47 protein-coding genes (2 of these 47 running past the window's edge) are annotated in these 57,671 nt (G+C 51.8%); 26 read left to right on the top strand and 21 right to left on the bottom strand.

The window, feature by feature from the left end; all coding sequences use genetic code 11:
• The 7 genes from MYB54_RS13150 to rlmC form a co-directional block, all read left to right on the top strand.
• On the top strand, positions 1 to 238 hold the 3' end of the coding sequence (locus MYB54_RS13150; protein ID WP_039275494.1) for a type III secretion system chaperone family protein. It extends 242 nt beyond the left edge of the window; 238 of the gene's 480 nt are visible here — the last part of the coding sequence; its start codon lies off the left edge, out of view; it ends in the stop codon at positions 236 to 238.
• Between the two features lie 371 nt (positions 239 to 609).
• Positions 610 to 1,719, top strand: a complete 1,110-nt coding sequence (gene potF, locus MYB54_RS13145; protein ID WP_010277286.1) for a spermidine/putrescine ABC transporter substrate-binding protein PotF — start codon at positions 610 to 612, stop codon at positions 1,717 to 1,719.
• A gap of 201 nt (positions 1,720 to 1,920) precedes the next feature.
• A complete protein-coding gene (potG, locus tag MYB54_RS13140) occupies positions 1,921 to 3,054 on the top strand; it encodes a putrescine ABC transporter ATP-binding subunit PotG (protein ID WP_039501328.1) in 1,134 nt (377 codons plus the stop codon).
• 14 nt (positions 3,055 to 3,068) lie between these two features.
• Entirely contained in the window at positions 3,069 to 4,034 is a 966-nt protein-coding gene (potH, locus tag MYB54_RS13135; protein WP_010277280.1) for a putrescine ABC transporter permease PotH, read from the top strand.
• Complete coding sequence (gene potI, locus MYB54_RS13130) at positions 4,031 to 4,876, top strand: putrescine ABC transporter permease PotI (RefSeq protein WP_248720861.1); 846 nt, start codon at positions 4,031 to 4,033, stop codon at positions 4,874 to 4,876. Before potH ends, potI begins: the two co-directional genes overlap by 4 nt.
• A gap of 207 nt (positions 4,877 to 5,083) precedes the next feature.
• Complete coding sequence (locus MYB54_RS13125; RefSeq protein WP_039509103.1) at positions 5,084 to 5,536, top strand: YbjO family protein; 453 nt, start codon at positions 5,084 to 5,086, stop codon at positions 5,534 to 5,536.
• 125 nt (positions 5,537 to 5,661) lie between these two features.
• A complete protein-coding gene (rlmC, locus tag MYB54_RS13120) occupies positions 5,662 to 6,804 on the top strand; it encodes a 23S rRNA (uracil(747)-C(5))-methyltransferase RlmC (RefSeq protein ID WP_248720860.1) in 1,143 nt (380 codons plus the stop codon).
• Between the two features lie 423 nt (positions 6,805 to 7,227).
• On the opposite strand, the gene artJ (MYB54_RS13115) is transcribed toward rlmC, so the two are convergent.
• The 5 genes from artJ (MYB54_RS13115) to artP form a co-directional block, all read right to left on the bottom strand.
• Positions 7,228 to 7,959: an arginine ABC transporter substrate-binding protein gene (gene artJ, locus MYB54_RS13115; RefSeq protein ID WP_010277268.1), complete on the bottom strand. Its 732-nt coding sequence runs from the start codon at positions 7,957 to 7,959 to the stop codon at positions 7,228 to 7,230.
• A 359-nt stretch (positions 7,960 to 8,318) separates the two neighbouring features.
• Entirely contained in the window at positions 8,319 to 8,987 is a 669-nt protein-coding gene (gene artM, locus MYB54_RS13110) for an arginine ABC transporter permease ArtM (protein WP_039499492.1), read from the bottom strand.
• Complete coding sequence (gene artQ / locus MYB54_RS13105; RefSeq protein ID WP_010277263.1) at positions 8,987 to 9,703, bottom strand: arginine ABC transporter permease ArtQ; 717 nt, start codon at positions 9,701 to 9,703, stop codon at positions 8,987 to 8,989. The genes artM and artQ overlap by 1 nt, the downstream gene beginning before the upstream one ends.
• An 11-nt stretch (positions 9,704 to 9,714) precedes the next feature.
• Positions 9,715 to 10,446, bottom strand: coding sequence for an arginine ABC transporter substrate-binding protein (gene artJ / locus MYB54_RS13100; protein WP_039315670.1), 732 nt, complete (start codon positions 10,444 to 10,446; stop codon positions 9,715 to 9,717).
• A gap of 20 nt (positions 10,447 to 10,466) precedes the next feature.
• Complete coding sequence (gene artP, locus MYB54_RS13095; protein WP_280927623.1) at positions 10,467 to 11,195, bottom strand: arginine ABC transporter ATP-binding protein ArtP; 729 nt, start codon at positions 11,193 to 11,195, stop codon at positions 10,467 to 10,469.
• Positions 11,196 to 11,401: 206 nt separating this feature from the next.
• Between artP and MYB54_RS13090 the strand changes: the two genes are divergently transcribed.
• Together MYB54_RS13090 and MYB54_RS13085 are read left to right on the top strand one after the other, a co-directional pair.
• Entirely contained in the window at positions 11,402 to 11,725 is a 324-nt protein-coding gene (locus MYB54_RS13090; protein WP_014915058.1) for a heavy metal-binding domain-containing protein, read from the top strand.
• Positions 11,726 to 11,786: 61 nt separating this feature from the next.
• The gene (locus MYB54_RS13085; RefSeq protein WP_039514593.1) at positions 11,787 to 12,614 is read left to right on the top strand and encodes an N-acetylmuramoyl-L-alanine amidase; all 828 of its coding nucleotides are present in this window, start codon (positions 11,787 to 11,789) and stop codon (positions 12,612 to 12,614) included.
• Here MYB54_RS13085 and MYB54_RS13080 read toward each other — a convergent pair.
• From MYB54_RS13080 to MYB54_RS13065, 4 genes are all read right to left on the bottom strand, one after another.
• The gene (locus MYB54_RS13080) at positions 12,611 to 14,047 is read right to left on the bottom strand and encodes a DUF2867 domain-containing protein (protein WP_248720859.1); all 1,437 of its coding nucleotides are present in this window, start codon (positions 14,045 to 14,047) and stop codon (positions 12,611 to 12,613) included. The two genes, MYB54_RS13085 and MYB54_RS13080, sit on opposite strands and share 4 nt — an antisense overlap.
• Positions 14,048 to 14,277: 230 nt before the next feature.
• Positions 14,278 to 15,303 (bottom strand): NADH oxidoreductase, encoded by a 1,026-nt coding sequence (gene hcr / locus MYB54_RS13075; protein WP_119870479.1) that lies wholly within the window; start codon positions 15,301 to 15,303, stop codon positions 14,278 to 14,280.
• Between the two features lie 139 nt (positions 15,304 to 15,442).
• Entirely contained in the window at positions 15,443 to 17,095 is a 1,653-nt protein-coding gene (gene hcp / locus MYB54_RS13070) for a hydroxylamine reductase (protein WP_039287019.1), read from the bottom strand.
• A gap of 188 nt (positions 17,096 to 17,283) precedes the next feature.
• A complete protein-coding gene (locus tag MYB54_RS13065) occupies positions 17,284 to 18,183 on the bottom strand; it encodes a LysO family transporter (RefSeq protein ID WP_248721971.1) in 900 nt (299 codons plus the stop codon).
• A 313-nt stretch (positions 18,184 to 18,496) separates the two neighbouring features.
• Between MYB54_RS13065 and MYB54_RS13060 the strand changes: the two genes are divergently transcribed.
• Positions 18,497 to 20,161: an ATP-dependent endonuclease gene (locus MYB54_RS13060; protein WP_014915064.1), complete on the top strand. Its 1,665-nt coding sequence runs from the start codon at positions 18,497 to 18,499 to the stop codon at positions 20,159 to 20,161.
• 113 nt (positions 20,162 to 20,274) lie between these two features.
• Here the strand turns inward: MYB54_RS13060 and cspD are convergent, their stop codons facing one another.
• A complete protein-coding gene (cspD, locus tag MYB54_RS13055) occupies positions 20,275 to 20,496 on the bottom strand; it encodes a cold shock-like protein CspD (protein ID WP_010277240.1) in 222 nt (73 codons plus the stop codon).
• Between the two features lie 422 nt (positions 20,497 to 20,918).
• Between cspD and clpS the strand changes: the two genes are divergently transcribed.
• The 3 genes from clpS (at position 20,919) to MYB54_RS13040 (ending at position 24,258) form a co-directional block, all read left to right on the top strand.
• Entirely contained in the window at positions 20,919 to 21,239 is a 321-nt protein-coding gene (clpS, locus tag MYB54_RS13050) for an ATP-dependent Clp protease adapter ClpS (protein WP_005967385.1), read from the top strand.
• 29 nt (positions 21,240 to 21,268) lie between these two features.
• Complete coding sequence (gene clpA, locus MYB54_RS13045) at positions 21,269 to 23,542, top strand: ATP-dependent Clp protease ATP-binding subunit ClpA (RefSeq protein ID WP_110163048.1); 2,274 nt, start codon at positions 21,269 to 21,271, stop codon at positions 23,540 to 23,542.
• Between the two features lie 236 nt (positions 23,543 to 23,778).
• Positions 23,779 to 24,258, top strand: coding sequence for a carboxymuconolactone decarboxylase family protein (locus MYB54_RS13040; protein WP_248720858.1), 480 nt, complete (start codon positions 23,779 to 23,781; stop codon positions 24,256 to 24,258).
• On the opposite strand, the gene pdxR is transcribed toward MYB54_RS13040, so the two are convergent.
• The 6 genes from pdxR to trxB all read right to left on the bottom strand — a co-directional run bounded on the left by pdxR (position 24,259) and on the right by trxB (position 31,647).
• Positions 24,259 to 25,704, bottom strand: a complete 1,446-nt coding sequence (pdxR, locus tag MYB54_RS13035) for a MocR-like pyridoxine biosynthesis transcription factor PdxR (RefSeq protein WP_248720857.1) — start codon at positions 25,702 to 25,704, stop codon at positions 24,259 to 24,261.
• A gap of 167 nt (positions 25,705 to 25,871) precedes the next feature.
• Positions 25,872 to 26,090, bottom strand: a complete 219-nt coding sequence (gene infA, locus MYB54_RS13030; RefSeq protein ID WP_002211347.1) for a translation initiation factor IF-1 — start codon at positions 26,088 to 26,090, stop codon at positions 25,872 to 25,874.
• 112 nt (positions 26,091 to 26,202) lie between these two features.
• Positions 26,203 to 26,907, bottom strand: a complete 705-nt coding sequence (gene aat / locus MYB54_RS13025; RefSeq protein WP_014915067.1) for a leucyl/phenylalanyl-tRNA--protein transferase — start codon at positions 26,905 to 26,907, stop codon at positions 26,203 to 26,205.
• Between the two features lie 34 nt (positions 26,908 to 26,941).
• The gene (gene cydC, locus MYB54_RS13020; RefSeq protein ID WP_248720856.1) at positions 26,942 to 28,681 is read right to left on the bottom strand and encodes a heme ABC transporter ATP-binding protein/permease CydC; all 1,740 of its coding nucleotides are present in this window, start codon (positions 28,679 to 28,681) and stop codon (positions 26,942 to 26,944) included.
• Positions 28,681 to 30,447 (bottom strand): heme ABC transporter permease/ATP-binding protein CydD, encoded by a 1,767-nt coding sequence (gene cydD, locus MYB54_RS13015; protein ID WP_248720855.1) that lies wholly within the window; start codon positions 30,445 to 30,447, stop codon positions 28,681 to 28,683. Before cydD ends, cydC begins: the two co-directional genes overlap by 1 nt.
• 237 nt (positions 30,448 to 30,684) lie before the next feature.
• Positions 30,685 to 31,647: a thioredoxin-disulfide reductase gene (gene trxB / locus MYB54_RS13010; protein ID WP_010277214.1), complete on the bottom strand. Its 963-nt coding sequence runs from the start codon at positions 31,645 to 31,647 to the stop codon at positions 30,685 to 30,687.
• Positions 31,648 to 32,231: 584 nt separating this feature from the next.
• Between trxB and lrp the strand changes: the two genes are divergently transcribed.
• The 6 genes from lrp to MYB54_RS12980 all read left to right on the top strand — a co-directional run bounded on the left by lrp (position 32,232) and on the right by MYB54_RS12980 (position 41,416).
• Positions 32,232 to 32,726, top strand: a complete 495-nt coding sequence (gene lrp / locus MYB54_RS13005; RefSeq protein ID WP_010277211.1) for a leucine-responsive transcriptional regulator Lrp — start codon at positions 32,232 to 32,234, stop codon at positions 32,724 to 32,726.
• Positions 32,727 to 32,840: 114 nt separating this feature from the next.
• Entirely contained in the window at positions 32,841 to 36,329 is a 3,489-nt protein-coding gene (locus MYB54_RS13000) for a DNA translocase FtsK 4TM domain-containing protein (RefSeq protein ID WP_248720854.1), read from the top strand.
• Positions 36,330 to 36,578: 249 nt separating this feature from the next.
• Positions 36,579 to 37,190, top strand: a complete 612-nt coding sequence (gene lolA / locus MYB54_RS12995; protein WP_010277204.1) for an outer membrane lipoprotein periplasmic chaperone LolA — start codon at positions 36,579 to 36,581, stop codon at positions 37,188 to 37,190.
• A 7-nt stretch (positions 37,191 to 37,197) separates the two neighbouring features.
• On the top strand, positions 37,198 to 38,541 hold the full coding sequence (locus MYB54_RS12990; RefSeq protein WP_039288077.1) for a replication-associated recombination protein A: 1,344 nt from the start codon (positions 37,198 to 37,200) through the stop codon (positions 38,539 to 38,541).
• 103 nt (positions 38,542 to 38,644) lie between these two features.
• A complete protein-coding gene (gene serS, locus MYB54_RS12985) occupies positions 38,645 to 39,940 on the top strand; it encodes a serine--tRNA ligase (RefSeq protein WP_039286989.1) in 1,296 nt (431 codons plus the stop codon).
• A 321-nt stretch (positions 39,941 to 40,261) separates the two neighbouring features.
• The gene (locus tag MYB54_RS12980) at positions 40,262 to 41,416 is read left to right on the top strand and encodes an MFS transporter (protein ID WP_039286987.1); all 1,155 of its coding nucleotides are present in this window, start codon (positions 40,262 to 40,264) and stop codon (positions 41,414 to 41,416) included.
• On the opposite strand, the gene MYB54_RS12975 is transcribed toward MYB54_RS12980, so the two are convergent.
• Positions 41,402 to 42,343, bottom strand: coding sequence for a LysR family transcriptional regulator (locus tag MYB54_RS12975; protein WP_014915074.1), 942 nt, complete (start codon positions 42,341 to 42,343; stop codon positions 41,402 to 41,404). The genes MYB54_RS12980 and MYB54_RS12975 overlap by 15 nt on opposite strands.
• Before the next feature lie 273 nt (positions 42,344 to 42,616).
• Between MYB54_RS12975 and MYB54_RS12970 the strand changes: the two genes are divergently transcribed.
• Genes MYB54_RS12970 through MYB54_RS12960 form a run of 3 tightly spaced genes read left to right on the top strand, consistent with a single transcriptional unit; the run spans position 42,617 to position 46,663 of the window.
• Positions 42,617 to 43,948, top strand: a complete 1,332-nt coding sequence (locus MYB54_RS12970; RefSeq protein ID WP_248720853.1) for a cytosine permease — start codon at positions 42,617 to 42,619, stop codon at positions 43,946 to 43,948.
• A 26-nt stretch (positions 43,949 to 43,974) separates the two neighbouring features.
• Entirely contained in the window at positions 43,975 to 45,084 is a 1,110-nt protein-coding gene (locus MYB54_RS12965; RefSeq protein ID WP_014915076.1) for an S-methyl thiohydantoin desulfurase family protein, read from the top strand.
• Positions 45,085 to 45,094: 10 nt separating this feature from the next.
• Positions 45,095 to 46,663, top strand: a complete 1,569-nt coding sequence (locus tag MYB54_RS12960) for a hydantoinase/oxoprolinase family protein (RefSeq protein ID WP_014915077.1) — start codon at positions 45,095 to 45,097, stop codon at positions 46,661 to 46,663.
• An 88-nt stretch (positions 46,664 to 46,751) separates the two neighbouring features.
• Here MYB54_RS12960 and pflA read toward each other — a convergent pair whose 3' ends face one another.
• From pflA to ycaO, 4 genes are all read right to left on the bottom strand, one after another.
• Positions 46,752 to 47,492 (bottom strand): pyruvate formate lyase 1-activating protein, encoded by a 741-nt coding sequence (gene pflA / locus MYB54_RS12955; RefSeq protein WP_014915078.1) that lies wholly within the window; start codon positions 47,490 to 47,492, stop codon positions 46,752 to 46,754.
• A 269-nt stretch (positions 47,493 to 47,761) separates the two neighbouring features.
• Positions 47,762 to 50,044 carry a formate C-acetyltransferase gene (pflB, locus tag MYB54_RS12950; protein WP_014915079.1) on the bottom strand — a complete coding sequence of 761 codons (2,283 nt, stop codon included), beginning with the start codon at positions 50,042 to 50,044 and terminating at the stop codon, positions 47,762 to 47,764.
• A 57-nt stretch (positions 50,045 to 50,101) separates the two neighbouring features.
• Complete coding sequence (gene focA, locus MYB54_RS12945) at positions 50,102 to 50,959, bottom strand: formate transporter FocA (RefSeq protein WP_014915080.1); 858 nt, start codon at positions 50,957 to 50,959, stop codon at positions 50,102 to 50,104.
• Between the two features lie 438 nt (positions 50,960 to 51,397).
• Positions 51,398 to 53,161, bottom strand: coding sequence for a 30S ribosomal protein S12 methylthiotransferase accessory factor YcaO (gene ycaO / locus MYB54_RS12940; RefSeq protein WP_039495928.1), 1,764 nt, complete (start codon positions 53,159 to 53,161; stop codon positions 51,398 to 51,400).
• A gap of 329 nt (positions 53,162 to 53,490) precedes the next feature.
• On the opposite strand from ycaO, the gene serC reads away from it, so the two are divergent.
• The 4 genes from serC to rpsA form a co-directional block, all read left to right on the top strand.
• Complete coding sequence (gene serC / locus MYB54_RS12935) at positions 53,491 to 54,576, top strand: 3-phosphoserine/phosphohydroxythreonine transaminase (RefSeq protein ID WP_014915082.1); 1,086 nt, start codon at positions 53,491 to 53,493, stop codon at positions 54,574 to 54,576.
• 81 nt (positions 54,577 to 54,657) lie between these two features.
• Positions 54,658 to 55,947: a 3-phosphoshikimate 1-carboxyvinyltransferase gene (gene aroA, locus MYB54_RS12930; protein WP_248720852.1), complete on the top strand. Its 1,290-nt coding sequence runs from the start codon at positions 54,658 to 54,660 to the stop codon at positions 55,945 to 55,947.
• A gap of 220 nt (positions 55,948 to 56,167) precedes the next feature.
• The gene (cmk, locus tag MYB54_RS12925; RefSeq protein WP_010277170.1) at positions 56,168 to 56,845 is read left to right on the top strand and encodes a (d)CMP kinase; all 678 of its coding nucleotides are present in this window, start codon (positions 56,168 to 56,170) and stop codon (positions 56,843 to 56,845) included.
• Positions 56,846 to 56,961: 116 nt separating this feature from the next.
• Positions 56,962 to 57,671 carry the 5' portion of a 30S ribosomal protein S1 gene (gene rpsA, locus MYB54_RS12920; RefSeq protein ID WP_010277167.1) on the top strand. 964 nt of this gene lie beyond the right edge of the window, so only the first 710 of its 1,674 coding nucleotides appear in the window; it begins with the start codon at positions 56,962 to 56,964; its stop codon lies beyond the right edge, outside the window.

The following is a 57,671-nucleotide window of genomic DNA, read 5'->3' as shown; positions in this document are numbered from 1 at the left end:
CTCGTTGACCGTCAAGGCGTTTATCGACGTTCAGGATGATAATCTGCCGAAACTGATTGTCTGCCAGTCATTCAGCGTGGCCGCTGGCATGACGTTGGAACAATTCAGACATTTCATGCAGCAGTCCGAAGAACAAATCTCAATGGTGATCCTTGAGGCCGGCGCTAATAATCTGCTGTTTATCGGCGAGGAAGAAGAGGGCTCTGCTGCCAGAGTCACCACCTCTCATCTGCATTGATACGGTTGCTGCCAACGGCAGCAATTGGTTTTACTTATTTTCCTTTCACCGCCATTTATTCTGATTATTTCGCATTATTGCCAGATATTTCTCTTTGTTTGCCGCTAAACGCCTTCATCACATCGATAAAATGTGAATAAATAATCGTTAAAACCCATTTTTTACGTTCAAGTATGGTGCACACGATGTTGTGGGGTTATGCTTTATTCCTGTAAGACACAGACAGCGGAATCAGGGCTATGTGTGTGTCTGGGCGAATAAAAATCGGTGCATACTCATTCACCGATTGGAGAGCGCGGCAGGACATATTTTGTATCGGAACGATACATACTACTCCCACGAATCACCCCCTTGAATGGAGGAAGGAACGGATGTTCACCCAACGTAAAAAATGGCTATCGGGTGTTGTTACCGGCTTGCTGATGGCCGCGTCCGTCACCGCATCTGCGGAAGAGAAAACGCTGCATGTTTATAACTGGTCCGACTATATCGCGCCGGACACGTTAGCCAATTTCCAGAAAGAAACCGGCATTAAAGTCGTCTATGACGTGTTTGATTCCAACGAAGTGTTGGAAGGCAAGCTCATGGCGGGCAGCACGGGTTTTGATCTGGTGGTGCCTTCTGCCAGCTTCCTGGAGCGCCAGCTCTCTGCGGGAGTTTTTCAGCCATTAGACAAGAGCAAGTTACCGAATTACAAAAATCTGGATCCTGAGCTGATGAAGCTGATTGCGCAGCACGATCCAGAGAATAAATATGCCCTGCCTTACCTGTGGGCGACCACGGGCATCGGCTATAACGTTGAGAAAGTTAAAGCTGCGCTGGGTGCCGATGCACCGGTTGACAGCTGGGATCTGGTTCTGAAGCCGGAGAACCTGGAAAAACTGAAAAGCTGCGGCGTCTCCTTCCTGGATGCACCGGAAGAGATCTTCGCAACCGTGCTGAACTATCAGGGTAAAGATCCAAACAGCACCAAACCGGGTGATTACACCACGTCTGCGACCGACCTGCTGCTGAAACTGCGTCCGAGCATTCGCTACTTCCATTCATCGCAGTACATCAACGATCTGGCAAACGGCGATATCTGCGTCGCAGTAGGTTGGGCTGGCGATATCCTGCAGGCAGGAAACCGTGCGAAAGAAGCGAAGAACGGGGTGAATATCCAATACAGCATTCCGAAAGAAGGCGCGTTGGCATTCTTTGATGTCCTCGCTATTCCAAAAGATGCTAAAAATCTGGATGAAGCCTATGCGTTTCTGGATTACCTGATGAAGCCGGAAGTGATGGCGGGAATCAGTAACCATGTGTATTACGCGAGCGGTAATCTGGCCTCCTTGCCGTTGGTAAATGCAGAGATTCGTAACAACCCAGGCGTTTATCCGCCGGCGGATGTGCGTGCCAAACTGTTTACGCTTAAGGTGCAATCTCCTCAGATTGACCGTACGCGTACGCGTGCATGGACTAAGGTTAAAAGCGGCAAGTAGCCTCTTGGATCTGATAGTGCCCAAGAGCTTGAGGGTTGCTGGTTGCGGCAACCTGATGGATGGGTATAAAACGTGGCAAAGAACAGGCGGATAATCCGCCTGTTCGCGCTCTATTTTGTGTCACACTGCTGAATGCAAAAAGCGCCGAATGGCGGCATCTGCGGTGTGGCTTGTTCTGCTTTTGCCGGAGAGCAATGCGAAGTGAATGACGCGATCCCCCGCCCTCAATCAAAACCTCAAAAAGCAGCCACACCGCTGCTGGAAGTGCGTAACCTGACGAAGTCGTTCGACGGTCAGGCCGCCGTCGATGATGTCAGTCTGACTATTTATAAAGGCGAAATTTTTGCGCTGCTGGGGGCATCCGGCTGTGGGAAATCCACGCTGCTGCGTATGCTGGCAGGTTTTGAGCTCCCCACGCAGGGGCAGATTTTTCTGGATGGTCAGGATTTATCATTGGTGCCGCCTTACCAGCGTCCCATCAATATGATGTTCCAGTCTTACGCGCTGTTCCCACACATGACGGTGGAAAAGAATATCGCGTTTGGTCTGAAGCAGGACAAACTGCCGCGTGCAGAAATCAAAGATCGTGTGGAAGAGATGTTGTCGCTGGTGCACATGCAAGAGTTCGCCAATCGTAAACCGCATCAGCTTTCTGGCGGTCAACGCCAGCGTGTTGCGCTGGCTCGTAGTCTGGCGAAGCGCCCTAAACTGCTGCTGCTTGATGAACCGATGGGCGCGCTGGACAAAAAATTGCGCGACCGTATGCAGCTTGAAGTCGTCGATATTCTGGAGCGTGTGGGCGCGACCTGCGTGATGGTAACGCACGATCAGGAAGAAGCCATGACGATGGCAGGCCGTATTGCCATTATGAATCGCGGTAAGTTCGTACAGATTGGCGAGCCGGAAGAGATTTATGAGCATCCGAACACGCGTTTCAGCGCGGAGTTCATCGGCTCAGTCAATATGTTTGAAGGGATCTTGCAGGAACGTCAGGACGATGCGCTGATCATCAAAAGCCCTGGACTCGTGCATCCGCTGAAGGTGGATTCGGATGTCTCGGTGGTCGATGGCGTTCCGGTCTACATCGCGTTGCGTCCAGAGAAAATCATGCTGTGCGAAGAAGTGCCGGCTGATGGCTGTAACTTCGCGGTAGGGGAAGTGGTGCATATCGCCTATCTGGGCGACCTGTCGATTTACCACGTCAGGCTTAATAGCGGGCAAATCATCAGCGCGCAGTTACAAAATGCCTACCGCTATCGCAAAGGCACACCGACCTGGGGAGATGAGGTTCGGCTGTGTTGGGATGCCGATAGCTGTGTGGTTCTGACGGTGTAGCGAGGAAGAATGTCATGACTTTATTTCCCGAACATAACACGGCGGAACCACCGGGCAAGGCCAGACTCTGGCTCCGTGTACTGATGGCGCGCTGGCGTCAAAAACACGGACGTAAGCTGGTCATCGCGCTGCCATATCTGTGGCTGCTGCTGCTGTTCATGCTGCCGTTCCTGATCGTGTTCAAAATCAGTCTTGCAGAGATGGCGCGGGCGATCCCGCCGTATACCGATCTGGTCTCGTGGCTGGACGGCAAGCTGGATATTTCCCTGAACCTTGGGAACTACCTGCATTTGTTGGACGATCCGCTGTATTTCGATGCCTATATGCAATCGCTTCAGGTTGCTGCCGTGTCGACGCTGTGCTGCCTGCTTATCGGTTACCCGCTGGCCTGGGCAGTGGCGCACAGTAAACCGTCAACGCGTAATATCCTGTTGTTGCTGGTGATTCTTCCATCATGGACGTCATTCCTGATTCGCGTCTATGCCTGGATGGGGATTCTGAAAAATAACGGTATCCTGAATAACTTCCTGCTGTGGCTGGGCGTGATCGATGAACCGCTGGTTATTCTGCATACCAATTTGGCGGTGTATATCGGTGTCGTGTATTCCTATCTGCCGTTTATGGTGCTGCCGATCTATACCGCGCTGATGCGTCTGGACTATTCGTTAGTGGAAGCGTCGTTGGATCTCGGAGCGCGACCGCTGAAAACCTTCTTCAGCGTGATCGTCCCCTTAACGAAAGGTGGAATCATTGCGGGCTCGATGCTGGTCTTTATCCCAGCGGTGGGGGAGTACGTGATTCCAGAACTGCTCGGCGGGCCGGACAGCATCATGATTGGCCGTATTCTGTGGCAGGAATTCTTCAATAACCGCGATTGGCCAGTGGCATCTGCCGTTGCCGTCGTCATGCTGTTGCTGTTGATTATGCCGATTATCTGGTTCCACAAACATCAGAGCAAAACGGCGGAGGGTGAGGCGTGAATAATTTACCTGTTGTTCGCTCACCGTGGCGTATTGTGATTTTGGTGCTGTGCTTTACGTTCCTCTATGCGCCGATGCTGATGCTGGTGATCTACTCGTTCAACAGCTCCAAGCTGGTGACCGTATGGGCTGGCTGGTCGGCACGCTGGTACGTCGAGCTGTTCCACAATACGGCGATGATCAGTGCGGTACTCCTGAGCCTGACGATTGCTGCCGCCTCGGCTACGATGGCCGTGATTCTTGGCACGATCGCCGCCGTGGTCATGGTGCGTTTTGGTCGTTTCCGTGGTTCTAATGGTTTTGCCTTTATGCTGACAGCGCCGCTGGTTATGCCAGATGTGATTACTGGCCTGTCGCTGCTGTTGCTCTTTGTGGCATTAGGGCATGCCATTGGCTGGCCAGCGGAAAGAGGGATGCTCACCATCTGGCTGGCTCACGTCACGTTCTGTACCGCGTATGTCACCGTGGTGATCAGCGCGCGACTGCGTGAACTGGACCGTTCGATTGAAGAAGCGGCAATGGATCTGGGCGCGAACCCGTTCAAGGTGTTCTTCATTATTACAGTGCCGATGATTGCTCCTGCGCTGCTTTCCGGCTGGCTGCTGGCGTTTACGCTGTCGCTGGACGATCTGGTTATCGCCAGCTTCGTTGCAGGGCCCGGCTCGACAACGCTGCCAATGCTGGTGTTCTCCAGCGTCAGAATGGGCGTTAATCCACAAATTAACGCATTGGCTTCCCTGATATTGTTAGTCGTTGGTATTATTGGGTTTATCGCCTGGTGGTTTATGGCGAGGGCAGAAAAGCAGCGCTATCGCGATATGCAAAAAGCGAGACGCGGCTGATTCGATCTCTCACCGTAATTTGTTAGCCTAGCGAAGATGACCAGCAACGCCGCCAGAGTATGGGGGCGTTGCTGTTTTGTATGGCAATCAAGTTTTGTATGACTATCAAGTTTTATATTGGCATCAGACGTTATATTGATGCTGTATTTTTGGCGGGTAAATACCGCATGAAGGGAGAGCGTTGAAATTCTGTATATGAAGAAGGAAATGACACAACGCAAAGTTTATGCCCCGGTGCCTGTGATGGTGGCGGGGATTGCGATTATTGCTACCCGCGTTTTGGGGATTTTGCTGCTTGTCTGGGAGCTAGGGTTCAGCGATTTGAGCGGCTGGATTGGCAGCAATGCAGAAGCCTGGGATTCAACGCTGGTGCTACTGCTGTCGCTGGTTGTCGTCGGTGTTGAAATTCGCTGTGGTTTTGCCGTTTTGGCTGGAGTGAACTGGGGGCGATGGGGTTATGTGGTCTGTCAGGCCGTCGTGGTGTGTTACCTGCTGCTGGCATCGCTGAGTGAATTTATGCCAGCGATATTCCATATCTCAGGAGAAAACAACGCTGCCGTGCTGCACCAGCTCCTGCTGCAAAAGATCCCAGATCTTCTGGTGATTGTTTTACTGTTTCTGCCACGACGCAGTAAGCGTTTTTTTCTGCGTCAGAAATAGATATTTCTCTCTTATGAGCCACTCTGGCTGAAGGCGTCGCCCATAAATCGGCAAAAGGTCGCAGGGTGACGCCGTCAGGGTGATATAATCTTCGCATTCCGTATTATTTTAATAGTTAGATTTTTATGCATTGTGCCCGCTACAGCACGGGAACCTGTCGTTCCTGCCAATGGTTGGAAAAAGCCTACCCGCAGCAATTGTCTGATAAGCAGCAACATCTTGAAGGTTTGCTGCAACCGCATGCCGTGCAGTGCTGGTTGCCCGTGCAGCCTTCTGCCCAGTCTGCCTTTCGTAATAAAGCCAAAATGGTGGTGAGCGGCAGCGTGGAACGCCCGCTGCTGGGAATGCTACATCGTGATGGAACGGCGGTGGATCTCTGCGATTGTCCACTTTATCCCTCCAGCTTCGCACCGATTTTCGACGTGCTTAAGGTCTTCATCGCTCGTGCGGGGCTGACGCCTTATAACGTGGCTCGACGCCGCGGGGAGCTGAAATACCTGCTGCTGACGGAAAGTACGCAGCACGGTACATTCATGCTGCGCTTTGTCTTACGCTCGGAAACCAAGCTGGCGCAGCTGCGTGCCGCATTGCCCTGGCTACAGCAGCAGTTGCCACAGCTTGAGGTGATATCCGTCAATATTCAGCCCGTGCATCAGGCGATTATGGAAGGGAAAACGGAGATTATCCTGAGTGACGCTGCCGCGTTGGCTGAACAGTTCAACCAGGTGCCGTTGTATATCCGTCCGCAAAGCTTTTTCCAGACGAACCCTCAGGTGGCAGCCGCGCTGTATGCGACGGCTCGCGATTGGGTAGCAGAGCTGAATATTACCAGTATGTGGGATCTGTTTTGCGGGGTAGGGGGTTTTGGCCTGCACTGTGCATCATCGGAGATGCGTCTGACGGGGATTGAAATCAGCGCCGAGGCGATAGCCTGCGCGCGTCGCTCTGCGGAACAGTTAGGGTTGAAGCAGGTCGAGTTTCAGGCTCTGGATTCAACGCAGTTCGCGACCGCTAAAGCGGAAATTCCTGAGTTGGTACTAGTCAACCCGCCACGCCGTGGTATCGGCAGTGAACTGTGCGCCTACCTGAGCCGCATGGCACCGGACTATATTCTCTATTCCAGCTGTAACGCTGAAAGCATGGCGAAAGACATGACAGAGCTGACGAATTACCGTGCGCTGCGTGTACAGCTATTCGACATGTTCCCGCACACGGCACATTACGAAGTGCTGACGTTATTGAAACGTGATGATATCGAGAAAATCTAGTTCATCTATGTTCTTTGTGGAGCCTGCTGTATCAGGCGTAAAAAATTGCGCTGAGGTGGGCGTGGCCGCCGGATGAGCGGCATGGACGCCGCGAAAGTCTGCGCCGCGTCAGACAAAACGCCAGAGGCGTTTTTGAACAGCACTTGTGCTGGCCCGAAGGGCGAGCCCCATTTATGGGGCGAGTAAACGCGTCGCAGACGGTCCGAACAGCGGATACGAACGCCGAAGGCACCGAGAAGCGGCGCAATTAACGCCGAAAAGCCAGTGGTCAAGGCGCTGCGGCGTTTGAGCGCGCCTTGTCGGGCGTGTGATGAAATGACAGAAGAATACTGTAATTAACACGCCCGAAACCTTTAAACGACCTAACACGTAATCGTGGAAGCGTTCGATAACGCGGTGCATTCACACCGCACAGATCAAATCTTATTGCGGGAACCACTTGTCGTTGATGGTTTTATAAGTGCCGTCCGCTTTGATGGCGTCCAGCGCTTTATTCAGTTTCTCCAATAGCGCCTTGTCATCAGGACGAACGGCGATGCCTAGTCCGGTGCCGAAGTATTCCGCGTCAGTCACATGTTCGCCGACCGTTGCCAGTTCAGGGCTCGCCTTGATCCACTCGTTGACGACAGCGGTATCACCGAATACACCATCAATACGGCCATTTTTCAGATCCAGAACCGCGTTCTGGTAGCTGTCATAAGAGACGGTTTGCACTTCCGGGTGCTTATCATGCATGTACTTCTGGTGCGTCGTGCCGTTTTCCATACCAATGCGTTTGCCCTTCATCGCGGCAAAGTCGCTGAATTTCCCTTTTTGCGCGATAACGACGGCTGAGTTGGCATAGTAAGGTTGTGTGAACGCGACCTGCTTGCTGCGCTCTGGCGTGATGTCCATACCGGAAATCACGGCGTCATAGCGACGGAATTTCAGCGCAGGGATCAGGCTGTCAAACGCCTGATTGGTGAATGTACAGGTCGCCTGCATTTGCTTACACAGCGCTTTCGCCAGATCCATATCGAAACCGACGATTTCGTTGCTGGCATCCAGTGACTCAAATGGCGGGTAGGTAGCTGATGATGCAAAACGGATGGTGTCTGCGGCGGTGGCGCTGAAGGCGATTCCTGCCAGTAACGTGGCGAGCACTAATTTTTTCATTACCTACTCCTGTCTGTTTTTCTTATAGTGCATACCCGTCATACTTCAAGTTGCATGTGCGTTGGCTGCGTTCACGCACCCGAATCACTTACTCAAGTAAGCTCATCGGGATGCCTTCTCTTGCCGCCTTCCTGAAACTCGAATTATTTAGGGTATGAATATATGTGCGGAAGGGTTCCGACGTCATGGCGATTACCATGCCATTGATTGAATTTATATTCAATTAAAATGATTAATAAGTCGATTTATTGCATGTTTTTGCGTCAGCAACGGCTCGTAAGGAGGGCGGTCAGGGATGGCACGCCATAAAAAAGCAGGCTATCAAAGCCTGCTTTCTAAGTGGATACATGCAATAAGCATTAATTGCGGCGTTCGAATGCCAGCGAGCGCCGTTCAACCCAGCGCATCAGTAGTGTCAGTAACCCATTGACGCACAGGTAGATAATCCCTGCGGCACCAAACACCATCACATCATACGTCCGGCCGTACATTAGCTGGCTGTAGCCCATCACTTCCATCAGCGTGATGGTGTAAGCCAGTGAGGTACTCTTAAACACCAGCACCACTTCATTTGAATAAGAAGACAGCGCACGTTTAAACGCAAATGGCAGCAAAATACGCAATGTTTGCTTCTGATTCATGCCCAACGCGGCACAGGATTGCCACTGTCCGGCGGGAATCGCTTTTACTGCACCATAGAACAGTTGCGTAGTATAAGCCGCGCTATTGAGCGCCAGTGCCACCATCGCACACAGCCACGGTTGTGAAAGCAGGTTCCACAGCCAGGGGATTTGCTGGATAGAAGTAAATTGCCCGGGCCCGTAGTAAATCAGAAAGATTTGCACCAACAGCGGCGTACCGGTAAACAGCGTAATGTAGCCTTTCGCCAACAGCGAGATGACCGGCGTTTTGAGCGTCAGCACTACAGTCAGCAGCAGCGATAACACCAGTGCCACGACGATGGAGACCGCCGTTAAGGTCAGGCTGGTATGCAGGCCTTTTACAAGCTCAGGTAAATAAGCGAGCATCAGGAAGGCCTCCGCTCAAAACGCGTGGTGCGCAGTTCAATGCGTTTCAGCACGTACTGACTTAACAGCGTAATAATCAAATAGATCGCCGCCGCGACAACGTACCAGGTGAATGGCTCCTGCGTCCGTGTCGCAATGCTTTTGGTTTGCAGCATCAAATCGTTCACGCTGATCAGCGACACCAGCGCGGTATCTTTCAGCAATACCAGCCACTGATTGCCTAATCCCGGCAGGGCGTGACGCCACATCTGCGGCATGATCAGACGGAAAAAGATCGCTGCTTTACTGAGTCCCAGCGCCTGACCCGATTCCCATTGTCCTTGCGGGACGGCTTTCAGCGCGCCGCGCAGCGTTTGGGATGCGTAGGCGGCATATAGCAGCGCCAGCGCAATCACGCCGCACAGGAAGGGGCTGATTTCAAACATGCCAATATCCAGTTTTACCGGAATCTGCACGATGAAGAGGTTCAGGGTAAATCCGTCTGCCAGCATCATCAGCAGCTGAGAAGAGCCGAAATAGATGAACAGCACGACCAGAATTTCTGGCAGGCCGCGCAACAGCGTCACGACAGCGGTTCCCGTCCAGCTAACGGCTTTCCAGCGGACAGTTTCCCAAACGGCAAACAGCATCGCCAGCACGAGGCCGAGCACCAGTGCACAAACGGCAAGGCCGACGGTCATCCCGGCGGCGCTTGCAAGAGGTTGAAATTCAATCATTGAGCGTCAGATTACTGCTGGAACCATTTTTTGTAGATGGTCTCGTAAGTGCCATCCTGCTTGATTTTGTTGAGCGCAGTGTCGAATTTTTTCAGCAGCTCATCGTTGTTCTGGCGCACGGCGATGCCCAGACCGACACCGAAGTAACCTTTATCCGTCACTTTCTGACCCACGGTTGCCAGCGCATCGTTCTGCTTCAGCCATTCGTTCACCACAGCGGTGTCACCGAACACGGCATCCAGACGACCATTTTTCAGATCCAGCACGGCATTCTGGTAGCTGTCGTATGGCACGGTTTTGATATCGCTATGCTTTTCCATCAGGTATTTCTGATGGGTGGTGCCATTCTGTACACCAACGCGTTTGCCTGTCAGCGCGGCGATATCGGCAACTTTCCCTTTCTGAGCAATAAACTGAGCGGAGTTGTCATAGTAAGGCTGGGTGAACGACACCTGCTGCTGACGCTCAGGGGTAATGTCCATTCCCGCGATGACGGCTTCGAAACGGCGGAATTTCAGGCCAGGGATCAGGCTGTCGAAGGCCTGATTGCTGAACGTACAGGTCGCCTGCATTTCTTTGCACAGTGCATTGGCCAGATCGATATCAAAACCCTGGATCTGGTTATTGGCATCGACAAATTCGAACGGAGGGTAGGAGGCTTCGGTTGCGAAACGGATGGTATCTGCGGCGTTAGCAGAGGCGGCACCAACGGCGAATAAGGCTGCAACAATCAATTTTTTCATTATCATTTTCCTGATAGTAATCAATGTGACAAATAACCAGCGAATTCAGGCGTCTGCGGCTGGGTAAAGTGCGTCGCATCCCCTTGTTCAACGATGCGGCCGTTTTCCATATACACCACACGGCTGGCCGTTTTACGGGCAAATTCAACTTCGTGGGTCACAATCACCTGCGTAATGCCAGTTTCTGCCAATTCACGGATGATGTTGACGACCTGAGCGGTAATTTCTGGATCCAGCGCGGCGGTCGGTTCATCAAACAGGAGAACCTGAGGTTCCATCATCAGCGCACGGGCAATCGCGACACGCTGTTGCTGTCCGCCAGAAAGATGAAGAGGAAAGCGATCGGCAAAGTCATTAAGGCGCAGACGCGTCAGCAGTTTGTCTGCCCGCGCTTTCGCCTCTTCCTTACTCAGCCCCAGCACGCGGCAGGGCGCTTCGATCAGGTTCTGCACTACGGTCAGATGCGGCCACAAATTATATTGCTGGAACACCATCCCGACATTCTGACGCAATTCACGGATCGCGCTGTCGGATGGCGTGCGCTGAAAATCAAACTGATTACCGGCGATGGAAAGCTTGCCAGAACGTGGCATTTCCAACAGATTAAGAACGCGTATCAGCGAGCTCTTTCCCGCACCGCTGGGACCAAGAAGAACCAGCGTTTCACCCGCAGGACAATCGAGGGTGATATCAAATAGCGCCTGGTATGTGCCGTAGAAACAGTTAATGCCGTTTAGTTGAATACTCATGCGTAAGAATTGAATAGACATTGATGCGGCGAATGTTAACGTCGGCAGAATAGTTATGCAATCACCGTGGGTTAAAATTTGCCAATAAGCGATTTGTTGGTTAAATAATAGCACAAAATAGTGACTTACGGCTGAGCACGTGCTTTCTCATCGCGATGCCAGCAGAGCCGCGCCCTATATAGCCAATAGCAGTGAAAGGAGACGACATGCAATTATCCACTACGCCGAATCTGGAAGGCTTCACCATTACTGAATATTGTGGCGTCGTGACTGGCGAAGCCATTCTGGGTGCGAACATCTTCCGTGACTTTTTTGCCAGTATCCGCGATGTCGTCGGCGGCCGTTCCGGTGCCTATGAGAAAGAGCTGCGTAAGGCGCGACAGATTGCGTTCAAAGAGTTACAGGAGCAAGCCGAAGATTTAGGAGCGAATGCCGTGGTAGGCATCGATCTTGACTATGAAACCGTCGGGAAGGACGGCAGCATGCTGATGGTGACCGTGAGCGGCACCGCAGTAAAGGTTCGCCGCTAGTGGCTTATACTCGTCATAATTCAAGTTGCCAGAGACGGTGTGAAAAAGCGGTGGAACAACGATGTTGAAATGGATGGTCTGCATAGCGCTGGGGCTGTTGGCAGGTTGCCAATCAGCCTCTTCGTTGAAAGAACAGAATAATTATGTGCTGGAGACCGCATTGCAGTCGCGAGCTCAGGAGTCTCGCATCCGCTTTTTAGTGATTCATTATACGGCGGAAGACTTTGCCACTTCGCTGAATATTCTGACGGATGATCACGTCAGTGCGCATTATCTGGTTCCAGCACATCCACCTTTGCAGCACGGTAAGCCACTTGCCTGGCAACTGGTGCCGGAATCTCAGGCTGCCTGGCATGCGGGAGCCAGTAGCTGGCGTGGGTTTAGTCGGCTGAATAATTCGTCTATTGGCATTGAGATCGAAAACGCGGGCTATCAGCGCACGCTAACAGGCTATACGTGGGAACCGTTTACCGCCTCGCAGATTCAGCTCGTGACCGCGATCGCTCGCGATATCGTTGATCGCTATCAGATTGCGCCGCAGAACGTGGTGGCGCACAGCGATATCGCCCCACAGCGCAAACAAGACCCCGGGCCGCTCTTCCCCTGGAAAGCGCTTGCGCAAGCGGGAGTGGGTGCCTGGCCGGATGCGCAGCGGGTAGCGTTCTATTTGAATGGACGTCAGCCGTTGCAGCCAGTGGATGAAGCAGTTCTGCTGGAAAAGCTGGGGCGCTATGGCTACTCGGTGCAGGACACGATGACTGCGCGTGAGAAGCGGCAGGTGATTGCCGCTTTCCAAATGCATTTCCGCCCCGAGAACTATCAAGGCCAGCCCGATGCGCAGAGTGAAGCGATTGTCGACGCGCTGCTGGAGAAATACGGCAGCCGCTAAATCACTTCCTTCTCTGCCAGTTTCGCAATACGCGCCGCCATACCACGGAAGATAAACAGATGAGCAGGCATCATCAGGAACCAGTAGACCAGCCCGTTGAACCCGGAAGGGTGCCAGCGGGCGCGGACGTCCACGGTTCGGTGAGTGCCTTTGTCCGTGATAGTAAAGTTGAGTTTCCCCAGCCCCGGTGCTTTCATGCCGAATAGCAGCACCAGCTGACGCTGTGGCTTGATCGAGATAACCTTCCAGCCGTCAATCTTGTCGCCCACTTCCAGCGTCGGGCGCTCGGGGCGTCCATAAGTCACGCCGTTACCGCAGAGATCGTCCAGCCGGGCGCGGATGTTCCACAGTGCATTCGCGTAAAAATAGCCTTCCTTCCCGCCGACCTGCTGGATGACCTGCCAGAGCGCCTCACTGGACGCGGGCGTCTCCATCGTATGGCCCGCCTGTTTAGGGTAAAAGCCGTAATTCGGCTTCCAGCGCGCGCGAACCTCGGTGTCATCGCCCCAGTCGGCCTGCTGTACGCTCTCCATTTCGCTTTGCAGCGTGAGGCGCACGGCGTCATCAAAGCTCATCAGCGTTTGTGGGATTAATGCCTGTAATTCGCGGCCATCGGCCTGTAAGTCGTGTTTTAGCCCCTGAATTAGGGCGCGGGCGATGGAGGGGGGAACCGAGGTCACCAGATGCAAGAACCAGACAGACACCAGATGCGTCGGCATGGGAACGGGAATCAGCAACCGGCGCTTGCCGCTGATCTGAATGAAACGCTCGAACATGGTCTGGTAGCTGATGTATTCGGGGCCTGCGGCATCCATGATGCGGTTTTCTGTCGCGGGGTGCTGTGCGATGCCGATCAGATACACCAGCAGGTTTTCCAGCGCAATAGGGGATGATTTAGAGCGCACCCAGCGCGGCGGCGTCAGTATCGGCAGGTTATAGACCATATCGCGCATGATTTCGAACGCCGCCGAACCGGTCCCGATAATAATGCCCGCACGCAGCTCTGTGACGGGAATACCGCTGCTGCGTAAAACATCTCCCGTGATCTGGCGTGCCTGCATGTGCGGTGAGGTATCGTCTTTCGCCTGAAGCGACCCCAGATAAATAATCTGTTTTACATTGCTGGAAGCCAGTGCCAGCAGCAGGTTCATGGCGGTCATTCGTTCTCTTGCGACGAAGTCCGCACCGTCCCCCATGCTGTGCACCAGATAATAAATTGTCTCCGCGCCCCACAGGCCATCAGGCAAACTTTCTGGCTTAGCGAGATCAACCTGTTGGCAGTCGACGCCCGGCCAATGCCGCGACGCGAGGGATTCGATATTTCGACCGGCAGCGATGACTCGGTTGCCTTGTTTGCTCAAGCGCTCGGTTAAATGGCGGCCAATGTAGCCAGTTGCGCCCAGAATCAGGATCGGGGCTGAGGGGGATGTCATGTGCCAGTGGCTCCACAGCAAAATATAACCATGGCTTACTATAATCTGGAAAAGACAAATCGGGAAAAGACAAATCAGGAAAAGATAAATCGGCAAAAGATGAATGGGGAAAGGGCAAAAGCGATGAAAACTATGGCGTTAATACTCGCCTGAAACCCAGCATCATTTAACATGACCTACCTGCCCGATAGCCGAGGCTACCGGACAGAAGGGGGTAAAACGCGGGTATATCAGGCCAGAACGGTGTCGCCTTGCAGCTGGCAACTACAGGCCAAAACATAGCCCTGTTCGATCTCGGCTGGTGTTAGCGTCATGGTACTGCTGGTGGTGTAATTACCGGATAGCACGCGGGTTTTACAGCTCCCGCAAACACCGGCGCGGCAGGCGGCGACAACCGGCACCTTATTGGCTTCCAGCGCGGCCAGCAGACTGATGCCTACCGGAACGCGCAGATTTTTCAGCGGACGGCTGATGGTCAGCGTGAGCTGATCGGCATCTTCATCCAGCGCTTCATCTGCCGGGCGGAACTGTTCTTTGAAGATGCGGTTTGAGGCAACGCCAAGCTGCTGACTCAGAGTTTCAATCTGGTTCATGTACGGTGCCGGGCCGCAGGTCATCACGGTGCGGCTGGCGATATCCGGCACGTGTTCGACCAGCAGGTCGCCGCTGATACGTCCCGCGAGAAAACCGGGCGCAGCGTCAAACTCTGCCATCAGCGTCAGATGCAACTGCTGCGGATAACGCTGCACCAGATCCTGCCATTCTTTGGCGAAGATCACCTGCAGCGGATTGCGCACGTTGAAAATAACGTGGATATCGGTTTGCGGTTTGTTTGCCAGCAGCCAACGGCACATCGACATAATCGGCGTGACGCCACAGCCTGCTGCCGCCATCAGGTAGCGATCGCTGACTGCGTTGGCGCAGGTAAACTCGCCCTGTGCATCGGACAGCCACAGATAGTCACCGACTTTCAGCGCTTGGGTCAGCCAACGGGAACCGACACCGTCGTCCAGTCTTCTTACCGTCAAGGTAATAAAACGGCTGAGGCCCGGTGAAGAAGAAATCGTATAAGCCCGTAGCGTCTCCGCGCTGTTGGCAATGCTGACTAACGCATACTGACCCGGCTGATACGGATAAAAATCATGATTAACCAGTGAAATCGTCCAGACATCAGGCGTTTCCTGAGTAATCGAATGTACCTGCATGCGGTTAGAACACAGCGGTGTCGGCCCAATCTGTAGTGCGGGCATGGTCATAATCAATCTCCATAACAAACGGGTACGGTGAAGCGTGTAAAACTGGCGGCCCATAAGACAGTGGGCTTAGCGTGAGGCATCAATGCCGACACCTCACGCTGCGTGACGAGGAACGCGCTCCTCCGTCCGCATTGATTCATCAAGCGGCCAGAATGGTGTTCATATCCTGTTCAACGGTGGTAATCGCTCGCATACCGAATTTGTCGTTCAGAATGGCAAGCAGGTTGTCCGTCAGGAAGCCCGGTGCCGTTGGCCCGGTGTAGATATTCTTCACGCCGAGGGACAGCAGGGTGAGCAGGATGACAATCGCTTTCTGTTCAAACCAGGACAGCACCAGACTCAGCGGCAGATCGTTCACGCCACAGCCTAGTTTCTCCGCCAGCTTAACGGCCAGAATAATGGCCGCGTAGGCGTCATTACATTGGCCGACATCCAGCAGACGCGGGAGGCCTTCCAGCGTACCGAAGTCCAGTTTGTTGAAACGGTATTTACCGCAGGCCAGCGTCATGATCAGGCAGTCTTGCGGAACGTTCAGCGTAAAGTCCGTGAAGTAGCTACGTTCTTCACGGCTACCGTCACATCCGCCAACCAGGAAGACGTGGCGCAGCTTTTTCTGTGCAACCAGATCGATGACGGTATCCGCAGCGCTCAACAGCGTTTCACGACCAAATCCGACGGTGATCATGTGTTCGATTTCGCTGTATGGGAAACCGGCCAGACCCTGTGCCTGTTCGATAACCGGACTGAAATCGTCGCCTTCCAGGTGGTTCACGCCCGGCCAGCCTACGATGCTACGCGTCCAGATGCGGTCGCCGTAGTTGCCCACGTTTGGATCGATAATACAGTTGGAGGTCATGACGATTGCGCCAGGGAATTTGGCAAACTCAGTCTGCTGGTTCTGCCAGCCGCTGCCGTAGTTACCTGCCAGATGCTTGAATTTTTTCAGCTCTGGGTAACCGTGTGCAGGCAGCATTTCACCGTGGGTATAAATATTCACGCCGGTGCCTTCGGTTTGCTCCAGCAGCATGCGCAGATCTTTCAGGTCATGACCAGAAATCAGAATCGCTTTACCCGCAATTGGGCGGACGTTAACGGAGGTCGGCTGTGGATGGCCGTAAGCATGGGTCTCGCCATGGTCAAGGATCGCCATAACGTTGAAGTTCATTTTACCGATGCCCATTGCGTTGTTCAGCAGGGTGTCAACATCGGATGGCTGTGTGCCCAGCCATGCCATGAAAGCATGATATTCGGCATAGATCGCGTTGTCATACTGACCGAGAACGTGTGCGTGCTCCATATAAGCCGCCGCACCTTTCAGGCCGTAAAGGTTGAGCATGCGCAAGCCGTGAACGTCGTCACCAACGCTGGCTTTATCGCTGTCCAGTGCAAAATCTGCTGCCTGTTGCAGTAAGGTCGGAATATCGTTACCTGCCAGTTGCAGGGCCGCCATTGGGTGATCGACGGTCACGGTGGCATCGTGCAGACGGCAGCGAACAGCCAATGACTCGCGCAGTGTAATGGCTTCCTGTGCGTAGCCAATAATGCGCTGAGAATCGAAGTTAACGTTGGTCAACGTAGAGAAGAAGGCGCGTGGCGCAAAGCTGTCGACATCGTGATCGATGATATCCAACTCACGGGCTTTCAGCGCCCAGGCAGAAAGCCCTTGCAGCACAGCGACCAGCAGGTCTTGCAGGTCGGAGGTTTCTGCGGTTTTGCCGCACATGCCCTGCGCGTAAGAGCAGCCGTTTCCAACAGGGGTACGAATCGTTTGTTCACATTGCACACAAAACATAATGACTTCCTTTTTTAAGTTGCATTTTAAATGCTTGTTTAAAGCATAGTGTTAGCCGAGGCAGGTAAAAAGGCTTTTTTACTGCAACTTTAGGTAAATTTGATTTAGCGCAAGTTTGGTGATGGGCAATGAAAATCACTCTCAATCACAGCCCATAAACGAGGGGGAAAACAGTGTTCAGTGTGCGCTTATGAAGAAAATAACGCCATCAATATGGGAGCCGCGAGGCTTAATAAGAAACCATGTACGATGGCAGCAGGCACGACATCAATACCCGCGCTGCGCTGCAAGACGGGCAGCGTGAAATCCATCGAGGTTGCACCGCAAAGTCCTAATGCACAGGAGCGATTACGCTGTGCTAGCACAGGAACCAGCATAATCGCCAGTAGCTCACGAGTCAGATCGTTGAAAAACGCGGTGCTGCCGATGACGGGCCCGAGGGAATCGGTGAGCAGAATGCCTGACAGCGAATACCATCCATAGCCGGATGCCATCGCCAGACCGGTTTTTAGCGGCAGACCCAAAATCCACGCGGCCAGCAGGCCACCACCGAACGCACTGATACCGACGATGAGCGCAATGACCAGACCGCGACGATTTAATACGATTTGGCGCAACGTCATCCCGCTGTTACGCAGTTGAACGCCCACCAGAAAGAGCAGGAAAATCAGGGCATATTCGCTGCCTTTACTGGCGTAGGTGAATCCCGGCCATTGCGTTAAGCCCAGCAAGAAACCGCCGAATACCACGCCACAGAGTTTGAACGATTCAAGGATCATTCGCAGTCTGGACGGCGGAGTTGCGTCTTTGTACTTGCTACGCCACGCGCTGCGTTTTTCCCACAGCCACAGGGCAATGCCGTTTGCCGCGACAATACAGAAGGCGAAGACGGCGGTGTAGCGGAAGATCAGTAACAAATTGCTGCTGAGATTTTCCAGAAAGGCCAGGCTTATGCCCATCAAAAACAGAATAACGTACACCATCCAACTCAGCAGTTGGTTAACCCGCTGTAATCCTTTTTTGCCGCGCAGCGGTACCAGATAGCCAATGATGAGCGGTAATAAAATAATTAATAATCCTGAATACATCACAGAATTGATGTCCTTACGCGAGAAAAACGGCGCTAACCCGTATTTTAGGATTGGCAGGGGCCCGTCGTTAAACCATGAGGCTTTTCTTCTTCAGTTCTACCCCGATAGGCATCGACACAGCGGAAAGACAAACCGTGCGTTCGTTGACAACATCGTAGGATTCATCGGCTACACTTGGCGGGAAGAAAAACGATAATCTATTAAAATTAAACAAATTATCGAAGTGAGTAAAGCGCTGTCTGGCAGGATATTCTATACACTGAGCATTTTTGCAGCAGAAACTCGCAGGCAGCTGCTACAGGAGAGAAAGATGCATCTGGAAAGTATTGAAATCCTGGGATTTCGGGGAATCAATCGTCTGTCGCTGACGCTGGACGAGAACAACGTACTGATTGGTGAGAACGCCTGGGGGAAATCAAGCCTGCTGGATGCGCTCTCGCTGCTGCTGGCACCGACGTTGCCGCTTTACCATTTTGATATGCAGGATTTTCACTTCACGCCGGGCGATGAAAATAGTCGGGAAAAGCATCTTCAGGTTATTTTCACGTTTTGCGAGACGGCACCTGGCCATCATTTATCCCCTCGCTACCGTTCGCTTAGCCCTGTGTGGGTGGAGGGCGAAGCGTCGCTATACCGCGTTTTTTATCGGTTAGAAGGTGAGGTCGACGAAAGCCAGTCGGTCTTCACCTGGCGTAGCTTTCTGGACGCTGACGGGCACCCGATACCACTGGATGATATTGATGAACTGGCCAGAGAAATTATCCGCCTGCATCCGGTGCTGCGGCTGCGTGATGCGCGTTTTATGCGGCGTTTGCGCTCCGGGACGCTGGCCGCGACGTTAGATAACAGCAATGAAAAGCTGGCTCAGCAGTTTGAGCAACTGATGCGCGAGCTGGTGCAAAATCCGCAGAAGCTGACGGATAAAGAACTGCGTCAGGGTCTGGTGGCGATGCGGCAACTGCTGGAGCACTATTTTTCCGAGCAGAACGCCACGGGTAATGACCGGCGCCATCATCGGCATGCGCGAACGCATAACGGTAAATCGTGGCGATCGCTGGATAACATCAATCGCCTGATTGCCGACCCCAATAGCCGCAGTCGCCGGATTATCCTGTTGGAATTGTTTTCTACGCTGCTACAGGCGAAAGGGTCGGTGGCGTTGGATCCCCATGCGCGTCCGCTCTTGCTGATTGAAGACCCGGAAACCCGGCTGCACCCGATTATGCTATCCGTCGCCTGGGGGCTTTTGGTGCAGTTGCCACTCCAAAAGGTCACCACAACGAATTCAGGCGAGCTGCTGTCGCTGGTGCCGATGGAGCAGGTGTGCCGTCTGGTGCGTGAATCCTCACGGGTGGCGACATACCGTATTGGTCGTCAGGGTATGAGTGCGGAAGATAGCCGACGTATTGCGTTTCACATTCGTATGAATCGACCCGCGTCACTCTTTGCCCGCTGCTGGCTGTTGGTGGAAGGGGAAACCGAAGTCTGGATGCTGAATGAACTGGCGCGCCAATGCGGACATCATTTTGAGGCGGAAGGGGTGAAGGTGATTGAATTTGCCCAGTCCGGGCTCCGGCCATTGCTGAGGTTCGCACGTCGTATGGGGATTGAATGGCATGTGCTGGTCGATGGCGACGATGCGGGGAAAAAATATGCCGCGACGGCGAAAAGCATGTTAACCGTACAGGACGAGAGCGAGCGCGATCATTTGACCGTCTTGCCCGCATCGGACATGGAACACTACATGTACCGTGAGGGATTCAGCCACGTTTATCACCGCATCGCGCAGTTGCCGGAAAAAGTGCCGCTCTCGATGCATAAAATCATTATCAAGGCTATCCATCGTTCATCCAAGCCCGATCTGGCGATTGAAGTCGCGATGGAAGCCGCAGCGATGGGCAGCGAGGCAATCCCACCGCTTATTCGCAGCATGTTTTCCCGCGTGCTGTGGCTGGCCCGCGGGCGGGCAGATTAGGGTATACAAATAAAAAAATGCCGTTCGATATAACGAACGGCATTTGTCGCATTATAGTCATTTTACGGTTTAGCGTAGCGTGTTCTGAGTAGACATGTAGGGTGTGGCAGGGGTCAGGATGCGGCCTCGGCGACTTGCGGGACGATCAGACAGGCATGATTACCTTTCGGCCCTTGATGAACATCAAACCTGACAACCTGTCCGGCTTTCAGAGTCCGGTAGCCATCCATTTGAATAGTTGAGTAGTGCGCGAAGATATCGTCACCGCCCCCTTCTGGACAGATAAAACCAAACCCTTTGGCATTATTGAACCATTTAACAGTACCTGTCTCCATGCATTGACATCCTTCGCAAGAGTATTCTTTTCAGTAAGGTGTGGTTATTTGGTTACTACGAATACGAATTGATTAAAACCCCATCAATTCATCCGTACACTTTAGTGAAATCGATCCCGACGTCAAGCGATCCACCGCGTGGTGAGGAGGGCAGTTTGTCAAAGTTTGATGCAGATAACGCTATTGATGAACCCACGATCGCGTTGCGTAATCAAGATATCGGTTACAGACCTTGAATTTTGCTTTCCGGGAACCATTTAATCCCTCAGGTGGTAAAATAAAAAGCAGACGTGCTACTGTAAATGTAGAGATACCCGTCATCTTTCAAGTCGCAGGTGCTTACTTCCTGCTTCTCGGATCTATTAGGAATAAACAGACCAATGTCGTGAGTCGCGATATTCGTTACATGATGTGGATAGAGAATGGGAAACAACAGTACGTGGTCACAATCTGAGAACCTGACCGCCGATAAACAGAAAGAAAAATTGCAGCCGCCTTCCATGTATAACGTGGTGTTGAATAACGATGATTACACCCCGATGGAATTTGTTATTGACGTTCTGCAAAAGTTCTTTTCTTATGATATTGAACGTGCCACACAGCTTATGTTAACCGTGCATTATCAGGGTAAAGCGATTTGTGGCGTATTCAGCGCTGAAGTGGCTGAGACCAAGGTCGTACAAGTTAATCGTTATGCCAGAGAAAATGAGCACCCGCTGCTCTGTACGCTGGAAAAAGCCTGAAGTCAGGCGATTTATTGGGAGAGGTGCCTATGCTCAATCAAGAACTGGAACTCAGTCTCAACATGGCTTTCGCCAGAGCGCGTGAGCACCGACACGAGTTTATGACCGTGGAGCACCTGCTGTTGGCTCTGCTCAGTAACCCAGCCGCCCGTGAAGCATTGGAAGCCTGCACGGTAGATTTAGCCGCGCTGCGTCAGGAACTGGAAGCGTTCATTGAGCAAACCACACCAACATTACCGCAGAGTGACGACGAGCGCGAAACTCAGCCCACGCTTAGCTTCCAGCGCGTACTCCAACGTGCCGTTTTCCACGTGCAGTCCTCTGGCCGCAGCGAAGTGTCCGGTGCCAACGTCCTGGTCGCTATTTTTAGCGAACAGGAATCTCAGGCCGCCTACCTGCTACGCAAGCATGACGTCAGCCGTCTGGATGTGGTGAACTTTATTTCCCACGGCACGCGTAAAGAAGAATCCGATCAGGCGCCGAACCCTGAAAGTCCCGTCAATGAAGAACAGGCAGGAGGGGAAGATCGTATGGAAAACTTCACCACCAATCTGAATCAACTGGCTCGCGTTGGCGGTATCGACCCGCTCATTGGCCGGGATAAGGAACTGGAGCGTACGATTCAGGTATTGTGCCGTCGCCGTAAAAATAACCCGCTGCTGGTCGGCGAATCTGGCGTCGGTAAAACGGCGATTGCTGAAGGGCTGGCCTGGCGTATTGTGCAGGGCGATGTGCCGGAAGTGATGGCGGAGTGCACGCTGTACTCGCTGGACATCGGCGCGCTGCTGGCAGGCACCAAATACCGCGGTGACTTTGAAAAACGCTTCAAGGCGCTGCTGAAACAGTTGGAACAGGATAAAAACAGCATTCTGTTCATTGATGAAATCCACACGATTATCGGCGCGGGTGCCGCGTCCGGCGGTCAGGTTGATGCGGCTAATCTGATTAAACCGCTGCTTTCCAGCGGCAAGATTCGCGTTATCGGCTCGACCACCTATCAGGAGTTCAGCAATATCTTTGAAAAGGATCGGGCGCTGGCGCGTCGTTTCCAGAAAATCGATATCACTGAACCTAGCGTGGAAGAAACCATACAAATCATTAATGGCCTGAAGCCGAAGTATGAGGCTCACCATGACGTTCGCTATACGTCGAAAGCGGTTCGTGCGGCGGTAGAACTGGCGGTGAAATACATTAATGACCGTCACCTGCCGGATAAAGCGATTGATGTGATCGACGAAGCGGGCGCGCGCAGCCGACTGGTGCCGGTTAGCAAACGTAAGAAAACGGTCAACGTGAGTGACATCGAATCGGTTGTCGCCCGCATCGCCCGTATACCAGAAAAAACCGTCTCCGCTAGCGATCGCGATGTGCTGAAAAACCTCAGCGATCGCCTGAAAATGCTGGTGTTTGGGCAGGACAAGGCAATCGAGGCGCTGTCCGAATCTATCAAGATGAGTCGTGCAGGGTTGGGTCAGGAGCGTAAACCGGTTGGTTCCTTCCTGTTTGCCGGTCCTACCGGCGTCGGTAAGACGGAAGTAACGCTACAGCTGGCCAAAGCGCTGGATATCGAACTGCTGCGCTTTGATATGTCCGAATATATGGAACGCCATACGGTTAGCCGTTTGATTGGCGCGCCTCCGGGCTATGTGGGCTACGATCAGGGCGGTCTGCTAACGGATGCCGTGATTAAGCATCCTCATGCGGTGCTGCTGTTGGATGAGATCGAAAAAGCGCATCCTGACGTCTTTAACCTGCTGTTGCAGGTGATGGATAACGGTACGCTGACCGACAACAATGGTCGCAAAGCGGATTTCCGCAATGTCATTGTTGTCATGACCACTAACGCAGGCGTGCGGGAAACACAGCGTAAATCCATTGGTATCATCCATCAGGACAACAGCACTGATGCGATGGAAGAGATCAAAAAGGTCTTTACGCCGGAGTTCCGCAACCGTCTGGATGGCATTATCTGGTTCAACCATCTGTCGACTGACGTCATTCAGCAGGTTGTCGATAAGTTTATCGTAGAGCTTCAGGCGCAGCTGGATGCGAAAGGCGTCTCGCTGGAAGTGAGCGATGAAGCGCGCGACTGGCTGGCAGAAAAAGGCTACGACAAAGCAATGGGCGCCCGACCAATGGCACGCCTGATGCAGGAAAGCCTTAAGAAGCCGCTGGCCAACGAGCTGCTGTTTGGTTCGCTGGTGGACGGTGGCTCTGTTACGGTGGAGCTGGATAAAGAGACGCAACAACTGACGTACGGCTTCCAGAGCGCACAGAAGCGGAAAGCAGAAAGCGTTAATTAATCAATATCATGTATTATCTAAGAGGGATGCTGAGGCATCCCTTTTTTATTGGGTCGCAGACTGATCTTGGTACGCTATTTTGCATTATGGCCCAGTTTAAAACACGATTCTTGGATCTTTTCGGATAGGCCAAGATTTTGCACAATCATGGCTACCGAGCTGCCAGCCCTGTTACGCGTCACTCGATATATGGCTGTCTCTCTTCGCCTTAACCCTTTCTCATTTTGGAGTGAACGATGAGCCAACGTCTTGATTACTACAGCAAGTCTCCCGAGGCTGCCAAGAAGTATCTGGAGTTCAATAACATTCTGCACAAGAAACCATTTCTGGCCGAAATAGGCCATCTGGTTACGCTGCGTGCCTCTCAGCTTAATGGCTGTGCATTTTGCGTTGATATGCACGTTAAAGAAGCCAAGATTAATGGGGAGCGCGAACTACGCCTGCATCATGTGGCTGTCTGGCGTGAATCACCGCTTTTTTCCCTGCGTGAGCGTGCTGCACTTGAGTGGACAGAAGTATTGACTCATCTTCCGCCGCATGGCGTACCGGACGAGGTGTTTACGCGCGTTCGCGAACAGCTGTCAGAAGAAGATCTGGCTGACTTATCTTTCATGATTATCGCGATTAATGGCTGGAATCGTTTGGGCGTCGCGTTTCAGGTCGTTCCCGGTTCCGCAGATAAGCTGTACGGTCTGGAAAAAGCCAATCTGAGCTAATTAACGCCCGTGCTGTTCAAGCTCGGCCAGAATCAACATGGCAAGCCGCTCTGGTTCTGCCATCGTGGTGCAGTTGGTGAAACTGGCGAGTAGTGCGTTGTCACCCTTTCCTGATACAGCCCAACGTGATAGCGGCTGAACAGCAATCCCCTGAGCCAGCAAGCGGTCGGCAAGCAGCCGATCGCGAATACTATCCGGTAGGCGTAACACTAAATGCATCCCACCGGGCTGTTCGTCGATGTGTATGCGATCGCCTAAAATACCGTGTAGTGACGCGATAGTGGCGGTGCGACGTTCTGCATAAAGGCGTCGTGTACGCTGAATGTGCCGGGCAAAATGGCCCTCAGCGATGAAGCTGGCAACGATAGACTGCGTCATGGTTGGCGATGCGGAAGCGAAGAAAATTCGGCTGATGTGTTCAAATGTGGCAATCTGCGCCTGTGGTACCACCAAATAAGCCAACCGAATCCCCGGAAATAACACCTTGCTGAAGGTGCCCGCATACAGAACCCGCCCATGACGATCCAGACTGGCGAGCGCGGGAAGGGGGCGGCTGACGTAGCGATATTCCCCATCATAATCATCCTCTACTATCCAGGCATTCTGCTCGGTTGCCCACTGCAATAATGCCTGTCGCCGAGGAAGCGACAGCGACATCGACAAGGGGCTTTGATGTGCGGGCGTGACAACGGCCATACTGGCATCATTCGCCAGCGCGATACCGTGCTCCACGTTGAGCCCTTCACGATCGACGGTGACCGGAACCGGACATAACCCAGACTGTGATAGCAGATGGCGAGTAGGGGGATAGCCGGGATCTTCAACCCAGACGCGCTGCTCGGATTTCAGCAAGGCCAGAGTGGTGAGTTGTAAATTGGCGCGCCAACCTGAGGTGATGAATACCTGACTGGCGGTACAGTCAATGCCACGCGCTACTTGCAGGTAAGAGGCGATGGCGTTTCTGAGCGCTGGTAAGCCATAAGGTGCAGGGTAATCCCAATCCGGTAACTGCATGCTGCGAAGATAACGTGCGCCCAGCCGAGCCCATAGTTTGCGCGGAAAGGCGTCAAAAGCGGGAACGCCCATTTGAAAAGGCAACAGTTGCGATGGACGCCACAGTACATTTTGTTCATCGTCTGGCGCTGAGGGGGATACCGTCGCATCGGTAACGGAAGTTGGCGCTAAGGGTAAATCGGGATTCACCCGCGTTCCTGCTTGCCCACGTGCCTGCAGATAACCTTCGGCAATCAGCAACGAGTAAGCCTGTTCTATCGTTCCGCGTGCGACGCCTAGCTCTTTCGCTAGCATACGTGCGGAAGGCAGACGGTCACCCGGTGACAATAGGTCTGTGTTGATAGCCCGACGCACTCGTTCGTAAAGCTGGCGATAGAGCGGTGCATTCTCCTGAAAGGAAAGGGGAGAAAATAGATGAGAGTCAGGCTTCATACAGGGAATCCATGACAAGCAGGCTGTTGACCCTGAAACTATTGACCTTAAACGGTTGGCTCCCCAAAACTTTTTTTAAAAAAAACAAAAGCCCTTGCCATGAAGGGAAGGGCTGGAGAGGGAGACACATCCTCATATATCGCTGTGATTAGCGATGAGCGAACCGGTTAGCGGCTGCGGAAGACAATGCGGCCTTTACTCAGGTCGTACGGGGTTAATTCTACAGTGACTTTGTCACCCGTCAGGATGCGGATATAGTTTTTACGCATTTTACCGGAGATATGAGCGGTAACCACGTGCCCGTTTTCCAATTCAACGCGGAACATGGTGTTGGGCAGCGTATCAAGCACGGTGCCTTGCATTTCAATATTGTCTTCTTTGGCCATCGAATCCTCTAGGTCTAACTACCTTTATTTTTTAACCGCAAGATAATGCCGAAAAACCGACATTATGTAAAGAAGCGTTCACGTTTGGGGCGTTATTTGCCCGATTTCTCTGTCAAATTGCGGGGTTGGTGAGCGGTTGTGGTCGCCAACAGCCGTCATCGACGGTGAGATCCTGCCACTGCGAAAGTTGTTGCAGAAAGCGATCGCGGGGTATTTCACTCACGCCCAGAGAAGCCGTATGGGCGTTTAACACCTGACAATCGATCAGTTCACCACCGTGGCGAATAAAATGCTGTTGAAATGCCAGCAGCGCGTATTTTGACGCATTATCCGTGCGGCTGAACATTGACTCGCCACAAAATAACCGTCCTTGCTCAATACCATATAGCCCACCAACCAGTGCGCCATTCTGCCACACTTCGACAGAATGTGCTTCTCCTGCCTGATGAAGCTGGCGATAAGCCGAGATAATGTCCGGCGTAATCCAGGTGCCGTCATGGTGCTCATGGGCGCAGGCGTGAATAACATCATCAAAGGCCTGATTCAGCGTGGCATGAAACGTATGGCGCTTCAGAAATTTTTTCATGCTGCGGCTGATATGCAAGTCGCCAGGAAACAGGACCGCGCGCGGGTTTGGAGACCACCATAAGATCGGCTCACCGGGAGAGAACCAGGGGAAAATGCCCTGTCGGTAAGCCGCTTTTAGGCGGGCAACGGAGAGGTCGCCGCCAACGGCCAGCAGGCCGTTGGGGTCATCTAGCGCATGATTCGGATCAGGGAACTGAAGCGATTGAAGCGAAAGTTGGTATAGACGCATATTTTTCAAACGTTATGTTTCAACCGAGTTTGCCCTAGACGTGTTGGCGGAACTGCCAATAACGACCTTGTTGTGCCATTAAGTCCTGATGGCTCCCCTGTTCGATCACTTTGCCATCATCCAGAATACAGATGCGATCCATCGATTCTAAGCCGTATAGCCGGTGAGTGATGACGATCAGCGTCTTATCGGCACAGTGCTGGCGGAGCAGTTGCAGAATACGCTTTTCGGTTTCTGCATCCAACCCTTCAGTCGGTTCATCCAATAGAACGAGCGGTGCGTCGTGCAATAAGGCGCGTGCCAACGCGATACGGCGCTGCTCGCCACCGGACAGCTGTCGACCGCCTTCTCCCAGCCAGGCATTCAGCCCTTCGTTTTCCAGCAGTTTTTCTAACCCAACCTGCTGTAATACCTCAGACAGTTTTTCATCCCGTGCGGCTGGTGCGGCTAGCAGCAGGTTATCACGCAGCGTTGCGCTGAAAATATGCACGCGTTGCGGCACCACGCTCATCATGGCGCGGAGATCGTCTTCCCGCCAATCGGCAAGGGGATGTCCATTCAGCGTAATTTCTCCGTATTCACAATTCCATGCCCGGGTCAGCAATTGCAATAGCGTCGATTTCCCGCATCCGGTACGCCCCAGCAGCGCCAGATGCTCGCCTGGTTGAATGGAAAGCGTAATATTCTGCAACACGGGCTGCGGCTGGCCAGGATACGTGAAACCGACATGTGAGACATCAAGTGACGCCTCGCGTGGGGTTTCTGGCCCATGCTCTGGGAACGTGACGTCAACGGGCTGGCGAATGATTTGATCGACCCGAGCCGCGGAGGCAATCACTTGCCCCATATGCTGGAAGGCCACCGTGACGGGAGCCAGTGCTTCAAAAGCAGCAAGTGAGGCGAACACGAATAGCGCAATTAACGCACCGGGCTGCGGATTACCGCCAACCCCATCCGCTGCCAGCCACAGAATCAGGGTAACGGTCAGCCCGCTGCATAAAATCATCACCGCCTGAGACAGACCGGTAAGGTTGGCCTGCTGACGTTGTCGGCGCAGCCAGTTAATTTCCACCAGAGCCAACTGTTGACGGACGCGACTGAGTGCGCCGAAGACGGTGAGTTCCGCCTGACCTTGCAGCCAGGTCGTTAACTGAAGGCGGTATTGTGCACGCAGCGCGGTCAAATCCTGTCCGATGCCGTTTCCCGCCCGATAAAAGACAATCGGCAGGCACAGCAGCAGTACCAGCATGATGGCACCCAGCGTCAGAGCCAGTGAGGCATCAATGAAACTCAGGCCATAGCAAACGATAAGAATGACGGCAAAAGCGCTGACGATGGGTGAAATCACGCGGAGATAGAGGTGGTCGAGCGTATCTACGTCCGCTACGAGCCGGTTTAGCAGTTCAGCCTGACGAAATTGTGCCAGTCCCCCCGGCGAGAGCGGCAGGATGCGAGAAAAGGTGAAAACACGCAGGCGCAGCAAAACGCGGAAGGTGGCATCGTGGCTGACGACTCTTTCCCCGTAGCGTCCGGCCGTACGTGCAATCGCTGCGCCCCGCACGCCAGCGGCGGGCAGCATGTAGTTAAAGGTCAATAGCCCGACGATCCCTGCCAGCGCGGAACCCGCCAGAAACCAGCCGGATAGCGCGAGTAGACCAATGCTGGCCAGCAGAGTTGCAATGGCTAATACCACGCCCAGACTCAAATACCAGAAGTGCTGACGATAAAGCGCGAGAAACGGTTTTAATACCTGCATCGTTTTCATCTGAGCCATTACAGCGCCTCCTGTCGTTGTGCCAGCAGCGTCGCGAAGGGACCTGCTTCGGCTCGGAGTGTTTGATAGTCACCCTGTTGAACTAACCGACCGCCGTCCATGACCCAAATTGCATCATACTCGGTGATCTCGGTGAGCTGATGCGTGACCAGTAGCGTGGTCTGCGAACGTGCCGCGTCGTTCAGCGCCGTCATAACCAGCTCCTCGCTATGGGCATCCAGGCTGGCTGACGGTTCATCCAGCAGCAATAAGTTGCAAGGGTGAATGAGCGCACGGGCAACGGCGACGCGCTGTGCCTGTCCGACGGAAAGGCGCGCTGCACCGTCACCGATGGTCGTTTCCAGCCCTTGCGGGAGCTGCGGTAAAAATTCCTGTACATACGCGTGCTCAATCGCATACTGCAATTCCAAAGGGCTGGCCTGCGGATTACCCAGCAGAATATTGCTGCGCAGCGTCTGTTCCGGCAAGTGGGGATTTTGTCCGACCCAGCTTAACTGCTTACGCCATGATTCAGGCGTCAGCGTGTTCAATGCCTGGCCGTTGACGGTTAATGAACCGCGATAGGGCAGGAAGCCCAGCAGCGCATTAAGCAGCGAACTTTTTCCTGCCCCGCTAAGGCCGACCAGCGCGATACGTTCACCTGCGCGAATATCGAACGTCAACGGTTGGGTCAGCGGCGTGCCATTCGGCGCGAGGACAACCAGATCTTCCGCTCGGATAGCAATGGCGGTATTACTGCTGAATTCATGTGTGCCAAAGCCGACGGTTTCGCCTTCTTCTGACAAAAAAGTCACCAGCGATTCTGCTGCCCCGATAGCCTGAGCCTTGGCATGATAGAAGGTGCCCAAATCGCGTAAAGGCTGAAAGAATTCCGGTGCCAGAATCAATACGAGAAAGCCGGCGAAGAGCGTCACTCCCATGCCGTAATGACCAAAATCCAACTCCCCGAGATAAGAGAAACCGAAATAAACGGCGACAACGGCGATCGAAATGGAGGCGAAAAACTCCAGTACGCCCGAGGAGAGAAACGCCATGCGTAGCACTTCCATCGTGCGACTACGGAAATCTTCGGAAGCATGACGGATTTGTTCGGTTTCAGCCTTACCACGATGGAACAGACGTAGCGTTTCCATACCGCGCAGGCGATCGAGGAAGTGTCCACTCAGGCGTGCCAGCGCCAGAAAGTTACGTCGGTTGGCATCCGCCGCGCCCATGCCAACCAGCGCCATAAAAAGCGGGATAAGAGGAGCGGTTAGAAACAAAATCAGGCCAGCAGCCCAGTTGATTGGGAAAATGGTGATTAAGATAAGCAGCGGGATCAGTGCGGCAAGATACATCTGCGGCAGGTAGCGGGCATAATAATCCTGCATATCATCAACCTGCTCAAGAATCATCGTTGCCCAACTGCCGGCGGGTTTGCCCTGTACCCAGGCAGGGCCAAGCTGTTGCAATCGATCCAGTACCAGCTTACGAATTTGTTGTCGAACGGCTTGTCCGCAAAGAAAACCAACACGCTCGCGTAACACACTGTTGAGTGCGCGCAGAATAAAGGTGGCAATCAGCAGCAGGAAAGGGGAGAGCAATGATTCGCGCGTGGCATGCTCGATGATCAAGGCATGAAGCAGCGTAGCTAACAGCCAGGCTTGTGCCACGATTAACGCACCGCTCAGGAACCCAAGCAGTAGTGAAATTCGTAGCCAACGTTGCGCCAGCTTACTCTGTTGTTTCAGCCAGGCGGTCAGTTCTTGCTGTCTGGTTTTTTTCATCAGGCACCAGTTCGTTATATTGCAGAAATGGACTTAACAGAAAATAACTCTCATGCAACTGTTAGTTAACAAAATTATCTTCTATCACGCAGAATGACGCCATGTTACCGCGACAGGGGCGCGCTGCAAACGAAAAGGAGAGGGGAAATGGGTGAGGCGATCAATTTTGTGTTGCGGAAGGCAAACTAGAAGTAAAGAAAACGGAACGGCCGTCGCCGCTCCGTTATCAACAGTGTATTACTTGTTGACGGTCAGCCCGTCAAGGTAACGTTCGGCATCCAGTGCCGCCATACAGCCGGTACCTGCGGAGGTAATGGCCTGACGGTAGATGTGATCCATGACGTCGCCTGCGGCAAAGACGCCAGGAATGCTGGTTTGTGTCGCGTTGCCGTGAATACCGGACTGCACTTTGATATAACCGTTTTCCAGTTCCAACTGACCGCCGAACACTGCGGTATTCGGGCTGTGGCCGATAGCGATAAACACGCCAGCCAGCTCCAGTTCTTCTGCCGCGTCGCTCTGCGTATCGCGGATACGGACACCGGTTACACCCATGTCATCGCCCAGCACTTCGTCCAGCGTACGGTTGGTATGCAAGATGATGTTGCCGTTTTTGACTTTGTCCATCAGGCGGTCGATCAGAATTTTCTCTGAACGGAACGTCTCGCGGCGGTGGATCAAATGCACTTCCGCCGCGATGTTAGACAAATACAAGGCTTCTTCTACTGCGGTATTCCCGCCGCCAACTACGGCGACTTTCTGGTTACGGTAGAAGAACCCGTCACAGGTTGCGCAGGCAGAAACCCCTTTGCCTTTAAACGCGTCTTCAGACGGCAGGCCGAGATAACGAGCCGATGCCCCCGTGGCAATGATCAGCGCGTCACAGGTGTACTCGGCGCTATCGCCGAATAAACGGAAGGGACGGTTCTGTAAATCAACACGTTCAATATGATCGAAGATCACTTCGGTATTGAATTTGGTCGCGTGTGCATGCATACGCTCCATTAACAGCGGGCCAGTTAAATCATCGGCATCACCCGGCCAATTTTCTACTTCGGTCGTAGTCGTCAGCTGACCGCCTTTTTCCATACCCGTGATTAATACTGGCTGCAAGTTCGCCCGTGCAGCATAAACAGCGGCAGTGTAGCCAGCCGGGCCTGAACCCAGAATCAATAACTTGTGATGTTTAACAGTACCCATGCTTTCCTCATTTCATGACGGCGGATCATGTTCATATAACGGTTTCTACAACAAACCCGCTTCCTTACTACGAACAGTCTCTACCACGGACAATGCGAACGATTGTAAGGAAATTACAAGAGTAAAAAAAGTATGCAGAAAAGTTGCTAGCTATTTGTTTAATCGTTAATGACGATGAGGATGACAAATCGCTGAAAAATCAGCCACATTCATAAGTAAAATGATTGAAGTCACCTCGGAGAATGGCTCTGGCTTATCCAATCTGGCAGTTTCTTCTGATTTTCGTTGTTTTGCTTTGACAATCGGCTGTGCATTTGCGAAAACATCTGGGTAAGAGGAAATTTTTTGTATGTGAACAGTTAAAAGCTCGGCTTTTTATTCGTTTTTGCGCAGGTAGTAGGCCTTTGGGCCACGGATATGACGTGATGGTCTTTTCGCGGGTGAGCAATACGTGGGGCGAGAACGAGAAGTTAATGACTGTTGATATACAAAATAGGCAGCGTGTCTTCTTTAGGGGTAGCTCTGATACATGAGGTCTATCGGGGTAAAGCGGGTGCAGGGAAAAGTGAAGAGAGACAATAATAATGGTAGACACTAAAAAACGACCAGGCAAAGATCTCGATCGTATTGATCGTAACATCCTGAACGAATTGCAAAAAGATGGACGTATTTCCAATGTCGAGCTTTCCAAACGTGTTGGGCTGTCGCCAACGCCTTGTCTGGAACGTGTACGTCGTCTGGAAAGACAGGGCTTCATTAACGGCTACACAGCGCTGCTAAACCCGCATTATCTGGATGCGTCACTGCTGGTTTTTGTTGAAATAACGCTAAACCGCGGCGCGCCTGATGTGTTTGAACAGTTCAATGCTGCGGTGCAGAAGCTGGAAGAAATTCAGGAGTGTCATCTGGTTTCCGGTGATTTTGACTACCTGTTGAAAACGCGTGTGCCAGACATGTCCGCTTACCGTAAGCTCCTGGGTGAAACGCTACTGCGTTTGCCGGGCGTAAACGACACCCGTACCTACGTGGTGATGGAAGAAGTGAAGCAAAGCAACCGTCTGGTCATTAAGACGCGATAAATGTGTGGGTGCAAAACCCGATAAATTCAGCTACACTCCTGTGAATTTATACAGTTCCAGCGCCGGGTTTTCTCGGCGCTTTGTCATAAACCTTACAGGCCCCTGGAGAGACTCTTGAGCCAGGAATATACAGAAGATAAAGACGTTACCCTGAAAAAGCTCAGTGGAACACGTCGTTTGCTTGAAGCGATTTTAATCGTTGTGGCACTTTTTGCGGTTTATCTTAGTGTCGCACTACTCAGTTTCAGCCCCTCCGACCCCAGTTGGTCACAGACTGCATGGCATGAACCTATTCACAACCTCGGTGGTGTAGCAGGTGCATGGCTGGCGGATACGCTGTTCTTCATTTTTGGTGTGCTGGCCTACGCCATTCCACCGATTATGTTATCCCTGTGCTGGGTCGCTTTCCGCCAGCGTGATAACAACCAGACTATTGACTACTTTACCTTTTCACTTCGCCTGATTGGGACATTGGCGCTGATCCTGACCTCTTGCGGTTTGGCTGCGTTGAATATTGACGATCTCTACTATTTTGCTTCCGGTGGTGTGTTGGGAAGCCTGTTGAGCAGCTCAATGATCCCACGTTTCAACAGCATGGGCGCAACGCTGATTCTGCTGTGCGTGTGGGGGGCAGGGTTAACGCTGTTTACCGGCTGGTCATGGTTAACAATCGCTGAAAAAATTGGTGCAGGTGTCTTGGGTTGTCTGACGTTTATGTCAAACCGTTCACGCCGCGACGAGGACTATCGCGAAGAACACGATCGTGAAGAGGATGAGCGCGATGCGCTTAATCTGCGTCACGATGAGGCGTCGGGTGAGGCAGTCACACAACAGCGTGATGACGATGATGTTCTGTTTTCTGCGCCTTCCGTGGCTGATGCGGTAAACGACACGACGGCAGACAATAAGATAGACGAGTCATCACCGTTAGCTGAGAACGCACAGACAGCGACACAACCGGCTCTCTCCGCTGAAACGCCGGTGGCAGGGTCAACATTGTCTGATGTGGCAGTGTCTGATTCAGTATTATCAGGGTCAGCATTCTCTGGTTCATCGGCTGGTATTGTGCCGCCTGTTACTCCGTCCGCGATTGATTCGACGCCGTCGCTAAATCCGCCGCTGTATTCGTTTGAAATCCCTGAAACGCCAGCGGCAATGCCAGAGATCGCAAGCTCGCCTGAACGCCATAGCAGTGCGTATGCACCTTACGGAAATAGTTACGGAGAGAGTGCCGTACCACCGATTGTTGCGGCACCTGTGGCTCAACCGTTTGCTGAGCCGCCACAACTGGCACGCGATACGGATTTCGACGCGAATAACACCTTTATGCCGGCGTTCAGTGCCGATGGGGATGATAACCCGCAGATTAAACGCGGCGTAGGGCCTGAACTGCCGCGTCCTAATCCTGTACGTATCCCTACTCGCCGCGAGCTGGCGTCATACGGAATCAAACTGCCGTCGCAGCGGCTGGCTGAAGAGCAAGCAAGGCTGCAGGCGCAGAACGGTAGCGAAGAAGCGGAAGTGGCGAATGACGTGTATCAGGAAGAGACACCGGATGATATCGCCCAGCAGGAAGCCGCATTGCAGCAAGCGTATCTGGATCAGCAACGCCAGCGTTACGGTGATGAATACCCGTTACAGGAAGACGATGAAGACGCGCTTCTGCAAGCACAGCTAGCCAGAGATTTCGCGGCACAGCAGCAGTCACGTTATGATGCCAGCGAATTGCAGCGCGATGAGGAAATCCCTGCTCCGATAGCACCGCCTGTGGTCAGTGCGCCTGTTCAGCCAAATCCTGTCACATCGCATAACGCTTTTTCATTCTCGCCGTTTAGCGCGGAGAATGAGCGCGAGCCTGAACTGACTACGTTCAGCGAGTCCACGTATACACCGCCGTCCTACCGTTCTGAACCCGAGCTTCCGCCGATGCATGCTGGTGAACATGAGGACGACGAGGATGAGCACAACCCGTTGACGTTTAGTCAGCCAGCGCAACCAACGTCAGCGCCTGTTGAGGTCGCAAAACAGGAAGCGGTGGCAACACCAACGCATCATCCGGCAATGGATGGCTTGATTCACCCGTTCCTGATGCGTAATGAACAACCGTTGCAGAAGCCGACTACGCCGCTGCCAACGTTGGATTTGTTGACCCCACCGCCGGCTAGCGAAGCGCCTGTTGATAATTTTGCACTGGAACAGACGGCGCGACTGATTGAAGCACGTCTGGCTGATTTCCGGGTAAAAGCCGATGTGGTCGATCATTCTCCTGGACCGGTGATCACACGGTTCGAATTGGATCTGGCACCGGGTGTTAAAGCAGCACGTATCTCGAATCTGTCGCGTGATTTGGCACGTTCACTGTCAGTTGTCGCGGTGCGTATTGTTGAGGTTATTCCCGGCCGACCGTACGTCGGGCTGGAGTTGCCTAATGCGCATCGCCAGACGGTTTACCTGCGAGAAGTGCTGGATTGCGATCAGTTCCGTGATAATCCATCGCCACTGTCGATTGTGTTGGGTAAAGATATTGCGGGCGAACCTGTCGTTGCCGATTTAGCGAAAATGCCACACCTGCTGGTTGCTGGTACGACGGGGTCGGGTAAATCGGTCGGCGTCAACGCAATGATCATCAGTATGTTGTATAAAGCCACGCCGGAAGACGTACGCTTTATCATGATCGACCCGAAAATGTTGGAACTCTCGGTGTACGAAGGCATTCCGCATTTGTTGACGGAAGTTGTCACTGACATGAAGGATGCGGCCAATGCGCTGCGCTGGTGTGTCGGTGAAATGGAACGTCGTTACAAGCTGATGTCGGCGCTTGGCGTGCGTAATCTGGCGGGATACAACGAACGGGTGATGACGGCAAATGCGATGGGGCGTCCGATTCCCGATCCGTTCTGGAAGCCGGGTGACAGCATGGATATGACGCCGCCAGTGCTGGAAAAACTGCCGTATATTGTTGTTATGGTCGATGAATTTGCTGACCTGATGATGGCGGTGGGTAAGAAAGTTGAAGAACTGATTGCCCGACTGGCGCAAAAAGCGCGTGCTGCGGGGATTCACTTGGTGCTGGCGACGCAGCGTCCTTCGGTTGATGTCATCACCGGATTGATCAAAGCGAACATTCCGACGCGTATCGCGTTTACCGTTTCCAGTAAGATCGACTCACGCACAATCCTCGATCAAGGGGGCGCAGAGTCGCTATTGGGGATGGGGGATATGCTGTATATGGCACCGAACTCCTCGATACCTGTCCGTGTTCATGGTGCTTTTGTGCGCGATGAGGAAGTTCACGCCGTCGTTCAGGACTGGAAAGCGCGCGGTCGCCCTCAATATATCGATAATATTGTCAGCGGTGGCGACGATGCTGAAGGAGGAAGCCTCGGTCTTGATGGCGATGAAGAACTCGATCCGCTGTTCGATCAGGCGGTAGAGTTTGTGGTCGATAAACGTCGTGCATCCATCTCGGGCGTCCAGCGTCAGTTCCGAATCGGCTATAACCGTGCCGCGCGAATCGTTGAGCAAATGGAAGCGCAGGGTATCGTCAGCTCTCCAGGGCACAACGGTAACCGCGAAGTATTGGCTCCGCCATCAATGGAATAGGCACGCGGTACTGATTGATGTCACTCCACGATAAGGGCTGCGCGAGCAGCCCTTATGCAAAGAAGCGTAAAAGCGGCAATAAGCAGATAATTCACCTATCACCGTCCGAGTGGGTTCAGATAACATAGATCTATAGATAATGCAGCTCGACGAATAATACAGATCTGTAAAGAACATAGGCGCTATACAACGCGTCTTATCTCGATAGATGAAGGTTCGTTATATTAAGAAATTCAAAGGATTATGTGTATGAAAAAGTGGTTAGCTATCAGTTGCCTGATTGCAGGTGTTACCTCAACCGCTGTCTATGCGGACGCGGCAAAAGATTTGCAGGGTCGCCTCAATAAAGTAAACAGTTTCCACGCCAATTTTAGCCAGAAAGTCACCAGTGCTGACGGCGCAGCGGTACAGGAAGGGGAAGGCGAACTGTGGTTGAAACGCCCGAACTTATTTAACTGGAAAACTACCTCACCTGACGAAAGTACGTTGATTTCTGACGGCAAAACGCTTTGGTTCTATAATCCGTTTGTTGAGCAAGTCACGGCAACCTGGCTGAAAGATGCGACAGGCAATACGCCGTTCATTCTGATTACGCGTAACGATGCCAGCGACTGGAATAAATACGATGTGCGCCAGAAAGGCGATGATTTTGAGCTTACGCCGAAGTCAGCGAGCGGCAATCTGAAGCAGTTTGCGATTAATGTGACGACAAGCGGCACAATCAAACAGTTTACCGCGACGGAACAAGACGGGCAGCGGAGCACTTATGTGCTGAAAAACCAGCAAAACGGCGCTGTTGATGCCGCGCAATTTACGTTCACACCGCCGAAAGGCGTCACGCTGGATGACCAGCGTCAGTGAGGCCAGAGTGAGCAACCTGTCCCTTGATTTTTCCCATAATGAATTCCAACCGCTGGCCGCGCGTATGCGGCCAGCGACGTTGGCACAGTATATCGGCCAACAGCACCTGTTAGGGGCCGGTAAGCCTCTGCCACGAGCCATTGAGGCAGGGCAACTGCACTCAATGATTCTCTGGGGGCCGCCAGGAACGGGAAAAACCACGCTGGCAGAACTGATTGGGCATTACGGGCAGGCTGATGTTGAGCGTATTTCTGCCGTGACGTCCGGCATCAAAGAAATTCGCGAAGCGATTGAGCGTGCCCGACAAAATCGCAATGCGGGGCGTCGCACTATTCTGTTTGTCGATGAAGTCCATCGTTTCAACAAAAGTCAGCAGGATGCATTTCTGCCACATATCGAAGATGGAACGATCACCTTCATTGGTGCGACAACCGAAAACCCCTCTTTCGAACTCAATTCCGCCCTGTTATCTCGCGCCCGCGTCTATTTGCTAAAAGCGCTGACGGCAGAAGATATCGAGCAGGTCTTGCAGCAGGCAATGAGCGACAGCGAGCGAGGATATGGCGGACAGAATATTGTTCTGCCTGCCGAAACCGCGCGGATGCTGGCCGAATTGGTCAACGGCGATGCCAGACGTGCGCTGAATAGTCTGGAAATGATGGCCGACATGGCGGAAATCGACGGGCAGGGCATGCGTGTTCTGACGCCAGCACTCCTCAACGAAATCGCTGGTGAGCGTAGTGCCCGCTTTGATAACAAAGGCGACCGCTATTACGACCTGATTTCAGCGTTGCATAAATCGGTAAGAGGTTCCTCGCCGGACGCGGCGCTTTATTGGTACGCCAGAATCATTACCGCCGGCGGCGACCCGCTGTATGTTGCCCGACGGCTGTTGGCGATTGCATCGGAGGATGTTGGCAACGCCGACCCGCGTGCGATGCAGGTGGCTATCTCCGCCTGGGATTGTTTCACTCGTGTCGGCCCCGCAGAAGGGGAGCGCGCCATTGCTCAGGCGATTGTTTATCTGGCCTGTGCCCCTAAAAGTAACGCCGTGTATAGCGCATTTAAAGCCGCGATGCAGGATGCTCGCGAGAAGCCAGACTATGATGTTCCCGAGCACTTGCGCAATGCGCCTACTCGATTGATGAAAGAAATGGGGCTCGGCGCTGAGTATCGGTACGCACACAATGAACCTAATGCCTATGCCGCTGGCGAGAGCTATTTTCCGCCGGAAATGGCCGATACGCACTATTACGCGCCGACCTCACGCGGCCTTGAGGGCAAAATTGGTGAAAAGCTCGCCTGGCTTGCCACTCAGGATCAAAATAGCCCGACAAAACGCTACCGTTGAACTAAGCGTTGCGGTAAGGTTATTGCGGTATTTTCTGAAACCGGCCGCGTAGCGCGCCGTGTACGCCACCATTTCATTTGATAATCATAAGCACAGGATTAGCATGCTCGATCCCAATTTACTGCGCAATGAGCTAGACGCAGTCGCCGAAAAGTTACTGGCTCGCAGAGGCTTTAAGCTGGATGTTGAGACCCTGCGTAAGCAGGAAGAACGTCGTAAAGTATTGCAGGTAGAAACTGAAAACCTGCAGGCAGAGCGTAACTCCCGATCGAAAGAGATTGGTGCAGCGAAAGCACGCGGTGAAGATATCGAGCCTTTGCGTCGTGAAGTTAACACATTAGGCGAAAAACTGGATGCCGCGAAAGCCGAGCTGGATCAGTTGCAGAATGAAATTCGCGATCTGGCGTTAACGATCCCGAACCTGCCGGACGACTCTGTGCCGCTTGGAAAGGACGATACGCAGAACCAGGAAGTGACTCGCTGGGGTGAGCCACGTAAGTACGATTTCCCCGTACGCGATCATGTTGAACTCGGAGAGATGGCTGCCGGGCTGGATTTTGCCGCTGCGGTGAAATTAACCGGTGCGCGTTTTGTCGTGATGAAAGGACAGATTGCCCGTCTGCATCGTGCGCTTGCCCAGTTCATGCTGGATTTGCACACACAGCAGCATGGCTATCAGGAAGCGTATGTGCCTTATCTGGTCAACCATGCCACGTTATACGGTACGGGTCAGTTGCCTAAATTTGGAGAAGATCTGTTCCACACCAGACCGTTGAGTGAAGAAGCGGGAAGCAGCAATTATGCGCTGATTCCGACCGCTGAAGTTCCATTGACCAATCTAGTGCGTGACGAAATTCTTGATGAAGAATCTTTGCCGCTGAAGATGACTGCACATACGCCTTGCTTCCGTTCAGAAGCCGGCTCGTATGGTCGTGATACGCGTGGGTTGATTCGTATGCACCAGTTTGACAAGGTTGAACTGGTACAAATCGTCCGCCCTGAAGATTCCATGCAGGCGCTGGAAGAATTGACGACCCATGCCGAAACGGTACTGCAACTGCTGAAATTACCGTATCGTAAGGTCTTGCTGTGTACAGGTGATATGGGCTTTGGTGCGACTAAAACTTACGATCTGGAAGTCTGGTTGCCAGCGCAGGATACGTACCGCGAAATCTCTTCCTGTTCAAACTGTTGGGATTTCCAGGCGCGCCGTATGCAGGCTCGCTGCCGTAGCAAGTCCGACAAGAAGACTCGACTGGTTCATACGTTGAACGGTTCTGGTCTGGCAGTCGGTCGTACACTGGTTGCTGTTCTGGAAAACTACCAGCAGGCTGATGGCCGTATTGAAGTTCCAGAAGTGTTGCGTCCGTATATGGGCGGTCTGGAATTTATTGGCTAATCGCCGATGACCTGAAAAAAAGCGCCCGTTTAAAGGCGCTTTTTTTACGCCTTCTGTTCGGTAATATTTTTTCATCGTAAAAATAGCTTCTCTATCTTAAACAACCCGTTCGACTTAAATTTTAAGTTAAAAATGATTTGAAATCAGCAGAATAGCTGCACCCTGCTTTTAAGCGTGACTGCCTTCTTATGGACGTTGATGAATTCTTTCAATCCATAATTTGGGAAAGGACTTTTAGCACTTTTTGCCCGGATTGACTTTTATATACGCAGTGGCATGATGCGCTCACTCTTCTCCGGTTGTTTGGTTATCCACTTCGCTATGTCTGCTTATTCCCGCCCAGTGCTGTTATTGCTCTGCGGACTTTTGCTGCTGACGGTTTGTATTGCGGTATTAAATACCCTGGTACCACTGTGGCTGAGTTATCAATCTCTTCCTGTCTGGCAGGTTGGCCTTGTTGGGTCATCCTACTTCGGCGGCAATCTAGTTGGTACGCTATTAGCCGGTAAGTTAATCAAACTTTATGGATTTAACCGTAGCTATTATTTCGCGGCTTTATTATTTGGTATCGCGATCGTTGGTCTCGGTATTTCTGGGGATATCGGCAGTTGGTTATTCTGGCGCTTCCTTGCCGGTATCGGCTGTGCATTAATCTGGGTCGTGGTTGAAAGCGCTTTATTATGTAGCGGAACACCGACGCAGAGAGGGCAACTGCTGGCTGCCTATATGATTGCTTATTATCTCGGTAGCGTAGTTGGACAGCTCCTGCTTGGTATATTGCCGAGCGCGTTGCTGAACGTGCTGCCGTGGATGGTCGCGTTAGTTATTTTGGCGGTATTACCGCTGCTGTTTACTCGTCTCCCTACGCCGCCAGAGCAGCAAGAAAAGCATGTCAACATGTGGAAAATGCTGACGTACCGCAGTGCCCGTTTAGGCGTACACGGCTGTATTATTTCCGGCGCAATTTTAGGATCGCTATATGGTCTGATGCCGCTGTATCTCTCCCATCAGGGAATGAATGATGCGCAGGTTGGATACTGGATGGCGCTGCTGATCAGTTCTGGGATTATCGGGCAATGGCCTGTTGGACGTATGGCCGATCGTTATGGCCGATTGCTGGTTCTGCGGGTATTAGTCTTTGTGGTGATTATTGGCTGTATTGCTATGTTAAGCATTAGCCACTATGCCATGGCACCATCGCTGTTCCTGCTGGGATGTGCAGGGTTTACGCTGTATCCCGTTGCCATGTCTTGGGCATGTGAAAAAGTGCGCCCTGACGAACTGGTCGCGATGAATCAGGCGTTGCTCCTCAGCTATACGCTTGGCAGTCTTTGCGGACCAAGCGTTGCTGCGGTATTGATGCAGAGCTACTCCGATCGATTGCTGTTTGTGTTGATCGCGGTTGTTGCCATGATCTACCTGATGATGTTGCTCAGAAAGGCCGATCACCACCCAACGCCATTAGCTGCTGCTTGAGCTAACGGCATCGAGGCTGGCAAGCGAACTTTGTCCAGCTTCTACCATGTTATTCCACAGCGCTTCGGCCACTGGGCTAAGGCGCTGCTTCGCGTTTCGCACCAGATAAAATATGCTGGTTAGCTTTAAACGATCAGGGGCGACTGCAGCAAGCTTTCCTTTTTCAACCCAGGCGTTGGCATAATGATCGGGAAGAAAGCCAATATGCGTTCCTGCCAGCAGAAGCAGTAGGCTTCCCTCAAGATGCCAGGCTGTTTGATGGAAACCTTGCTTTGATACAGGACCTAACTGTTTAGATATTTCGTTGAAGGCATGCCCACCGATTAGCAGTCGACGAGGATTTAATTCACCATTGATCCATTCACGTTCTATAATTTCAGCATTTTCTGCTAGTGAATAAAAGTAACTGTGCTCAACGAAGACAGGCTCATAAAAAATATCTGAGGGAATATCATCGGGCAGGGCACTGAGAACAATGTCGAGATGTCCATTTTTTAGCCGTTCCATGAGTGGAAGGTATTCCATAATTTCAAGTTCGACATTAACTTCTGGGCTTTGGGCATAAAGCTGGGTTATCGCCTGAGATACAACATTATTGGGGTGGGTTGCAATGTTATCCAGACAGCCTAATTTGACTTTACCGATAAGCTGATGCTTTATACGGGCTAGTCTGTTGGCAAAGTCATCCAGTGTGGAAATAACAGATTTTGCCTCCTGATAGACGACCTCACCTTCGGTTGTTAAGGCAAAACCACCACGTCCACGTTCGCACAAGACTAGCCCGAGCGTATCCTCGAGGCGAGACAGGTAGTGACTTAGTACAGGCTGGCTTAAGCCTGTCGCGGCTTGTGCGTTAGTAATGCCTTGTTTTTCAACAATTTTACAAAAAAGCTTTAACCAGCGGATCTCCAGTTTATCTAAGCGCATAGCATGTCCTTCGCATACATTACATATCTGAATGTTAACATCAAAATATATCTGTATTAATCGATATGAAACCCATTTATCTTGTTGTCACGCCACATTACTGATGTGGTTACCACAAATAGTGTGGTTTTATGCGTCACATCAGGGTCTCTCATAAGCACAATGGTGTTGTTAGCTTGCTGACGGCACCATTGTTCTATACGCCGTCAGGCAACCTCTATAAAATATCACAACGATACAATAATTATTTGCTGCTTATTTAATGGAGGAGTTATGTCTCAAGGGAAAGCTGTACCTGAAAAAGAACAACAGGAGCGGCAAATTTATGATTACGAATACGAAAAAGTCCCTGTCGAAGCAAGAAAAAGTTGGTATGTCATTGCCTTGATATGGCTGGCTATAGGGATCGATATCTCTGGTCTATTTCTCGGGTCTTTCCTAAGTAGTGGATTACCATTCTCTCAGGCCATCAGTGCCACGCTTATTGGCTCAGCCTTACTCGGTGTTCTTGCCGCATTATGTGCGAACGTTGGTTATGGCTGCGGGCTATCAACAACGCTACTCAGTATCTCTGTTTTTGGGCGACTAGGTGGGAAAGTGATAGGCGTATTCTCCGCTGTTTCACTGGTTGGATGGTTTGCCTTTCAACTCGATTTCTTTGGTGTGATGCTGCAAAAAGCACTATTACATTATCAACTTGAGCCTGGGCGCTTTGTTATCCTGCTTTTCGGCATGGCCCTGATGGCATCGACGGCTATTTGGGGGGTTCGTGCGTTAGGGAAACTAAGCGCATTAAGTGTCCCCTTAATGCTTATACTCATCGTCTCAGGAATATATCTCGCCGCTGATGGTCATTCTTCTCCTGCTGAAGTTGTCATTAAAAAGCCGATAAGTTTAGGGAGTGCTATTTCTTACGTTGTTTCTATCTGGATAGTGGCAGCAAGTATCATGTCGCCTGATATCGCCCGTTATTCCAGAACGCGTAAAGATGCCATATTAGGTTCAGGTTTGGGATTCTTACTGGGAAATAGTGCAACGATTCTTGTCGCACTCATATTGACTCGTATGGTTGGTAGTGACGATTTGGTTGAAATATTTTTCACCATAGGGCTCGGTGTTTCAGCGATTGTGATTTTAATTTTCGCGCAATGGACGACGAATAGCTCTAATCTAATTTCAGCCTCATTAGGTTTATCTGTTGTTATCAGAGTAATATCTCGGCCAATACTCGTTGTGTTGATGGCATTTGCGGGTCTGTTTCTGGCTTATAACGGGATGATTAATAACTTCACCCAGTTTCTGTCATTACTCGGTGTTCTGATTTCCCCTATTGCAGGGGTTTACCTTGCTGAATATTACTTTTTCGATTCCTCGCGCCTAAAGCAGGATGCATCACAGCCACCTTTACTGAATATTTGTGCCTCTATCGCCTGGTTATGCGGCAGTTTTGTAAGCTTATTAACCGCTACAGATTTCTTTGATTTGTTTACGATCACATCCGTTTCTACATTGGATGGCATAATAATCAGCCTGGTGATGTATATCGCTATGCGGAAAATGTTCCCGCAGTTGGCAGAGTCTGCCCATTCGTTCTCTAAATCCTAGGTTGTTCCGTGGTTATTGGATAAGTAATGGTCCGCTATATTGATTTTGAAATGATAGATGATATCGCTCTGGGAGCTTCAATTCTTGGCACCGGTGGCGGAGGGGATCCTTATTTAGGATCGCTAATTGCGAAAAATGCTTTGCGCCATGGAAAGCCTGTAACGTTGTGCAATCTGGACGACGTAAAGGATAACGAGCTTTTTATCCCGTGCAGTACTATGGGGGCACCGACGGTTTCCGTAGAAAAAATCATTTCACCGCGGCAAATTCTCTTGGCATTTGAAACAATGGAGAATTATCTCGCTGAATCAGCATCTGGGACTTTTTCTATCGAAGTCGGCGGCATCAATTCACTCATCCCATTAGTTGTTGCGGCCGCAAAAGGGCTACCTGTTATCGATTGCGATGCGATGGGGAGAGCCTTCCCCGAAGCGCAGATGGTGACCTTTTTTCTCGATGATTTAACCTCCGCACCGAATACATTGGCAGATGAGAAGGGCAATGCAGTCATTCTTAATCCCATAGATGGTATGTGGTCGGAACGGCTGGCCCGTGCGATTGTTGAACAAATGGGTGCTGCTTGTGCGATGTGCGATTACCCCTTACGCGGTAGCCAACTTAAGCGTAGCGCTATCAAAGGCACGCTGACGCTGGCGCAGGATATCGGAAGAATGCTGCGTCAGGCTCACCAGTCAGGCAGTCATCCGGTACAGTCCCTACTGACGGTCTTGAATGGTCATATTGTTGCATCTGGCAAAATTGTTGATGTAGCGCGGCGTACAACGGGCGGTTTTGCTCGGGGCAAAGTCGTGCTGGATGGCATGGGGAGCGACAAAGGCGAATCGTTTACGGTGCTTTTTCAGAATGAGCTCCTGTTGGCTTATCGTTCTTCACAGACGGCAGAACCTACGCAGGATAATCTGCTGGCCGTTGTGCCTGATTTAATCTCCATAGTAGATAGTGAAACCGGACGTCCGATCATCACCGAGCATTTACGTTATGGGCAGCGAGTTGATGTGATTGCCTATCCGTGCAATGACAAGTGGCGAACGCCAAAAGGGATTGACGTTGCGGGGCCGGAGTATTTCGGTTATCCGGTGCAGTATGTACCGATAGAACTGCTTGCGAATCGCTGAGGCTTTCCCGATGTTACATAAAAATGATTACCGACTCGGGATTGATGTCGGCGGCACCAACACGGATGCGGCAATTTTAGATGCGAACCTGCGCTGCGTCGCGACGGCCAAATTTCCTACCAGCCTGGATATCTACAGCGGCATCGAACGGGTGATTGCGGAGGTATTGGTGCAGTCTGGCATCGCACCACAGCATATTCGCTATGCGATGTTGGGTACAACCCAATGTACCAATGCGATTGTTGAGCGGAAAGGGCTGGACCGCGTCGGGTTACTGCGCCTGAGCCTGCCAAGTAGCGATAGCGTCCCACCGCTGTGTGGTTGGGATGACGAGTGGCAAAGGGCGTTAGGCGAGCATTTCTATCAGATCCATGGCGGCTATGAGTTTGATGGCCGAGAGATTCATCCCGTACTGCAGGATGAAGTACTTGCGGTTTGTGACAAGATGCGCGGGCATGTCGATAGCGTGGCTATCTGTGGCGTATTTTCTCCCGTAAATAATGAGCAGGAACTGCAGGTTGCGCAGTGGGTGAATGCGGCATTACCGGATGTCGCCCTGTCGTTATCCCACCGGATAGGCAGCACGGGATTACTGGAAAGGGAAAACGCGACCATCCTGAATGCATCGTTGCAAAGTACCGCGAACCGCTTTGTTAACGGCTTTACGCAAGCGCTGGTTCGGCACGGTATCAACGCTACGCCGTTCTTCGGGCAAAACGATGGCACATTGATGTCCGAGAGCATGGTGAAGCAATATCCCATTTTGACGATGGCCTGTGGACCAACGAACTCGATTCGCGGGGCATGCCATCTTTCGGGATTGGATAATGCGCTGATTATCGATGTCGGTGGCACGACGACCGATATTGGCGTCCTGGTGAATGGCTTCCCACGTGAATCGGCAATCGCCGTTGAAGTCGGCGATGTGCGGACGAATTTCAGAATGCCAGACATTATTTCTATCGGCATTGGAGGTGGAACCTGCGTACGGCAGTCTCAGGATGGAAAACTTACCCTTGGGCCGGATAGTGTCGGCTATCGCCTGCTTGAACAGGGCGTCAGCTTTGGCGGTGAGACGCTAACGCTCAGCGATATCATGCTGCAACTTCATCGTGAACGATGGATTACGGCTCTTCCTCATCCACTGCCCGAACTGGATAATGCATTTTGCCAGCAGGCTTATCGCCAGATGATTGAGAAAGTGGAAAGTGCTATCGATCGGATTAAATCCTCAAGCGCGGCTATTCCCGCAGTGCTGGTAGGCGGCGGCAGTATTTTGCTGCCTGACGTTTTATCCGGTGTCAGCCAGGTCGTGCGTCCGCAGAACTTTGATGCGGCCAATGCGGTGGGTGTGGCGTTAGGGGCGGTGGGCGCACAGATCGAACGTGTGGTTAAAATGCCGGATAACGATCGTGAAACGATAAAAAGCGAATTGCAGCAGCAAACCATTGTGCTTGCCGAAGAGATGGGTGCTAGGGCAGGCAGCGTTGAAATCATCGATTATCAGGAAATCCCGTTGGCGTATCTGCCGGGAAATGCGGTACAGGTGAAAATCAAGGCAGCAGGGACTTTGGCTTAGCGCAGCGTATTAACACTGCTGTGATATCTACCCGCTAAAATGCAAATAGCGCGCCCTGAGCGCGCTATTTTTCAGAAAACGTCAGAGGTTAGTACATGACCTTGTGACCGTAGCTTTCAAGAATCGATTTAATGCGATCCATCGTATCGGCCTTCGGCGGTTTAACGCCGTCTAATTTGTACTCTTCACCCATCGCGATCCACTTGTGTTTCCCAAGCTCATGGTAGGGGAGAAGCTCAATTTTCTCGATGTTCGTCATATCTTTGGTGAATTCGCCCAGCTTGTGTGCGGACGCATCATCGTCAGACCAGCCGGGAACGACCACATAACGTATCCAGGTACGTTGGTTGCGCTTTGCCAGATAGCGAGCGAAATCCAGAGTACGGTGATTAGATACGCCAACTAAATTCTGGTGTATGTCGTCATTCATTTGCTTCAGGTCGAGCATCACTAAATCGCTGACGTCCAATAGCTCGTCAATGACGGGGTCGTAACGGCGCACAAACCCATTGGTGTCCAGACAGGTGTTGATGCCTTCTGCCTTGCAGGCACGGAACCAGTCGCGCACAAATTCGGCCTGGAGAATAGCCTCGCCGCCGGATGCCGTTACGCCGCCGCCGGATGCATTCATAAAGTGGCGGTAGGTCACGACTTCTTTCATGAGTTCTTCAACCGTCACTTCTTTACCGCCGTGCGTATCCCAGGTATCACGGTTATGGCAATACAGGCAGCGCATCAGGCAGCCCTGAAAGAAGATGATGAAACGGATGCCTGGGCCATCGACGGTGCCACAGGATTCAAAGGAGTGGATGCGACCGATAAGTGACATTGCGAGGTTTTCTCCAAATTTGACCGAACAATAGCGGTCTTTATGAGCGCAGTCATAAGAAAGCAAGTATCGATCTGGCAGGGATTACTGACAGAAAAACACCGTGTGACAGATGCTGCGTCGAATCTGTTTTGCGAGCCATCCACATGATGAGGACAGTATAGCGGGCTGGCAAAACAGGCTAACAACCTGAACGACAAGCGAGGGTGAGAAAAAGGCCCCACTGACGTGGAGCCTTTATTTTACGCTTTTTCAGACAGTCATGGAAATTACATTGACTGGGTGAAAGTACGAGTGATGACGTCTTGTTGCTGTTCTTTCGTCAGTGAGTTGAAACGCACTGCGTAGCCAGATACACGGATGGTCAACTGCGGATATTTCTCCGGGTTTTCCATCGCATCAAGCAGCATTTCACGGTTCATGACGTTGACGTTCAGGTGCTGACCGCCTTCGATGCTGGCTTCGTGGTGGAAGTAACCATCCATCAGGCCGGCAAGGTTAGCTTTACGCACGTTGTCATCTTTACCTAACGCGTTAGGTACGATGGAGAAGGTATAAGAAATACCATCTTTCGCGTAAGCAAACGGCAGTTTAGCAACGGAAGTCAGAGAAGCCACAGCACCTTTCTGGTCACGACCGTGCATTGGGTTCGCACCTGGTCCGAATGGCGCACCTGCGCGGCGACCATCTGGCGTGTTACCCGTTTTCTTACCATATACCACGTTAGAGGTGATGGTCAGAACAGACTGGGTTGGTGTTGCACCACGGTAGGTATTCAGTTTCTGAATTTTCTTCATGAAACGTTCAACCAGGTCACAAGCCAGTTCATCTACGCGAGCATCGTTGTTACCGAACTGCGGATATTCGCCTTCGATATCAAAGTCGATAGCCAGACCATCTTCATCACGAATCGGTTTAACTTTGGCATATTTGATGGCAGACAGGGAGTCAGCAGCAACAGACAGGCCCGCGATACCACATGCCATAGTACGGAACACGTCACGGTCATGCAGTGCCATCAGCGACGCTTCGTAGCTGTACTTGTCGTGCATGTAGTGAATGATGTTCAGCGAGGTGACGTATTGTTTCGCCAGCCAATCCATGAAGTGATCCATACGATCCATCACTTCGTCGAAGTCCAGAACATCGCCTTTGATCGGTTCTGATTTCGGACCAACCTGCATTTTCAGTTTTTCGTCCACGCCGCCGTTAATCGCGTACAGCATGGTTTTCGCCAGGTTTGCACGAGCACCGAAGAACTGCATTTGTTTACCAACGATCATTGGGCTTACGCAACAAGCAATCGCGTAGTCATCGTTGTTAAAGTCAGGACGCATCAGATCGTCATTCTCATATTGCAGAGAAGAGGTATCGATGGAGACTTTAGCCGCATAGTTTTTGAAGCTTTGTGGCAGTTTTTCAGACCACAGAATGGTCATGTTTGGCTCTGGAGACGGCCCCATGGTGTACAGGGTGTTCAGGAAGCGGAAGCTGGTTTTGCTCACCAGTGTACGACCATCCAGACCCATACCAGCCAGAGATTCGGTTGCCCAGATTGGGTCACCAGAGAACAGCTCATCATACTCAGGGGTACGCAGGAAACGTACCATGCGCAGTTTCATGACCAGATGGTCAATCATTTCCTGAGCTTCTTCCTCAGTGATTTTGCCTGCAGCCAGATCGCGCTCAAGGTAGATATCCAGGAAGGTGGACACACGTCCGAAGGACATGGCTGCACCATTCTGTGATTTCACCGCAGCCAAGTAGCCGAAGTAAGTCCACTGCACGGCTTCCTGAGCTGTCGCTGCTGGGCCAGAAATATCACAGCCATATTTAGCGGCCATTTCTTTAATTTGGCTCAGTGCATGATGCTGATCGGCAATTTCTTCACGCAGACGGATTGTTGCTTCCAGATCTTCGCCATTTTCCAGTTTGGATTGCAGAGAAGTGAACTGAGCAAACTTGTCTTTCATCAGGAAGTCGATACCGTACAGCGCAACGCGACGGTAGTCACCGATGATACGGCCACGGCCGTAGGCATCTGGCAGACCCGTCAGAACGCCTGATTTACGACAGCGCAGGATATCTGGAGTGTAAACATCGAACACGCCCTGGTTATGCGTTTTACGGTATTCGGTGAAGATTTTTTTCAGTTGAGGATCCAGTTCACGACCGTAAACTTTGCATGAACCTTCAACCATTTTGATGCCGCCGAACGGAATTAACGCACGTTTCAGCGGAGCGTCGGTTTGCAGACCAACGATTTTTTCCAGGCCTTTGTTGATGTATCCCGCGTCGTGAGACGTGATAGTTGCAGCAACATTGGTATCAAAATCAACAGGCGCGTGAGTACGGTTTTCCTGTTTGATGCCTTCCATGACGCTGTCCCACAGCGCTGAGGTCGCTTTGGTTGCGCCAGCCAGGAAAGACTCATCACCTTCATACGGCGTGTAGTTTTTCTGGATAAAGTCACGAACGTTGACGTTATCCTGCCATTCACCTTTGCTAAAGCCTTGCCATGCATTGGCCAATTTTTCATTCAGCTCGGTCATTTTACACCTACCTTTGATATGGATTTCTTAAAACCCGACGTTGCGGCCGATTGCACCTTAGTGCTTGTCTCCACCGCGCAAATAAATTACCCAATATGTCAAACCGACCATTACGCCGCCGCCGATGATGTTCCCCAGAGTTACAGGGATCAGATTATCGGTAATGAAGTGGCTAACGGTTAAATGTTCAAATTGAGACGGCACCATGCCAATGGCATTCCAGAATTCCGGGGCCGCAAAATTTTTGATAACGATGCCCATAGGAATCATGAACATGTTGGCGATACTGTGTTCAAAGCCGCTGGAAACGAACATGGCGACAGGCAGAATCATGGCAAACATTTTGTCTGTAAGCGTACGGCCGGAATAGCTCATCCACACGGCCAGACAAACCAGCAAGTTGGCCAGAATCCCCAGACACAGCGCTTCAACAAACGTGTGTTCAAGTTTGTGTTCAGCTGTTTGCAGGACGTTAAGACCCCACGCACCTTTTGCGACCATATGCTCTCCCGAGAACCAGATAAGTCCAACGAAGAAAAGCGCGCCAATCAGGTTGCCGACATAGACATTTGCCCAGTTACAGGCTAGTTGCTTCCAGGTAATACGTCCACTGGCTTTGGCAATCACGATGAGAACGGTTGAGGTAAACAAGTCTGCGCCGCAGACGACCACCAACATAAGGCCAAGGGAGAAACAGATACCACCGATCAATTTCGCGATACCGAAAGGCATCGTCGCGGTTCCAGTGGTGGCCGTAATATAAAAGACGAAGGCGATCGAAATAAACACACCCGCTGTGATCGCTAAATAAAACGTCGTACACGGTTGTTTAGTAGCTTTATAGACTCCGGCATCTTCAGCAACTTTTGCCATCGCAGCCGGGAGTAATAGAGTAAAGGGGTTGTCAGCTTTCACACTAACTCTCTCTTAAAAATTATCAGCGTTGAGATACTAACAAAGCAGTATACGGTAAAATTTGACGTGGATCATATTGCAAGAAATTAACAGGTCAGCAAGCAGGGTGGGATAGGGTGATTTAGCAGTTAATATATTGAATTTTATAATAAAAAAATATTTTAAATTTTATAAAAAGAGTTGAATGGTATACGTTAAACCTACCGATTTAGCGTTAATAAAAATCATGTTTTGTAGAATTTCAGTACCACCTTGTCGATGTAATTTAATTAAAACTTCACCATTTAATAACAATGTTCTGATTATGCATTACGAATAATAAATATTGCCCTTTGGCTAATAAAATAGCCCTTTAAAATAAAGGGCTATTCTCGGTGACTATTTGCACTCGATCGCACTCATCGATATAAGACGCGTGCTGACTTCATCATTCTGGCATTATTTTGCTTGCCAATAACGACGTTTCGCCTGTTGCAGTTTTTCATAGGCTGCCAGCAGCGACTGGTGCGCAGGTAAAGAAGTGAAGGTGTCATCGACGGCAAACAGACCATAGAAGCACGCTTCTCCAGCAACAGCAGCGCTAGCGGCATCGACGGTCTCACTGCCGTACATTTTGGTAAAGGCATCGTAATATTCTGCCGGATCGCGCTCAGGCTCTTGCGCCAGTAACAGCAGCGTTTGCAGGCAACGGTAGTAGTTGCTGCGCTGTGCCGTAAAGACGGAGTCGTTGAAGTCCTGCGTCCACTCTGTCCAGCTTAATGCCTGATCCAGATCGCCGCCGGCCAGTGCCAGCATGGCTTTTAGTTCGCCAACGCGCAGCGTAAACCAGCCATTATCTTTTCCGGTGGCAATGCCGAGCAGCTCGCGTACGCGGGTGAAATCGTCCAGCCCTTCGTCATCCAACTGTTGCAACAGCGCCAGATAGTCTTCTTGTTCCCATTTACTGTCAGGCAGCGCCAGCAGCGTGTCACGCAGGTGAGCGCCCATGCTGTTATTGGCTAACAACAGATCGTCGGCAGGGTAGATGTCTGACATTCCCGGCACAATGATGCGGCAGGCATAAACAGACAGATGCTCATAGTCAGCAATGTAGACTTCTTTATCTTCCTGCTTGAAGATCGCCATCAACGTAGCGAATTCTTCTTCCGTCGACCCTTTAAAGCTCCAGTCGGCAAATTCATAATCCGCTTCTTTCTTGAACATATCCCAGGAGATCAGACCGCTGGAATCGATAAAGTGGGTTTCCAGATTGGCGTGCTCGGCCACTTCCTCATCATCGAACGTCGGCGGCGTGAACACGTCCAAATCTTTCAGGCCGCGACCTTGCAACAGTTCGGTGACGGTACGCTCCAGCGCCACGCCGAAGTCAGGGTGTGCGCCGAAGGAGGCAAAGCAGGTGCCGTTAGCCGGGTTAAACAGCACCACACAGATGACCGGATATTTCCCGCCCAGTGAGGCATCGTAAGAGAAAATCGGGAAACCTTCTTTTTCCAGCGTTGCAATCGCTTCGACCACGCCAGGGTAGCGGTTCAGCACCTCTTGCGGAATTTCTGGCAGGCTGATGGATTCGGCAATGATGCGGTTTTTGATGCTGCGCTCAAACACTTCAGACAGCCCCTGAACGCGGGCTTCGTTGGCGGTGTTACCTGCGGACATCCCGTTAGAAACGTACAGGTTACCGATGATGTTCATCGGAATATAGACAGTTTGCTGATCGGACTGACGCGTAAATGGCAGCGCGCAAATGCCTCTGTCGGCATTGCCGGATTGCAGATCGATCAGATCGCTGGCGCTCAGTTCCTGCTCAGGATCGTAAAACTGGTGCAGACGGGCATCCAGAATACCTTCCGGCAACGCATCATCTTCTGGAATAGGGAACCATTTTTCATTCGGGTAGTGAACGAAATCGCCGTTAGCGATGCTTTTGCCGAGATAGAAGTCAGCAAAGAAATAGTTGGTGGACAGACGTTCGAAATACTCGCCTAACGCAGAGGCCAGCGCCGCTTTCTTACTGGCACCTTTACCGTTAGTGAAGCAGAGCGGGCAATCGCGGTCTCGAATATGGACAGACCAGACGTTTGGCACCGGGTTCAGCCATGACGCTTCTTCGATGTTAAACCCCAGGTCCTGGAGCTGTTGTTGAAAACGGGCGATGGAATCTTCCAGGGCGGCGTCTTTGCCTGGGATAAACGTTTGAGTCATGGTGTTCACTCTTATCGAGATTAGCGGAAGCGGCATGATACGGATTTTTCTGTTCAGACTCTATTTATTCATAACCGATCGGCAACAGTGAAAAAGAACAGACTGCGTAACGTGCCGTTTTGCATAATGAAAGCGCAATAAGCGTTGCAGCCGCGATGGACGAGTGATAAAACCGATAGCAGGGTAAAAGTAGTGTGGTTATGGCGGTCGTTCCGTTATAACTACTATCTTGTAACAGCGGTATTTTTATAACCGTCAGGTTTATAAAAATGGTATTTGTAACAACGGTGATAAAAAGAGCCGCTATTTTTCAGGTGTGGTGAGGGGAAATGACTCAGATTTTTAATTTTAGCGCCGGTCCAGCAATGCTGCCGGTTGAAGTACTGCGTCGTGCTGAACAGGAATTGTGTAATTGGAATGGCCTGGGCACATCGGTTATGGAAATCAGCCACCGCAGTAAAGAGTTTATGCAGGTTGCCGCTGAATCCGAACAGGATCTGCGTGATTTGCTGAAAATCCCCTCCAACTACAAAGTGCTCTTTTGCCACGGCGGTGCTCGTGCGCAATTCGCCGCAGTGCCATTAAATCTTCTGGGCGAACGCTCAACGGCCGACTACATCGACGGCGGATATTGGGCGCACAGCGCAATCAATGAAGCAGAAAAATACTGCACGCCTAACGTGATTGACGTGAAAACGCGCGTGGGCGAACTGCGCGGCATTAAGCCGATGCGTGAATGGAAATTGTCTGATGACGCGGCGTTTGTGCATTACTGCCCGAATGAAACCATTGACGGTATTGCGATCGAAGAAGAGCCGGACTTTGGCGATAAAATTGTGGTCGCCGACTATTCTTCCAGCATCCTGTCTCGTCGTATTGATGTCAGCCGTTACGGCGTGATCTATGCCGGTGCGCAGAAAAATATCGGCCCTGCCGGCCTGACGCTGGTTATCGTACGTGAAGATTTGCTGGGCAAGGCGCGCCGTGAGCTGCCATCGATTCTGGATTACCAGGTTCTGGCGGACAATGACTCCATGTTCAATACGCCACCGACCTTTGCCTGGTACCTGTCCGGTATGGTCTTCAAATGGCTGAAAGAGTACGGCGGTCTGGCTGAAATGGAAAAACGTAACCAGGAGAAGGCCGAGCTGCTGTATAGCGCGATTGACGGTAACGATTTCTATCGTAATGACGTCGCGGTAGCGAACCGTTCTCGCATGAATGTGCCATTCCTGTTGGCGGATTCTGCGCTGGATAAAGTCTTCCTGGAAGAATCAGTCGCTGCAGGTCTGCACGCGCTGAAAGGCCATCGCGTAGTAGGCGGCATGCGTGCCTCTATCTACAATGCGATGCCGTTGGAAGGCGTGAAAGCGCTGACGGAATTTATGGCTGACTTCGCTCGTCGCCACGGTTGATTCAGACCGCCCCTCGATACATTTTGATCAGCCCCGGACTTTCCGGGGTTTTTATGTCCACGTTGAAAGAATAGGCTTTACATGCAGGAATCCCTGACGCTACAACCCATCAAACTGATTAACGGCACCCTTAACCTTCCTGGCTCAAAAAGTGTCTCTAACCGTGCGCTGTTGCTGGCGGCCTTGGCTGAAGGAAAGACCCGGCTGACTAACCTGTTAGACAGTGACGATGTCCGCCATATGCTTACCGCTCTAACGGCGTTGGGAGTGGACTACCACCTGTCGTCTGACCGGACGGTGTGTGAGATTACCGGTCTGGGTGGGGCGTTTACGGCATCGCAACCGCTGGAACTGTTTTTAGGGAATGCTGGTACCGCGATGCGCCCACTGGCTGCAGCGCTGTGTCTGACCGATGGCGATATTGTGCTGACAGGCGAACCGCGGATGAAAGAGCGCCCAATCGGGCATCTGGTCGATGCGCTGCGTCAGGGCGGGGCGAAAATTGACTATCTGGAACAGGAAAATTACCCACCGCTTCGTCTGCACGGTGGTTTTCAGGGCGGCGAAATCAGCGTAGATGGCAGCGTATCAAGCCAGTTCCTGACGGCGCTGTTGATGACTGCGCCTCTGGCCGCGCAAGATACGCAAATCAGCATTCAGGGAGACTTGGTTTCCAAGCCGTATATCGATATCACGCTGCATATGATGAAAGCGTTTGGTATTGAAGTGCGTCATGAAAACTATCAACGATTCTTCGTTGCGGGTCGCCAGCAGTATCGTTCACCGGGTGATTATCTGGTGGAAGGTGATGCATCATCGGCTTCTTACTTCCTGGCCGCCGCGGCGATTAAAGGCGGTGTGGTGCGCGTGACCGGTGTAGGCCGCAATAGTGTACAGGGCGACATTCGCTTTGCTGATGTGCTGGAAAAAATGGGCGCTATTGTGCGCTGGGGCGAGGATTATATCGAATGTGAACGCGGTGAACTGAACGCGATCGACATGGATATGAACCACATTCCTGATGCTGCGATGACTATCGCGACGGCGGCGCTTTTCGCTCAAGGTGGCACCACTACGCTGCGTAATATCTACAACTGGCGCGTGAAAGAAACCGATCGCCTGGCGGCAATGGCGATTGAGCTGCGTAAAGTTGGCGCGGAAGTGGAAGAGGGTAATGACTACATTCGCATTACGCCGCCTGCCAAGCTGAAAGTGGCAGAAATCGGCACGTACAACGATCACCGTATGGCGATGTGTTTCTCGCTGGTCGCGCTATCGGATACGCCAGTTACGATTCTGGACCCGAAATGTACGGCTAAAACTTTCCCTGACTACTTTGAACAACTGGCACGTCTCAGCGAGTTGGCTTGATTTCTCTCCAGGCACGGTTTCCGTGCCTTTTTCCTCTATCGATTTTCCCGAACTACGCTCAATTTTTCTTCTGAAATTGCGCATCTCGTTCAGAGAATGCCTTATTTTTCCCGCCATTCCGGCATTGGGGTAACCTTTCTCTGTATTGATGCGTATAATGAGGTTCCGTGATGCCATAAAACGGCATAAGCGGAACTTCCCAGTATTAAAGGAGAGAGAAATGACGGTGATGGCACCGGTAATTACGGTTGACGGACCGAGCGGCGCAGGCAAAGGTACTTTGTGTAAGGCATTGGCTGAGGCTTTACAATGGAACCTGCTGGACTCGGGGGCTATCTATCGTGTTTTGGCTCTGGCGGCATTGCACCACCATGTGGATATCGGTTCGGAAGACGCGCTGGTTCCGTTGGCCTCTCATCTTGATGTGCGCTTTGTTGCAGAAGACGGGCAACTCAAAGTCATCCTGGAAGGTGAAGACGTTAGCCATGAAATTCGTACTGAAGCGGTAGGCAATACGGCGTCTCAGGCCGCGGCTTTTCCTCGCGTTCGTGAAGCATTATTACGTCGGCAGCGCGCATTTCGCGAGGCTCCGGGGTTGATTGCTGATGGCCGAGACATGGGAACGGTCGTCTTTCCTGATGCTCCAGTGAAGATTTTTTTGGATGCCAGTGCGGAAGAACGTGCACAACGTCGCATGCTACAGTTGCAGGGGAAGGGCTTTAATGTTAACTTTGAACGTCTTTTGTCTGAGATAAAAGAACGGGATGAGCGCGATCGCAGCCGCCCCGTTGCGCCGTTAGTGCCTGCTGCCGATGCGTTGGTGCTGGATTCAACGGAAATGACAATCGATGAAGTGATAGCGCGCGCGTTGGCTTATGCCCGCGAAATTTTAGCGTAATCACAGAAAACTGAATTTTTACCTCGCTGTAAGGATGCACAGCGGGGCATGTTAAACAACCCCATCGAGCAGGATGCCAGATGGACGTTAAATTGAAACCCTTAAGATTATCAAACATGACTGAATCTTTTGCTCAACTCTTTGAAGAATCCCTGAAAGAAATCGAAACCCGTCCTGGTTCCATCGTACGTGGTGTTGTTGTTGCTATTGATAAAGATGTCGTACTGGTTGACGCCGGTCTGAAATCTGAATCTGCCATTCCGGTAGAGCAATTCAAGAACGCACAGGGCGAACTGGAAATTCAGGTTGGTGATGAAGTTGACGTTGCTCTGGACGCTATCGAAGATGGCTTCGGTGAAACGCTGCTTTCTCGCGAAAAAGCTAAACGTCATGAAGCATGGCTGACGCTGGAAAAAGCCTACGAAGAAGCTGCAACTGTTACCGGTATTATCAACGGTAAAGTTAAAGGCGGTTTCACTGTTGAGCTGAACGGCATTCGTGCGTTCCTGCCAGGTTCTCTGGTAGACGTTCGTCCGGTTCGCGATACGCTGCATCTGGAAGGCAAAGAGCTTGAGTTCAAAGTTATCAAGCTGGATCAGAAACGCAACAACGTTGTTGTTTCCCGCCGTGCAGTTATCGAATCTGAAAACAGCGCTGAGCGCGATCAACTGCTGGAAAACCTGCAGGAAGGCATGGAAGTTAAAGGTATCGTTAAGAACCTTACTGACTACGGTGCATTCGTTGATCTGGGCGGCGTTGATGGCCTGCTGCATATCACTGATATGGCTTGGAAACGTGTTAAACACCCAAGCGAAATCGTCAATGT

The organism is Pectobacterium nicotianae, from assembly GCF_023272715.1.
In the GTDB taxonomy this organism is placed as follows: Bacteria; Pseudomonadota; Gammaproteobacteria; order Enterobacterales; family Enterobacteriaceae; genus Pectobacterium; species Pectobacterium brasiliense.
This window is presented reverse-complemented; position numbering and strand designations above follow the sequence as displayed.

Excerpts from the sequence above, each read along its gene's own strand:
- potF (WP_010277286.1), top strand. The coding sequence starts at position 610 with ATGTTCACCCAACGTAAAAAATGGCTATCGGGTGTTGTTACCGGCTTG.
- potH (WP_010277280.1), top strand. The coding sequence starts at position 3,069 with ATGACTTTATTTCCCGAACATAACACGGCGGAACCACCGGGCAAGGCC.
- MYB54_RS13125 (WP_039509103.1), top strand. The coding sequence starts at position 5,084 with ATGACACAACGCAAAGTTTATGCCCCGGTGCCTGTGATGGTGGCGGGG.
- rlmC (WP_248720860.1), top strand. The coding sequence starts at position 5,662 with ATGCATTGTGCCCGCTACAGCACGGGAACCTGTCGTTCCTGCCAATGG.
- artJ (WP_010277268.1), bottom strand. The coding sequence starts at position 7,959 with ATGAAAAAATTAGTGCTCGCCACGTTACTGGCAGGAATCGCCTTCAGC.
- artM (WP_039499492.1), bottom strand. The coding sequence starts at position 8,987 with ATGCTCGCTTATTTACCTGAGCTTGTAAAAGGCCTGCATACCAGCCTG.
- artQ (WP_010277263.1), bottom strand. The coding sequence starts at position 9,703 with ATGATTGAATTTCAACCTCTTGCAAGCGCCGCCGGGATGACCGTCGGC.
- artJ (WP_039315670.1), bottom strand. The coding sequence starts at position 10,446 with ATGAAAAAATTGATTGTTGCAGCCTTATTCGCCGTTGGTGCCGCCTCT.
- artP (WP_280927623.1), bottom strand. The coding sequence starts at position 11,195 with ATGAGTATTCAACTAAACGGCATTAACTGTTTCTACGGCACATACCAG.
- MYB54_RS13090 (WP_014915058.1), top strand. The coding sequence starts at position 11,402 with ATGCAATTATCCACTACGCCGAATCTGGAAGGCTTCACCATTACTGAA.
- MYB54_RS13085 (WP_039514593.1), top strand. The coding sequence starts at position 11,787 with ATGTTGAAATGGATGGTCTGCATAGCGCTGGGGCTGTTGGCAGGTTGC.
- MYB54_RS13080 (WP_248720859.1), bottom strand. The coding sequence starts at position 14,047 with ATGACATCCCCCTCAGCCCCGATCCTGATTCTGGGCGCAACTGGCTAC.
- hcr (WP_119870479.1), bottom strand. The coding sequence starts at position 15,303 with ATGACCATGCCCGCACTACAGATTGGGCCGACACCGCTGTGTTCTAAC.
- hcp (WP_039287019.1), bottom strand. The coding sequence starts at position 17,095 with ATGTTTTGTGTGCAATGTGAACAAACGATTCGTACCCCTGTTGGAAAC.
- MYB54_RS13065 (WP_248721971.1), bottom strand. The coding sequence starts at position 18,183 with ATGTATTCAGGATTATTAATTATTTTATTACCGCTCATCATTGGCTAT.
- MYB54_RS13060 (WP_014915064.1), top strand. The coding sequence starts at position 18,497 with ATGCATCTGGAAAGTATTGAAATCCTGGGATTTCGGGGAATCAATCGT.
- cspD (WP_010277240.1), bottom strand. The coding sequence starts at position 20,496 with ATGGAGACAGGTACTGTTAAATGGTTCAATAATGCCAAAGGGTTTGGT.
- clpS (WP_005967385.1), top strand. The coding sequence starts at position 20,919 with ATGGGAAACAACAGTACGTGGTCACAATCTGAGAACCTGACCGCCGAT.
- clpA (WP_110163048.1), top strand. The coding sequence starts at position 21,269 with ATGCTCAATCAAGAACTGGAACTCAGTCTCAACATGGCTTTCGCCAGA.
- MYB54_RS13040 (WP_248720858.1), top strand. The coding sequence starts at position 23,779 with ATGAGCCAACGTCTTGATTACTACAGCAAGTCTCCCGAGGCTGCCAAG.
- pdxR (WP_248720857.1), bottom strand. The coding sequence starts at position 25,704 with ATGAAGCCTGACTCTCATCTATTTTCTCCCCTTTCCTTTCAGGAGAAT.
- infA (WP_002211347.1), bottom strand. The coding sequence starts at position 26,090 with ATGGCCAAAGAAGACAATATTGAAATGCAAGGCACCGTGCTTGATACG.
- aat (WP_014915067.1), bottom strand. The coding sequence starts at position 26,907 with ATGCGTCTATACCAACTTTCGCTTCAATCGCTTCAGTTCCCTGATCCG.
- cydC (WP_248720856.1), bottom strand. The coding sequence starts at position 28,681 with ATGGCTCAGATGAAAACGATGCAGGTATTAAAACCGTTTCTCGCGCTT.
- cydD (WP_248720855.1), bottom strand. The coding sequence starts at position 30,447 with ATGAAAAAAACCAGACAGCAAGAACTGACCGCCTGGCTGAAACAACAG.
- trxB (WP_010277214.1), bottom strand. The coding sequence starts at position 31,647 with ATGGGTACTGTTAAACATCACAAGTTATTGATTCTGGGTTCAGGCCCG.
- lrp (WP_010277211.1), top strand. The coding sequence starts at position 32,232 with ATGGTAGACACTAAAAAACGACCAGGCAAAGATCTCGATCGTATTGAT.
- lolA (WP_010277204.1), top strand. The coding sequence starts at position 36,579 with ATGAAAAAGTGGTTAGCTATCAGTTGCCTGATTGCAGGTGTTACCTCA.
- serS (WP_039286989.1), top strand. The coding sequence starts at position 38,645 with ATGCTCGATCCCAATTTACTGCGCAATGAGCTAGACGCAGTCGCCGAA.
- MYB54_RS12980 (WP_039286987.1), top strand. The coding sequence starts at position 40,262 with ATGTCTGCTTATTCCCGCCCAGTGCTGTTATTGCTCTGCGGACTTTTG.
- MYB54_RS12975 (WP_014915074.1), bottom strand. The coding sequence starts at position 42,343 with ATGCGCTTAGATAAACTGGAGATCCGCTGGTTAAAGCTTTTTTGTAAA.
- MYB54_RS12970 (WP_248720853.1), top strand. The coding sequence starts at position 42,617 with ATGTCTCAAGGGAAAGCTGTACCTGAAAAAGAACAACAGGAGCGGCAA.
- MYB54_RS12965 (WP_014915076.1), top strand. The coding sequence starts at position 43,975 with ATGGTCCGCTATATTGATTTTGAAATGATAGATGATATCGCTCTGGGA.
- MYB54_RS12960 (WP_014915077.1), top strand. The coding sequence starts at position 45,095 with ATGTTACATAAAAATGATTACCGACTCGGGATTGATGTCGGCGGCACC.
- pflA (WP_014915078.1), bottom strand. The coding sequence starts at position 47,492 with ATGTCACTTATCGGTCGCATCCACTCCTTTGAATCCTGTGGCACCGTC.
- pflB (WP_014915079.1), bottom strand. The coding sequence starts at position 50,044 with ATGACCGAGCTGAATGAAAAATTGGCCAATGCATGGCAAGGCTTTAGC.
- ycaO (WP_039495928.1), bottom strand. The coding sequence starts at position 53,161 with ATGACTCAAACGTTTATCCCAGGCAAAGACGCCGCCCTGGAAGATTCC.
- serC (WP_014915082.1), top strand. The coding sequence starts at position 53,491 with ATGACTCAGATTTTTAATTTTAGCGCCGGTCCAGCAATGCTGCCGGTT.
- aroA (WP_248720852.1), top strand. The coding sequence starts at position 54,658 with ATGCAGGAATCCCTGACGCTACAACCCATCAAACTGATTAACGGCACC.
- cmk (WP_010277170.1), top strand. The coding sequence starts at position 56,168 with ATGACGGTGATGGCACCGGTAATTACGGTTGACGGACCGAGCGGCGCA.